This window comes from Dactylosporangium sp. NPDC049742 (assembly GCF_040674675.1).
GTDB lineage: Bacteria > Actinomycetota > Actinomycetes > Mycobacteriales > Micromonosporaceae > Dactylosporangium > Dactylosporangium maewongense.
In genome coordinates, this window is sequence record NZ_JBFANF010000041.1 from 57,672 (window position 1) to 109,902 (window position 52,231).

The 52,231-nt window shown below is 73.0% G+C and carries 48 protein-coding genes and 1 pseudogene; 27 read left to right on the forward strand and 22 right to left on the reverse strand.

Features of this window, described 5'->3' with window-relative positions; all coding sequences use genetic code 11:
* Window positions 1-11 precede the first annotated feature (11 nt).
* Window positions 12-3,404: a hypothetical protein gene (locus tag AB0J72_RS38035; RefSeq protein WP_363407863.1), complete on the reverse strand. Its 3,393-nt coding sequence runs from the start codon at window positions 3,402-3,404 to the stop codon at window positions 12-14.
* Between the two features lie 289 nt (window positions 3,405-3,693).
* Here AB0J72_RS38035 and hisI point away from each other — a divergent pair, with 289 nt between their 5' ends.
* The 4 genes from hisI (at window position 3,694) to ligD (ending at window position 7,481) form a co-directional block, all read left to right on the forward strand.
* Entirely contained in the window at window positions 3,694-4,041 is a 348-nt protein-coding gene (gene hisI / locus AB0J72_RS38040) for a phosphoribosyl-AMP cyclohydrolase (protein ID WP_363407866.1), read from the forward strand.
* Window positions 4,038-5,573 (forward strand): anthranilate synthase component I, encoded by a 1,536-nt coding sequence (locus tag AB0J72_RS38045; protein ID WP_363407869.1) that lies wholly within the window; start codon window positions 4,038-4,040, stop codon window positions 5,571-5,573. The genes hisI and AB0J72_RS38045 overlap by 4 nt, the downstream gene beginning before the upstream one ends.
* Window positions 5,574-5,665: 92 nt before the next feature.
* Window positions 5,666-6,202 carry a Trp biosynthesis-associated membrane protein gene (locus AB0J72_RS38050; RefSeq protein ID WP_363407872.1) on the forward strand — a complete coding sequence of 179 codons (537 nt, stop codon included), beginning with the start codon at window positions 5,666-5,668 and terminating at the stop codon, window positions 6,200-6,202.
* A 10-nt stretch (window positions 6,203-6,212) separates the two neighbouring features.
* On the forward strand, window positions 6,213-7,481 hold the full coding sequence (gene ligD / locus AB0J72_RS38055) for a non-homologous end-joining DNA ligase (protein WP_363407875.1): 1,269 nt from the start codon (window positions 6,213-6,215) through the stop codon (window positions 7,479-7,481).
* Here ligD and AB0J72_RS38060 read toward each other — a convergent pair.
* The 3 genes from AB0J72_RS38060 to AB0J72_RS38070 all read right to left on the reverse strand — a co-directional run bounded on the left by AB0J72_RS38060 (window position 7,478) and on the right by AB0J72_RS38070 (window position 10,184).
* Window positions 7,478-8,578, reverse strand: a complete 1,101-nt coding sequence (locus tag AB0J72_RS38060; RefSeq protein WP_363407878.1) for a hypothetical protein — start codon at window positions 8,576-8,578, stop codon at window positions 7,478-7,480. The genes ligD and AB0J72_RS38060 overlap by 4 nt on opposite strands.
* 389 nt (window positions 8,579-8,967) lie before the next feature.
* Entirely contained in the window at window positions 8,968-9,141 is a 174-nt protein-coding gene (locus tag AB0J72_RS38065) for a hypothetical protein (RefSeq protein WP_363407881.1), read from the reverse strand.
* Window positions 9,138-10,184, reverse strand: a complete 1,047-nt coding sequence (locus tag AB0J72_RS38070) for a serpin family protein (protein WP_363407884.1) — start codon at window positions 10,182-10,184, stop codon at window positions 9,138-9,140. Before AB0J72_RS38070 ends, AB0J72_RS38065 begins: the two co-directional genes overlap by 4 nt.
* Before the next feature lie 154 nt (window positions 10,185-10,338).
* On the opposite strand from AB0J72_RS38070, the gene trpC reads away from it, so the two are divergent.
* From trpC to AB0J72_RS38095, 5 genes are all read left to right on the forward strand, one after another.
* A complete protein-coding gene (gene trpC, locus AB0J72_RS38075; protein WP_360558675.1) occupies window positions 10,339-11,142 on the forward strand; it encodes an indole-3-glycerol phosphate synthase TrpC in 804 nt (267 codons plus the stop codon).
* Window positions 11,143-11,150: 8 nt separating this feature from the next.
* Window positions 11,151-12,356: a tryptophan synthase subunit beta gene (gene trpB, locus AB0J72_RS38080; RefSeq protein WP_363408005.1), complete on the forward strand. Its 1,206-nt coding sequence runs from the start codon at window positions 11,151-11,153 to the stop codon at window positions 12,354-12,356.
* 5 nt (window positions 12,357-12,361) lie between these two features.
* Window positions 12,362-13,159: a tryptophan synthase subunit alpha gene (gene trpA / locus AB0J72_RS38085; RefSeq protein ID WP_363407887.1), complete on the forward strand. Its 798-nt coding sequence runs from the start codon at window positions 12,362-12,364 to the stop codon at window positions 13,157-13,159.
* 301 nt (window positions 13,160-13,460) lie between these two features.
* Window positions 13,461-14,705, forward strand: a complete 1,245-nt coding sequence (locus AB0J72_RS38090) for a PQQ-binding-like beta-propeller repeat protein (RefSeq protein WP_363407890.1) — start codon at window positions 13,461-13,463, stop codon at window positions 14,703-14,705.
* Window positions 14,706-14,840: 135 nt separating this feature from the next.
* Window positions 14,841-16,268 (forward strand): methionine--tRNA ligase, encoded by a 1,428-nt coding sequence (locus AB0J72_RS38095; protein ID WP_363407893.1) that lies wholly within the window; start codon window positions 14,841-14,843, stop codon window positions 16,266-16,268.
* Window positions 16,269-16,340: 72 nt separating this feature from the next.
* Here the strand turns inward: AB0J72_RS38095 and AB0J72_RS38100 are convergent, their stop codons facing one another.
* Both AB0J72_RS38100 and AB0J72_RS38105 read right to left on the reverse strand, forming a co-directional pair.
* Window positions 16,341-16,982 (reverse strand): GDSL-type esterase/lipase family protein, encoded by a 642-nt coding sequence (locus tag AB0J72_RS38100; protein ID WP_363407896.1) that lies wholly within the window; start codon window positions 16,980-16,982, stop codon window positions 16,341-16,343.
* A gap of 479 nt (window positions 16,983-17,461) precedes the next feature.
* Window positions 17,462-17,944, reverse strand: a complete 483-nt coding sequence (locus AB0J72_RS38105; RefSeq protein WP_363407899.1) for an NUDIX hydrolase — start codon at window positions 17,942-17,944, stop codon at window positions 17,462-17,464.
* Between the two features lie 152 nt (window positions 17,945-18,096).
* Here AB0J72_RS38105 and lgt point away from each other — a divergent pair, with 152 nt between their 5' ends.
* On the forward strand, window positions 18,097-19,227 hold the full coding sequence (lgt, locus tag AB0J72_RS38110; protein WP_363407902.1) for a prolipoprotein diacylglyceryl transferase: 1,131 nt from the start codon (window positions 18,097-18,099) through the stop codon (window positions 19,225-19,227).
* A gap of 12 nt (window positions 19,228-19,239) precedes the next feature.
* Window positions 19,240-20,442, forward strand: coding sequence for an NAD(P)/FAD-dependent oxidoreductase (locus AB0J72_RS38115; protein ID WP_363407905.1), 1,203 nt, complete (start codon window positions 19,240-19,242; stop codon window positions 20,440-20,442).
* 78 nt (window positions 20,443-20,520) lie between these two features.
* On the opposite strand, the gene AB0J72_RS38120 is transcribed toward AB0J72_RS38115, so the two are convergent.
* Window positions 20,521-20,718 (reverse strand): hypothetical protein, encoded by a 198-nt coding sequence (locus AB0J72_RS38120; RefSeq protein WP_363407907.1) that lies wholly within the window; start codon window positions 20,716-20,718, stop codon window positions 20,521-20,523.
* Window positions 20,715-21,698, reverse strand: a complete 984-nt coding sequence (gene bioB / locus AB0J72_RS38125; protein WP_363407910.1) for a biotin synthase BioB — start codon at window positions 21,696-21,698, stop codon at window positions 20,715-20,717. Before bioB ends, AB0J72_RS38120 begins: the two co-directional genes overlap by 4 nt.
* A gap of 118 nt (window positions 21,699-21,816) precedes the next feature.
* Here bioB and AB0J72_RS38130 point away from each other — a divergent pair, with 118 nt between their 5' ends.
* From AB0J72_RS38130 to AB0J72_RS38145, 4 genes are all read left to right on the forward strand, one after another.
* Window positions 21,817-22,986 carry an 8-amino-7-oxononanoate synthase gene (locus AB0J72_RS38130; protein ID WP_363407913.1) on the forward strand — a complete coding sequence of 390 codons (1,170 nt, stop codon included), beginning with the start codon at window positions 21,817-21,819 and terminating at the stop codon, window positions 22,984-22,986.
* 416 nt (window positions 22,987-23,402) lie between these two features.
* Window positions 23,403-24,128, forward strand: a complete 726-nt coding sequence (bioD, locus tag AB0J72_RS38135; protein ID WP_363408008.1) for a dethiobiotin synthase — start codon at window positions 23,403-23,405, stop codon at window positions 24,126-24,128.
* A 119-nt stretch (window positions 24,129-24,247) separates the two neighbouring features.
* Complete coding sequence (locus AB0J72_RS38140; protein ID WP_363407916.1) at window positions 24,248-24,412, forward strand: hypothetical protein; 165 nt, start codon at window positions 24,248-24,250, stop codon at window positions 24,410-24,412.
* Complete coding sequence (locus tag AB0J72_RS38145) at window positions 24,409-24,798, forward strand: PIN domain-containing protein (RefSeq protein WP_363407919.1); 390 nt, start codon at window positions 24,409-24,411, stop codon at window positions 24,796-24,798. The genes AB0J72_RS38140 and AB0J72_RS38145 overlap by 4 nt, the downstream gene beginning before the upstream one ends.
* Before the next feature lie 564 nt (window positions 24,799-25,362).
* Here the strand turns inward: AB0J72_RS38145 and AB0J72_RS38150 are convergent.
* The 4 genes from AB0J72_RS38150 to AB0J72_RS38165 form a co-directional block, all read right to left on the reverse strand.
* Window positions 25,363-26,040, reverse strand: a complete 678-nt coding sequence (locus AB0J72_RS38150) for a histidine kinase dimerization/phospho-acceptor domain-containing protein (protein ID WP_363407922.1) — start codon at window positions 26,038-26,040, stop codon at window positions 25,363-25,365.
* A 396-nt stretch (window positions 26,041-26,436) separates the two neighbouring features.
* Window positions 26,437-27,072 carry a thymidylate kinase gene (locus AB0J72_RS38155; protein ID WP_363407925.1) on the reverse strand — a complete coding sequence of 212 codons (636 nt, stop codon included), beginning with the start codon at window positions 27,070-27,072 and terminating at the stop codon, window positions 26,437-26,439.
* A 113-nt stretch (window positions 27,073-27,185) separates the two neighbouring features.
* On the reverse strand, window positions 27,186-28,022 hold the full coding sequence (locus AB0J72_RS38160; RefSeq protein WP_363407928.1) for a L,D-transpeptidase: 837 nt from the start codon (window positions 28,020-28,022) through the stop codon (window positions 27,186-27,188).
* 24 nt (window positions 28,023-28,046) lie between these two features.
* Window positions 28,047-29,468 carry a PLP-dependent aminotransferase family protein gene (locus AB0J72_RS38165; protein ID WP_363407931.1) on the reverse strand — a complete coding sequence of 474 codons (1,422 nt, stop codon included), beginning with the start codon at window positions 29,466-29,468 and terminating at the stop codon, window positions 28,047-28,049.
* 69 nt (window positions 29,469-29,537) lie between these two features.
* On the opposite strand from AB0J72_RS38165, the pseudogene AB0J72_RS38170 reads away from it, so the two are divergent.
* Window positions 29,538-30,743: pseudogene (locus AB0J72_RS38170) on the forward strand (amino acid permease); the annotation flags it as partial.
* 20 nt (window positions 30,744-30,763) lie between these two features.
* Here the strand turns inward: AB0J72_RS38170 and AB0J72_RS38175 are convergent.
* From AB0J72_RS38175 to AB0J72_RS38195, 5 genes are all read right to left on the reverse strand, one after another.
* On the reverse strand, window positions 30,764-31,207 hold the full coding sequence (locus tag AB0J72_RS38175; RefSeq protein ID WP_363407934.1) for a DUF5709 domain-containing protein: 444 nt from the start codon (window positions 31,205-31,207) through the stop codon (window positions 30,764-30,766).
* A gap of 70 nt (window positions 31,208-31,277) precedes the next feature.
* Entirely contained in the window at window positions 31,278-32,648 is a 1,371-nt protein-coding gene (locus tag AB0J72_RS38180) for a GH1 family beta-glucosidase (RefSeq protein ID WP_363407937.1), read from the reverse strand.
* A gap of 97 nt (window positions 32,649-32,745) precedes the next feature.
* Window positions 32,746-33,585 carry a carbohydrate ABC transporter permease gene (locus AB0J72_RS38185; RefSeq protein ID WP_363407940.1) on the reverse strand — a complete coding sequence of 280 codons (840 nt, stop codon included), beginning with the start codon at window positions 33,583-33,585 and terminating at the stop codon, window positions 32,746-32,748.
* Window positions 33,578-34,657, reverse strand: coding sequence for a sugar ABC transporter permease (locus AB0J72_RS38190; protein ID WP_363407943.1), 1,080 nt, complete (start codon window positions 34,655-34,657; stop codon window positions 33,578-33,580). The genes AB0J72_RS38185 and AB0J72_RS38190 overlap by 8 nt, the downstream gene beginning before the upstream one ends.
* A complete protein-coding gene (locus AB0J72_RS38195) occupies window positions 34,654-35,943 on the reverse strand; it encodes a sugar ABC transporter substrate-binding protein (RefSeq protein ID WP_363407946.1) in 1,290 nt (429 codons plus the stop codon). Before AB0J72_RS38195 ends, AB0J72_RS38190 begins: the two co-directional genes overlap by 4 nt.
* A gap of 563 nt (window positions 35,944-36,506) precedes the next feature.
* Here AB0J72_RS38195 and AB0J72_RS38200 point away from each other — a divergent pair.
* From AB0J72_RS38200 to AB0J72_RS38220, 5 genes are all read left to right on the forward strand, one after another.
* The gene (locus tag AB0J72_RS38200; protein ID WP_363408011.1) at window positions 36,507-39,083 is read left to right on the forward strand and encodes a discoidin domain-containing protein; all 2,577 of its coding nucleotides are present in this window, start codon (window positions 36,507-36,509) and stop codon (window positions 39,081-39,083) included.
* Between the two features lie 137 nt (window positions 39,084-39,220).
* Complete coding sequence (locus AB0J72_RS38205) at window positions 39,221-40,048, forward strand: ABC transporter ATP-binding protein (RefSeq protein ID WP_363407949.1); 828 nt, start codon at window positions 39,221-39,223, stop codon at window positions 40,046-40,048.
* A gap of 2 nt (window positions 40,049-40,050) precedes the next feature.
* A complete protein-coding gene (locus tag AB0J72_RS38210; RefSeq protein WP_363408014.1) occupies window positions 40,051-40,842 on the forward strand; it encodes an ABC transporter permease in 792 nt (263 codons plus the stop codon).
* On the forward strand, window positions 40,839-41,981 hold the full coding sequence (locus AB0J72_RS38215) for a sensor histidine kinase (protein WP_363407952.1): 1,143 nt from the start codon (window positions 40,839-40,841) through the stop codon (window positions 41,979-41,981). The genes AB0J72_RS38210 and AB0J72_RS38215 overlap by 4 nt, the downstream gene beginning before the upstream one ends.
* A 106-nt stretch (window positions 41,982-42,087) precedes the next feature.
* The gene (locus AB0J72_RS38220) at window positions 42,088-42,723 is read left to right on the forward strand and encodes a response regulator transcription factor (RefSeq protein ID WP_363407955.1); all 636 of its coding nucleotides are present in this window, start codon (window positions 42,088-42,090) and stop codon (window positions 42,721-42,723) included.
* A 713-nt stretch (window positions 42,724-43,436) separates the two neighbouring features.
* Here the strand turns inward: AB0J72_RS38220 and AB0J72_RS38225 are convergent.
* The gene (locus tag AB0J72_RS38225) at window positions 43,437-44,582 is read right to left on the reverse strand and encodes a low temperature requirement protein A (RefSeq protein ID WP_363407958.1); all 1,146 of its coding nucleotides are present in this window, start codon (window positions 44,580-44,582) and stop codon (window positions 43,437-43,439) included.
* 77 nt (window positions 44,583-44,659) lie between these two features.
* Here AB0J72_RS38225 and AB0J72_RS38230 point away from each other — a divergent pair, with 77 nt between their 5' ends.
* From AB0J72_RS38230 to AB0J72_RS38245, 4 genes are all read left to right on the forward strand, one after another.
* On the forward strand, window positions 44,660-45,331 hold the full coding sequence (locus AB0J72_RS38230) for a helix-turn-helix domain-containing protein (protein WP_363407961.1): 672 nt from the start codon (window positions 44,660-44,662) through the stop codon (window positions 45,329-45,331).
* Between the two features lies 1 nt (window position 45,332).
* Window positions 45,333-46,070: an SRPBCC domain-containing protein gene (locus AB0J72_RS38235; protein ID WP_363407964.1), complete on the forward strand. Its 738-nt coding sequence runs from the start codon at window positions 45,333-45,335 to the stop codon at window positions 46,068-46,070.
* Between the two features lie 55 nt (window positions 46,071-46,125).
* Entirely contained in the window at window positions 46,126-46,575 is a 450-nt protein-coding gene (locus AB0J72_RS38240) for an SRPBCC domain-containing protein (RefSeq protein ID WP_363407966.1), read from the forward strand.
* A 647-nt stretch (window positions 46,576-47,222) separates the two neighbouring features.
* Window positions 47,223-47,666 carry a hypothetical protein gene (locus AB0J72_RS38245; RefSeq protein ID WP_363407969.1) on the forward strand — a complete coding sequence of 148 codons (444 nt, stop codon included), beginning with the start codon at window positions 47,223-47,225 and terminating at the stop codon, window positions 47,664-47,666.
* Between the two features lie 32 nt (window positions 47,667-47,698).
* On the opposite strand, the gene AB0J72_RS38250 is transcribed toward AB0J72_RS38245, so the two are convergent.
* From AB0J72_RS38250 to AB0J72_RS38260, 3 genes are all read right to left on the reverse strand, one after another.
* The gene (locus AB0J72_RS38250) at window positions 47,699-48,298 is read right to left on the reverse strand and encodes a hypothetical protein (protein ID WP_363407972.1); all 600 of its coding nucleotides are present in this window, start codon (window positions 48,296-48,298) and stop codon (window positions 47,699-47,701) included.
* A 119-nt stretch (window positions 48,299-48,417) separates the two neighbouring features.
* Window positions 48,418-49,167 (reverse strand): SDR family oxidoreductase, encoded by a 750-nt coding sequence (locus AB0J72_RS38255; RefSeq protein ID WP_363407975.1) that lies wholly within the window; start codon window positions 49,165-49,167, stop codon window positions 48,418-48,420.
* Between the two features lie 20 nt (window positions 49,168-49,187).
* On the reverse strand, window positions 49,188-49,676 hold the full coding sequence (locus tag AB0J72_RS38260) for a carbonic anhydrase (protein ID WP_344504002.1): 489 nt from the start codon (window positions 49,674-49,676) through the stop codon (window positions 49,188-49,190).
* Between the two features lie 94 nt (window positions 49,677-49,770).
* On the opposite strand from AB0J72_RS38260, the gene AB0J72_RS38265 reads away from it, so the two are divergent.
* Window positions 49,771-50,904 (forward strand): geranylgeranyl reductase family protein, encoded by a 1,134-nt coding sequence (locus tag AB0J72_RS38265; RefSeq protein WP_363407978.1) that lies wholly within the window; start codon window positions 49,771-49,773, stop codon window positions 50,902-50,904.
* Between the two features lie 4 nt (window positions 50,905-50,908).
* Entirely contained in the window at window positions 50,909-51,358 is a 450-nt protein-coding gene (locus AB0J72_RS38270) for a YdeI/OmpD-associated family protein (protein ID WP_363407981.1), read from the forward strand.
* On the opposite strand, the gene AB0J72_RS38275 is transcribed toward AB0J72_RS38270, so the two are convergent.
* The gene (locus AB0J72_RS38275; RefSeq protein ID WP_363407984.1) at window positions 51,339-52,130 is read right to left on the reverse strand and encodes an isocitrate lyase/phosphoenolpyruvate mutase family protein; all 792 of its coding nucleotides are present in this window, start codon (window positions 52,128-52,130) and stop codon (window positions 51,339-51,341) included. The genes AB0J72_RS38270 and AB0J72_RS38275 overlap by 20 nt on opposite strands.
* Between the last annotated feature and the right edge of the window lie 101 nt (window positions 52,131-52,231).

The window sequence follows — 52,231 nt, forward strand, 5'->3', positions numbered from 1 at the left end:
GCGCTTCTCGTCTACAACGCGAGCACGCGCTCCAGGAACTCCTTGTACTGCCGCAACGCCACCCGCAGCGCCTCGGTGTCGGGGTTCTTGGCCGACCGGTGCGGGTCGATCGCCAGCTGCTGCTCCTGCAACTTCTCGGCAAGCGTCTCGATGGCGTCACTCACCACCGCCGACGCCCGCGTCAGCGCCTTCACCGGGTCGTCGACGAACTTGGACTCCGCCTTGACCAGCCGCGACCGGAACTTGTCCGCCCGCTTCGGCTTCCACAACACGATCCGCTGCTCGGCGAGGTCCCCGGGCCGCAGCGGGAGGGGCCCGGCGGCCGCGTACTCGCGCTCCTCGTCGTCGTCCGCTTCCACCCCGGCCACCGGCTCGCCGTCGACCGCGTCGTCCTCAGCGTCGGCGTCGTCCTCCGCGTCGGCCTCAGCGACCGGCTCGTCGTCCGCGTCTTCGTCCTCGTCCTCCGCGTCAGCCTCCGCGACGGGCTCGTCGTCCTCGTCCTCGTCGTCCTCCGCGTCGGCGTCGGCGTCTGCGTCTGCTTCTGCGGTGGGCTCGTCGTCGCTGTCGGCTTCGTCGTCCGCGTCCGTTTCCGCGGCCGGCTCGTCGTCGCTGTCGGCTTCAGCGGCGTCATCGCCGTCCGCAGCCTCGGCCGCGATCTCCTCGACCTCGTCCGCGGCGTCTTCCGCTTCGGCGTCCTCCGCTGCTGCGGCAGGCTCAGCGTCGGCGTCGTCCTCAGCGTCAGCCTCGGCGACCGGCTCGTCGTCCGCGTCTTCGTCCTCGTCGTCCGCGTCAGCCTCCGCGACGGGCTCGTCGTCCTCGTCCTCGTCGTCCTCCGCGTCTGCTTCTGCTTCTGCGGCAGGCTCGTCGTCGCTGTCGGCTTCAGCGTCCGCCTCGGCTTCGGCGGCGGGCTCCTCGTCGGAGTTCACTTCGTCTACGGCCTCGTCCTCGGCGTCCACGGCCTCGGCGTCGGGCTCGGCAGCCTCGTCGTCGCCGTCAGCTGCCTCGTCCTCGACCGTGGCCTCGGCCTGAGGCTCGCCGGCTTCGTCTTCGTCGCTGGTGGCCTCCGCGTCAGCCTCGGCGACCTCGTCCTCGACGGTGGCCTCGGCCTCCGGCTCATCGCCAGCAGCGTCGGTCTCGTCGGCTTCGGCGGCCGGCTCGTCCTCGGTGACCGCCTCAGGCTCGGCGGCCTCCTCATCGGCAACCACCTCGTCGGCAACCGCGTCAGCGTCGTCGTCGGCTGCTGCCTCGGGGTCGTCGTCGGTCGCCTCGTCGGCTACGGCTTCCGGCTCGTCGTCGGAGTCCGACTCGGCTACGGGCTCGTCCGCTACGGCGTCGGTGGTGGTGTCGTCCTCGGCGGTCGCGTCCTCGGATGCCTCCGCCTCGCCGGCTTCGTCGTCAGCGGCCTCGGCGGCCACCTCTTCGACGGTCTCGGCCTCTTCAGAGTCGTCGTCGGCGGTGGCTTCCGCGGCGGGTTCGTCGTCGGTGGAGGTGTCCTTGGCGGAGACCTCTTCGACGGCTTCCGGCTCGTCGTCGGAGTCCGACTCGGCTGCGGGCTCGTCCGCCACGGCGTCGGTGGTGGTGTCGTCCTCAGTGGTCACGTCCTCGGACGCGTCTGCCTCGCCGGCTTCGTCGTCGGTGGCCTCTGCGGCGACTTCTTCGACCGTCTCGGCCGCGTCGTCGTCCGCGGCGGCTTCGGCTGCGACTTCCTCGACGGCTTCGGCGTCAGCGTCGGTGGTGTCGTCTTCGGCGCTGGCCTCGGCGGCGGGCTCTTCGTCGTCGGCAGCTTCGGCTGCGACTTCTTCGAGGGTCTCGGTCTCCTCGGCGTCGCCTTCGTCGGAGGAAGCCTCGGCGGCGGGCTCGTCGTCCGTGGAGGCGTCTTCGGAGGCGGCGTCGTCCACGGCCTCGGCCTCGTCGTCCACGGCCTCGGGCTCGGCGTCGGCTGCGTCGTCCTCGGCGGAGGTGGTCTCGGCGGCGGCTTCCTCGACGGTGTCGGCTTCGGCGGCGGCGTCTTCGACCGTTTCGGCCTCTTCGGTGGAGGCTTCTGCAGCCGGCTCGTCGTCGGCTTCGGCGGTGGCTTCCTCGACCGTTTCGGCCACGTCGGCTTCGGCGGCGGGTTCTTCGTCGGTGGAGGTCCCCTCGGCGGCGACCTCCTCGATGGCGTCGGCAGCGTCATCTTCGGTGCTGGCCTCGGCGTCCGCGGCCTCGGGCTCGGTGTCGGCAGTGTCTTCGTCGGAGACGGCCTCGGCGTCGACTTCCTCGACGGTCTCGGCCGCGTCGGTGTCTTCGTCGGAGGAAGCCTCGGCGGCGGGCTCGTCGTCCGTGGAGGTGTCCTCGGCGGTGACGGCGTCCACGGCCTCGGGCTCGGCGTCGGCTGCGTCGTCTTCGGCTGAGACGGCCTCGGCGGCGACTTCTTCGGTGGTGTCGGCTTCGGCTGCGACGTCTTCGACCGTTTCGGCCTCTTCGGTGGAGGCTTCGGCGGCCAGCTCGTCGTCTGCGTCCTCGTCGGCGGATGCTTCGGCGGCGAATTCTTCGACCGTCTCGGCCGCGTCATCGTCTGCGGCGGCGTCGGCGGCGACCTCCTCGATGGCTTCGGCGTCAGCGTCGGCGGCAGCCTCGGCGGCGGGCTCGTAGTCTGCGGCGGCTTCGGTGGTGACGGCGTCCACGGCCTCGGGCTCGTCGTCTTCGGCGGAGGTGGTCTCGGCGGAGACTTCCTCGACGGTGTCGGCTTCGGCGGAGACGTCTTCGACCGTTTCGGTCTCGTCGGCTTCGGCGGTGGCGTCTTCGACGGTCTCGGTCGCGTCGGCGTCGTCGGCGGCGTCCTCGGTTGTGACGGCGTCTACGGCCTCGGGGTCGGCGTCGTCCTCGGTGGAGGTGGTCTCGGCGGAGACTTCCTCGGCGGTGGCGGCTTCGGCGGTTGGCTCTTCGGCGGGGGTGGTGGAGAGGTCTTCTGGGGTGTCGGTCGCTTGGAGGTCGGCGGTCGGGGTGGACTCGGCGGCGTGTGCGTCGACCCCAGCGGCCGGCTCCTCGTCGGTGGAGGCGGGGGACTCCTCGTCGGCGGGGCCGACGATGTCGGAGATGTCGTCGGGGACGGCGACGGTGATGGCGGCGTCGTCCGCGAGCGGCGAGTCGATGGCCGGTGACTCGGCGGCGTCTGCCGGATCCGAAGCCAGGTCCGAACCCGCGTCCGAACCCGAGTCCGTAGCGGGGGCCGGGTCCGTGGCCGGGTCGGAGGTCAGGTCCGCGGGCGGGGCGGGGGCCGGGTCGGCAGCAGGGTCGGCGCCCGCGGCGGCGGCGGCCGAGACCAGGGGGACGGTGTCCTCGACGGGCTGGCGCTGCTCGGGGATGCCCGGTGGGGTTGTCACTTCAGGGGAAGGGCCGGTCTGGTTGTTGAAGTTGGGGTGCATGGGAGGTCCTCCGTCCGCTCGGTCGGAACGGGGGGAGAGGGCCACCCGTTCAGACTGCTGTGGGCTCAGCGCTGGGGTCGCGGACGCCGGGAGGCCAAACGGCGCCCGGCCCGGAGCCACCGAGCCGACGGCAGGCGGAGCCCCCGGCGAGGAGGGTCGGCCGACGGCAGGCGGGGAGGGATGAGCGACCGCCCAGACTTCCGTGCGGCGCACCGTCAAGGTACTCCGCAAACACGGCCAGCCATAGACCCCAAACTGGCGGGAGAGGGCCGTGCGGGAGAATTAGGGGGTGTCGTCGAACCTTGATCCAGAAGTTGCGGACCGTCTGCGTCGGAACGAGGCCGGGTTGGTGCCTGCGGTCGTGCAGGAGCACGGGACCGGGCAGGTGTTGATGTTGGCGTGGATGGACGACGAGGCGTTGCATCGGACGCTGACGACGGGGCGGGCGACGTACTGGTCGCGCAGCCGCAACGCGTACTGGGTGAAGGGCGAGACGTCCGGTCACGTGCAGCACGTCAGGTCGGTGGCGATCGACTGCGACGGCGACACGCTGCTGGTGACGGTCGAGCAGACCGGCGCCGCGTGCCACACGGGCAACCACACCTGCTTCTACACGGACCTGAAGGTGACGCGATGACGACCGGGATGGTGGCGCCGGACGAGGCGGCGTTCCGCGAGCTGGCGAGGACCCGGCGGGTGGTGCCGGTGACCCGGCGGCTGCTCGCCGACGGTGAGACGCCGGTCGGGGTGTACCGGAAGCTCGCCGGCGGCCCGGGGACCTTCCTGCTGGAGTCCGCGGAGCAGGGCGCCGGCTCGGCGGGGGCGGTGTGGTCGCGGTACAGCTTCATCGGCGTCCGCAGCGTCGCGACGCTGGTCGAGCGGGACGGTGACGCGCAGTGGCTGGGCGAGCCGCCGGCCAACCTGCCCACCACGGGCGACCCCACGCACGTGCTCAAGCAGACCATCGAGGCGCTCACCGGCGACGACGCCGACCTCAAGGGGCTGGACCTGCCGCCGTTGTCGGGCGGTCTCGTCGGGTTCCTGTCGTACGACGCGGTCCGGCGCTTCGAGCGGCTGCCGCAGCTCGCCGAGGACGACCTGCACCACCCCGAGCTCGGCATGATGGTGGCGACCGACCTGGTGGCGCTGGACCACTTCGAGGGCACGGCGCTGCTGATCGCCAACGCCGTCCTGCCCGGGAAGGACGCCGACGAGGCGACCGTCAGGGCCGCGTACCACCAGGCCATCGGCCGCCTGGACGCGATGACGACGGCGCTGTCCAGGCCGACGCCGCCGCTGGTGTCCACAGTGGACAAGCAGGGGCCGGGCGAGGTGGTCAGCCGGACCCCGGCGGGGGAGTACCCGAAGGCCGTCGAGGTCGCGAAGGAGGCGATCCGGGCCGGGGAGTGCTTCCAGATCGTGGTCGCGCAGCGGTTCGAGCGGGCCACCGACGCCGACCCCCTCGACGTGTACCGGGTGCTGCGCTCCACGAACCCGAGCCCCTACATGTACCTGCTGCGCTTCGAGGGCTTCGACGTCGTCGGCTCGTCGCCGGAGGTACACGTCAAGGTCGACGGGCGGCGGGCGCTGCTGCACCCGATCGCGGGCACCCGCTGGCGGGGCGCGACGCCCGAGGAGGACAACGCGCTCGCCGCGGACCTGCTCGCCGACCCGAAGGAGCGCGCCGAGCACGTCATGCTCGTCGACCTCGCCCGCAACGACCTGGGGCGGGTCTGCAAGCCGGGGACGGTCGAGGTGCCGGAGTTCATGACCGTCGAGCGGTACAGCCACGTCATGCACATCGTGTCGACCGTCGTCGGCGAGCTCAAGGACGACCGGTCAGCGTTCGACACCCTCGCCGCGACGTTCCCGGCCGGGACGCTCTCCGGGGCGCCGAAGGTCAGGGCCATGGAGATCATCGAGGAGCTCGAGCCGACCCGGCGCGGCCTGTACGGCGGCGTCGTCGGCTACTTCGGCTTCGGCGGCGACATGGACACGGCCATCGCGATCCGGACCGCGCTCATGCGGGACCGGATGGCGTACGTGCAGGCCGGCGCCGGCATCGTCGCCGACTCCGACCCGCTGTCGGAGGAGACGGAGACCCGCAACAAGGCCGCCGCCGTCCTCGCCGCGATCGCGACCGCCGAGACCCTGCGGCCGGCGCGATGACCGGTCCACAACAAAGCCCCACGACCGGTCCAGAACAAGGCCCCACGACCGGTTCAGAACAAGGCGCCACGACCGATCCAGGACAAAGCCCCATGGCCGATCCGAAACAAGGCCCGACGCACGGCCGGCGGGGGCTGGCGGTCACCACGATCGCGACCGCGGCCGCCTCGGCGGTGGTGCTGTTCGCCGCCACCCGCCACTGGGACGCGGTCATGACGCATCAGGTGTCGCCGCTGCCGCCGATGACCGAGTACCGCACGGGCAGCGAGCTGTCGCCGTGGCTGCCCGCCCTCGGCGCGGTCGGCCTCGCCGGCGCGGGCGCCCTGCTCGCGACCCGCGGCCGGCTCAGGACGATCGTCGGCGGCCTCCTCGCCCTCGCCGGCATCGGCATCGTCGGCGCGGTGACCGAGGCCCTGCAGCACCACATCGACGTGGGCTGGCCGATCGTCACGATCGTCGCGGCCCTCGTGGTCGTGGCCGCCGGTGGCGTCGCCATCCGCAGCAGCGACACGTGGCCGGAGATGGGTGCCCGGTACGACCGGCCCACCGCCCGTACCGCCGCGAAGACACCGCAGACGGAGCTCTGGGACGCCCTCGATCGGGGCGAGGATCCGACCGCGGACAAGTAGGGTTTCGCCTATGGCGAGCAACTCGGCGAGCAACAGCAAGGAAGTCCTCGAGGTCGCCGGGCGCGAGGTGACCGTCACCAACCCCGGCAAGGTGTACTTCCCGAAGTCGGGCCGCACGAAGCTCGACGTCGTCCGCTACTACGTCGCCGTCGCCGAAGGCGCCCTGCGCGGCGCGGGCGGCCGGCCGATGGCGTTGAAACGCTACGTCAACGGCATCGAGGGCGAGGCGTTCTTCCAGAAACGCGCGCCCGAGAAACGCCCCGACTGGATCGAGACGGCGCAGCTGCGGTACCCGTCGGGCCGCACCGCCGAGGAGGTCGTGCTGCGCGACGCGGCCCAGCTCGCCTGGGTCGTCAACCTCGGCTGCCTGGAGCTGCACACCCACTCGGTCCTCGCCGAGGACGTCGATCACCCCGACGAGCTGCGCATCGACCTGGACCCCGTGCCGGGGGTGCCGTGGTCGCAGGTGGTCGAGGTGGCGCTGGTGGCCCGCGACGTGCTGGCCGACCACGGCCTCGTCGGATGGCCGAAGACCTCCGGTTCGCGCGGGTTTCACGTGTACGCGCGGATCCACCCCAACTGGACGTTCGCCGAGGTCCGCCGGGCCGCGGAGGGCTTCGCCCGGGAGGTGGCCCGCCGGGCGCCGGAGATCGCGACCGGGGCGTGGTGGAAGGAGGAGCGGCACGGCGTGTTCGTCGACTACAACCAGAACGCGAAGGACCACACCACCGCCTCCGGCTACTCCGTCCGGCCGTCCGAGGAGGCCCGGGTCTCCACCCCGCTCACCTGGGACGAGGTGCCCGGCTGCGACCCCGCCGACTACACGATGGAGTCGGTCCAGGGCCGGCCGGACGCGTGGGCCGGGATCGAGGACGCCCGGGGCGACCTGACGCCGCTGCTGGAGCTGGCCGCCACCTTCAAGAAGGCCCCGGCGAAGAAGGGCACGGGCCGCCGCGTGCCGACCATGCCGCTGATCGAGATCGCCCGCGCCGCGACCAAGGAGGAGGCCCTCGAAGGCCTCGAACGCTGGAAGGCCCGCCACCCGGCCGTCTGGCCGCTCCTGGAGCCCGCCGACGTCCTCGTCGACTCGATGCGCGGCGTCAACAGCCTGTGGACCCGCATCCGGCTCAACCTGGTGCACGTCCCGGAGGCCGAGCGCCCGGCGCAGGAGCCCCTGGAGGTCGACTACGACCCGTTCGCGAAGTGGAAGGAGATGCAGGCCCGCGGCGAGACCCCGGCCCGCTGGCGCCGCCCCGCGGACGAGGAGCCGGCGTCCTAGATCCGCAGCAGGTGGCCGTCGCCGAGGTTGTGTCCGGCGTCGTGCTCCACCGCGCCGCCCCACAGGAGCACCATGTCGGGGCCGCCCACGACCGTCGCGGCGAAGCGCTTGCCGCCGGGCGGGTCGGGCAGGCGCAGCCACTCGCCGGCCGCCGGGTCGAGCAGGTGCCCGCCGACCGTGACCCGGCTGCCGGTGCTGAGCGCCGGGTCGATCGGCAGCGGACCGGCCGGCCGCGGCGCCGCCGGCAGTGGCCGCCACGCGCCGGTGGCGGAGGCGAGGATGCCGCCCTCGGCGTAGGCGCGGCCCCAGTTGCCGACCTGCCCGCCGTCCGCGCTGCCGGTGCCGGTCCACACGACGGCGCCGCCCGCGGTCGTCACGCTGCCGCCGAGGATCTCCGTGGTCGTGGGCGCCGCCCACGTCGTCAGCGCGGCGTCGAGCGCGGCCAGCCGCAGCAGCGACGGCTTCGTGGCGCCGGGGTCCGGCACGAGGTCCTTCGCGCCGAGCAGCAGCCGGTCGCCGGTCCACACCGCCTTGCGGTCGAAGGACGGGCCGAGCGGGTCGTCGGGCAGGACCCGCCACGCGCCGGTCGCGACGTCGAACGCCGCGTCGACGGTCGGGCCGTGCTCGTCGGTCCCGGCGATGACGACCGGCGTGCCGCCCGCGTCGAGCAGCATCCCCACGCCCGGCGGCGGGGGCAGCTTCGTCCAGCGGTCGCCGTCGCCGTCGTACGCCAGGAACGACTCCCGGGTCAGCGCGTACACCCGGCCGCCGGCGGCCACGAGCTGGTCACCCACGCCCAGCGGCACCGGCGCCGCGGCGATCGGCCGCCAGGTGCCGTCCGCCGGGTCGTACGCGGCGCCGTCGGTCAGTGCGGTCACCGCCCTGCAGGACGCGGTCGGCGGGCACGGCGTCTCCGCCGATCCGCCCACGACGACGAACCGCCGCCCGTCCCACACCCCGAGCGCGTCGTGCCGCGCCCGCAATGGTGCCGGGGCCACCGCGGTCCACGACCGGTCGGCCGCCGGTGGCTGCCCGCCCGCCGGCGCGCACCCGGCCAGTGTGACCGCGACCGCCAGCGTCGCCACGCCCCTCCGCATGCCCGCAGTATGTCGCGGGACGCCCCATGATCGTGGCCCCTACGACAGGACGATGACCTCAGGCTCCCAGGGGGTCGGCTCGTCGACCCAGCCCGCGAAGAGGACGAGCCCCGTCGGCCGGTGCTCGGCGAGGAACCCGGACGGCCGGTCGAACGTGACCTGGACCTGCTCGTGGTCCCCGGCCGGCGCGCCGCCCCCCCAGCAGCTCCAGGACGCTGACCGCGGCGGCCTGGAAGCCGAGGGCGGTGAACGTGGCGGTCGCCGTCTGCGTCCCCTGCGACACGGCGAGGGGCCACGGGCTGAGCCCGGGGAAGTGCCCGCGCGGAGCCCGAAGAGGTCGGCGTGCGCGAGGAGGTCGTGGCCGCCGCTGACGGTGAACCTCGGCACCGTCAGGTACAGGCCGGGCGGCTCCCACCCGCGCCCGACCCGGACGCGGCGGTGGCGAGGAGGTGCAGCAGCGGGTGCACGCCGGCGCCGGACAGCACCGTGCCGGCGGTGACCGTGCGGGCCCAGGCGGCGGTGAGGGCGTTCGCCCCGGGGGTCTCGGGGGTCTCGGGGGTCATGGCGTCGTGACCCAGCCGGCGACGAGGACGAGGCCGGTCGGGCGGTGCACGGCGAGGAACCCGAACGGCCGGTCGAACGTGACCGTCACCCGCAGCTTCCGGGTGGTCGGCGGGTGATAGGCGAGGGGGTACATGGCGAGGGCGGTCACCGTCGCGGCCTGGAAGCCCAGGGCGGTGAACGACGCCATGGCCTGCTGGCGGGCCGACGACACGGCCAGGTCGACGGGGCTGATCCCGGGGAACGTGCCGTCCCGCGCCGCGGTCCGCAGCCCGAACAGCCGGTCGAGGGCCAGGAGGTCGTGGTGGGCGGTGACGTCGAACGACGGCAGGGTCACCACCAGCTCGGGCTCCGGCGAGGCGGCGTCGACCTCCTGGACGGTCACCCCGGGGCCGCCGGTCGACGGGGCGGCCCGGTGCCGGCCGTCGATGGCGGTGGACAGGACCGAGCCGGGGGCGGCGGCGTCGGTACCGAGGGCGAGCACGACGTCGACGTCCCCGGTGCCCGCGACGGTGAGCAGCGTGACGCCGTCGACGCGGCGCAGCGGCTCGAGGGCGCCGGCGGCGGTGTGCTTGCGGAACAGGGCGGGCAGCGGGCGGCCGGACCAGGGGCCCGCGGCCGGGGTCATGGTCGAGTCGTCGAACGGCTGGACCCACTCGGTGACCACGGACAGCGCGGACGCGAGCACGAGCCCGGTGTCGCCGTCGACGGCGACCGGCAGCGCCGTGATCCGCCCGCCGGTCCGCTCGGCGGCCCACGCGTCGAGGCGCCGCTGGTCGGCGGCGGGGTCGCCGGACAGGCGGCTCCCCGGATCCCAGCCGGGGGTGAGCGGGAGGTCGTGCCGCGTCCAGACGCCGGCCGCGAAGCCGGGCGGCAGCGGCAGGGGCGACGGCGCGACCGCGAGCAGCTCGTCGCGAGCCGGGCCGGCGGCGACGCTCGCGAGGGTGCTGAGCAGGGGGTAGACCCCCGCGCCGGAGAAGACCGCCGGGCCGTCGGAGGCGGCCGCCCAACGCGAGGTCAGGGCGTTTGCCGCAGTGACGCTCATGCACTCAACCATACGAACGGCAACGCATTATGCCCTAGTCCATCAGGTGACGTCGGCCATACCCCCACGGGCATCCACTGACCGGGGGGCTCCTAGCATCGGACGCATGACCACCGGAGAGGGGAGCTCCTTGATCAACGCGGAATCTGGCCGTGTGCTCGACGAGATCCTCGCCGGCGTGCGCGAAGACTTGGCCATCCGCGAGGCGCAGAAGCCCCTGGACGAGATCAAGGCAGCCGCGGCGCAGGCGGCACCGCCCATCGACGCCTACGCCAAGCTGCGGGCCCCCGGTGTCGGGGTGATCGCCGAGGTCAAGCGCGCTTCGCCGTCGAAGGGGCAGCTCGCCGAGATCCCGGATCCGGCGGAGCTGGCCAAGGAGTACGCGGCGGGCGGTGCCCGCGCCGTCAGCGTGCTGACCGAGGGCCGCTGGTTCGGCGGCAGCCTCGACGACTTCGCCGCCGTGCGCGCCGCCGTCGACGTGCCGCTGCTGCGCAAGGACTTCGTCGTGTCGTCCTACCAGGTGCACGAGGCCCGGGCGTTCGGCGCCGACCTCGTCCTGCTGATCGTGGCCGCGCTGGACCAGAACACCCTGTCGGGCCTCCTCGACCGCATCGAGAGCCTGGGCATGACGGCCCTGGTCGAGGTGCACGACGAGGAGGAGACCGACCGCGCCCTGGAGGCCGGCGCGCGGGTCATCGGGATCAACGCGCGCAACCTGCGGACGCTCGAGGTCGACCGGACCGTGTTCGAGCGGATCGCGCCCGGCCTGCCCAACGACATCGTGAAGATCGCCGAGTCCGGGGTCCGCGGGCCGCACGACCTGATCCGCTACGCGTCGGCCGGCGCCGACGCGGTGCTGGTCGGCGAGGGGCTCGTCACGCAGAAGAGCCCGCGCGACGCGGTCGCCGAGCTCGTCACGGCCGGCAGCCACCCGGCGACGCCGCGGCCCGCCCGGTGAACGCGTTCCTGTCCGCCGCGGGCCTGCTGCCGGACCAGTCGGGGCACTTCGGCGAGTTCGGCGGGCGGTTCGTCCCCGAGGCGCTCATCGCCGCGCTCGACGGCCTCGACGCCGCGTACCGGCACGCCCAGGCGGACGAGGCGTTCCAGGCCGAGTTCGGCCGGCTGCTGCGCGACTACGCCAACACCCCGTCGCCGCTGTACCGCGCGGACCGGCTGTCCGCGCACGCCGGCGCCCGCGTGTTCCTCAAGCGTGAGGACCTCAACCACACCGGCGCCCACAAGGTCCGCAACGTGCTCGGCCAGGCGCTGCTGACGAAGCGGATGGGCAAGCACCGGGTCATCGCCGAGACCGGCGCCGGCCAGCACGGTGTCGCCAGCGCCACCGCCTGCGCCCTGCTCGACCTCGAGTGCATCGTGTACATGGGCGAAGAGGACACCCGCCGCCAGGCGCTCAACGTCGCCCGCATGCGGATGCTCGGCGCGACCGTCGTGCCCGTCACGACCGGCTCGAAGACGCTCAAGGACGCGATCAACGAGGCGCTGCGCGACTGGGTCACCAACGTCGACACGACCCACTACCTGCTCGGCACCGCCGCCGGCCCGCACCCGTTCCCGGCGATGGTCCGCGACTTCGTCAGCGGCATCAGCGTCGAGGCCCGCAAGCAGATCCTGGAGCAGGCGGGCCGGCTGCCCGACGCGGTCGCCGCGTGCGTCGGCGGCGGGTCCAACGCGATCGGCGCGTTCCACGCGTTCGTCCCCGACGAGGGCGTCAAGCTGTACGGCTTCGAGGCCGGCGGCGACGGCGTCGACACGGGCCGGCACGCGGCCAGCATCACCGGCGGCTCCATGGGCGTGCTGCACGGCGCCCGCACGTACCTGCTGCAGGACGAGGACGGGCAGACCGTCGAGTCGCACTCCATCTCCGCCGGCCTGGACTACCCGGCCGTCGGCCCGGAGCACGCGTACCTGCACGACACCGGCCGCGCGATCTACGAGCCGGTCACCGACGCCGAGGCGATGGCCGCGTTCAAGCTGCTGTGCCGGACCGAGGGGATCATCCCCGCGATCGAGAGCGCCCACGCGGTCGCCGGTGCGCTGCGGGTCGTCCCGAAGCTCGCCGCCGACCTCGGCCGGGAGCCGGTCGTGCTGATCTGCCTGTCCGGCCGCGGCGACAAGGACATGGACACCGCGCGCGACTTCTTCGGGGTGTGACGACAGTGAGTGTTTCCGTCGCGTTCGAGAAGGCCCGCGCGGAGGGCCGCAGCGCGCTCATCGGCTACCTGCCGGCCGGGTTCCCGACCGTGCCCGGCGCGATCGACGCCATCAAGGCGATGATCGACAACGGGGTGGACATCGTCGAGGTCGGCCTGCCGTACTCCGACCCGGTCATGGACGGCCCCGTCATCCAGCGGGCCACCGAGGCGGCCCTCGCGGGCGGCTTCCGGGTCGCCGACGGGCTGCGCACCGTCGAGGCGGTCGCCGCGGCCGGCGCGCCGATCCTCGTCATGACGTACTGGAACCTGGTCGAGCGGCACGGCGTCGACCGGTTCGCCGCGGACCTGGCCGCCGCCGGCGGCGCCGGGCTGATCACGCCCGACCTGATCCCCGACGAGTCGGCGCCGTGGCTCGCCGCGTCCGACGCGCACGGCCTGGACCGGGTCTTCCTGGTGTCGCCGTCGTCGACCGACGCCCGGATCGCGATGACCGCCGGCAAGTGCCGCGGGTTCGTCTACGCGACCAGCGTCATGGGCGTCACGGGCGCCCGCAGCAGCACCAGCAGCGCCGCTCCGGCCCTCGTCGAGCGGGTCCGCAAGGCCGACCCGTCCGTGCCGGTCGCGGTCGGTCTGGGCGTCTCCAACGGCGACCAGGCCGCGGAGGTCGGCGCGTTCGCCGACGGGGTCATCGTCGGCAGCGCCCTCGTGCGGTGCCTGCTGGACGCCGCGACCCCGGCCGACGGCGTCGCCGCCGTCGCCGCGCTGAGCGCCGACCTGGCGGAGGGCGTGCGGCGCCGCTGAGCCCGTCACGCCGGGTCGAAAGCGGTGCGCCGCTGCTGAGCCCGTCACGCCGGGCCGAAGGCGGTGCGCCGCTGTCTGAGCAGGTCACGTCGGGTCGAAAGCGGTGCGCCGCTGCTGAGCCGGTCATGTCGGGTCGAAAGCGGTGCGGCGCCGTCGCGGCGTCACGTCCGGCTGCAGGCGGGCGGCGTCGCTGAGCCGGCCCGCCCGGCCGGAGTCGCGCTGAGCGCCGGCGGCGCGCGGCGCCGGTGAGTCACTCCGCCCGACCGGAGTCGTTGAGCCGGGCGTGCGGCGATTTTTCCGTTTGGTACCTGTAGCGCTCCTGCTCTCCGCGGCGCCCGGCCTCGCCCTGGCCGTCCCGGTCACGGAACGTCCGGCGGCGACCGTCGCCGACGCCGGCTGGCGGCAGGACGGCAACGGCCCGGGCCGCAGCGGGTACCAGCCGGTGACCCCCTACCTCGGCACGCGGTCCGCCGCGCGGCTCGACACCGTGTGGACCGCGCCCGTGTCCCGCCCCGACGAGCAGGTCGGCGGCGCGGTCGTCACCGACGGCGTCCTGCTGCGCTCCTCCGGCGGCCCGACCGGCCAGATCCGCCGGCACGACGCGGTCACCGGCGTCGACCTCGGCCCGGTCGTGGACGCCCCGGACCGCAGGTTCGGCCAGCTCGCGTCGATCCCGGGCGGCACCGGCGGCGCGCTGCTGGTCGAGTCGCAGGCGATCGACGTGCCGTCCGGCGACCTCGGCGCGCGCTTCCTCACGTCGTACACCGGCCGCGGCGACAAACAGTGGGAGACGCCGCTGCCCGGTGAGGTGTCCGGCGGGTTCACCGTCGTCGGGGACCTGGTGCTGCGCGCGGCGGGCGCGACCCTGACCGCGCTGCGCCTGGACGGCGGCGCCGTCGCGTGGACCGCGCCCCTGGACGGCGAGGCGGGCCTGCACCCGCCCGTCGCGGACGCCGGCGTCGCCCTGCAGCCGTTCGAGGCGGGCACCGGCACGGGGCTGGCCGCGTTCGACCTGAGGACCGGCGCGCGGGTGTGGCGGCAGGACGTCAGCGGCCCGTGGGTGATCGCGGCCGGCGGCGTCGCCTACACCACCGGCCTCGGCGGCGTCTGCGCGGTGTCGGTCGCCGACGGCGCCCGCCGCTGGTGCGACACCACGACGTTGATCGATCCGCGGTCGGCCACGACCGACGGGCAGACCCTCATGGTCCTCGACGCGCACGGCCGCGCCGCCGGGTTCGCGGTGCGCGACGGCGTGGTCCGCTGGACCCGCGACTGGGGCATGGCCGGCGCCGAGGTCGCGACGTCCTACTGGGCGCCGGTGACCGGCGGCGGCGTGCTCTACGCGGTCGTGTACCAGTTCGCGATCCGCGACGGCGCGCCCGTGCACCGCAGCGAGCTGCTCGCCTTCGACGCCGCCGCCGGGACGGTCCTGCTGCGCCGCGAGCTGGCCTTCGACGCGCTGCACGGCGCCGAGCCGCTGCTGCTGTCCGGCGACCACGTGTACTTCGCGGCGCTCGAAAAGCTGTTCGCGCTCGGGGTACGCTGACCCCATGTACGCCGGTCGAATGATGCGCCCCGTCACGGGGTCCGTCGGCGTGCGCTGAATCCGCTCACCACTCGCCCCTTGGTCCTGGGGCGAGCCGGATCAGGTCGCCCCGTCCAGGCAGACCGGAGATCCGACATGAGCTTCTACGTCACCACCGCCATCCCGTACGTCAACGCCGCCCCGCACCTCGGGCACGCCCTGGAGCTCGTCCAGGCCGACGTCCTCGCCCGGCACCGGCGGCTGCGCGGGCAACGGGTCAGGTTCCTCACCGGCACCGACGAGAACGCATTGAAGAACGTCACGGCGGCCGCCGCCGCGGGCGTCGACGTGGCCTCGTTCGTCACCGCGAACGCCGACCGGTTCGCCGCGCTCCGGCCGGTGCTGGACCTGTCGTTCGACGACTTCATCCGTACCGCCGCCGACGCCCGCCACCGCAGAGGGGTCGAGACCCTGTGGCGGCGCACCGCCGCGAACGGCGACTTCTACCAGCGCGACTACCAGGGCCTGTACTGCCAGGGCTGCGAACAGTTCTACGAGCCGGCCGAGGGGTGCGCCGAGCACGACGCGCCCCTGGAGGTCGTCACCGAGTCCAACTGGTTCTTCCGGCTGTCGGCGTACACCGGCCGCGTCCTGGCGGCGCTGGAGTCCGGCGAGGTCCGGGTCGAGCCGGCGGCGAAACGCAACGAGGTCCTCGCGTTCGTCCGGGCCGGCCTGCAGGACATCAGCGTGTCCCGGCCCGCCGCCCGTGCCGGCGGCTGGGGCATCCCCGTGCCGGGCGACCCGTCGCAGGTCGTCTACGTCTGGTGGGACGCCCTCGCCAACTACGTCACCGCGCTCGACGACCCAGACCTCTACCGCGACTGGTGGCAGGACGCCGCCGAGCGGGTGCACGTGATCGGCAAGGGGATCGTGCGCTTCCACGCCGTGTACTGGATCGCGCTGCTGCTGTCCGCCGGGCTGCCGCTGCCGACGACGATCTTCGTCCACGAGTACCTGACGGTCGGCGGCGCCAAGCTCTCCAAGAGCGCCGGCAACGCGGTCGACCCGGGAGACCTCGCCGCCCGGTTCGGCGGGGACGCGCTGCGCTGGTGGCTGCTGCGCGAGGTGGCGCCGCTGGGGGACACCGACTTCACCGAGGAGCGGCTGCGGCAGCGGTACCACCAGGACCTCGCCAACGGGGTCGGCAACCTCGTCAACCGGACGGTGAGCCTGGTGCGGCGGTACCGGTCCGGGGTCGTCACGGGGTCCGCCGCGGACACCGGGCTGGCCTCGGCGGTGGACCGGGCCCTCGCGGGGTTCGACTTCCGGGCGGCGACCGAGGCGCTGTGCGGCGCCGTCACCGGGGGCAACCGGCTGGTCGAGACGGCCCGGCCGTGGGAGCTCGCGAAGCAGGGGCGGGACGCGGAGCTCGACGCGGTGCTCGGCGAGCTCGTGGCCGTCTGCCGGGAGGTGACCCGCGAGCTGGCGCCGTTCCTGCCGTCCGGCGCGGCCCGGCTCGCCGTGCGGCTCGGCTCCGGCGACCGGGTCGGCACCCCGGACCCGGTGTTTCCGCGGCTGGCTTAGCGCGGGGCCGTCTCGGCAGGTGTCGTGGCTGTTTTAGCGCAGGGCCGCCTCGCCAGGGTGTCGCGGATGGGGCTAGCGCAGGGCTGCTCGCCAGGTGTCGCGGATCGCCTCGGCGCCCCAGGCGTTGGGCTCGATGTGGCCGCACAGCCACAGGTCGCGGTTGGCGGGTCGGGGGTCGGGGGCGGTCACGTCGCCGGCCTTGGCGCCGTGGCCGAGGAACGCGGCGTGCAGGTCCGCGACCACCGCGCCGTGCCGGGCCGCCGCGTCGCGGATCGCGCCGTTCAGCGCCGCCAGGATCGCCAGGCCACCCGGCCACGACGGCAGCCCGGCCCAGGTCAGGTCGCCGGTGCCGTCGGTCGGGTCGTACACCGTGCTGACGATCACACGCGCCCCGGTCGCGGCGAGGGTGGGCAGCACGACCTCGAAGTTGCCGGCGATCTTGGCGAGGGCGCGCTCCGCCTCCTCGCGGTCGGCTCCCGTCCTGAACAGGGTTTCGAGGAGGTCGTTGCCGCCCATCGTCAGCGTGATCAAGGCGGGCCGGCCCTCGACCTTGTCCAGCTGGAAGCGCACGACGTCCTCGCTGGTCGCGCCGTCGCGGGCGAGCAGCGTCAGCTCGATGCCGAAGTCGTCGGCGAGCAGCGAGGCGGCACCGAGCCCGGGGCCGCCGGCGTACTCGTCGATGGACATGGAGTCGCCGAGCGCGTAGTAGGCCACGGGACCAGTACATCATCCAGGTCCCGTGAATATTTCAGCCGCCACGACCCGGCCATCACGCGGCCGCCCCGGTCGTGTCGACGGCCGCTTCTGGTGGTGCGGCAGCTGCTCTGGTGGTGCGTGCGGCTGCTCTGGTCGTGTCGACGGCCGCCCCGGTTATGTCGACTCGCTGCGCTCCCCGACATAACCGAAATGTCGGACATGTTCGCGAAGCGGACATGTCCGGGGGCCGCTCCTGTGTCTGCTCCCGTGCCCGCTCCCGTGCCCGCTCCAGGGCTTGCTCCAGGGCTTGCTCCAGGGCTTGCTCCAGTGCCTGGCTCCAGTGCCTGGCTCCGGGGGCGCCCCGTGCCTGCTTCTGTGCCTGCTCCCGTACCGGCTCCAGTGCCCTGTTCCGCGGCTTGCTCTGGGGCATGCTCCAGTGCCTGCTCCGCGGCTGCTCAGGGCTGCTCAGGGCTGCTCAGGGGTCGCTCGGGGGTCGCTCAGGCTTCGACGGCCTCGACGGCCTCGACCTCGCGTTGGATGTCGCGTTTGATCTGGCGGATCACCCCGGTGCGGCCCGCGCTCGCGTCGGCGATGGCGGTCCGCGTGGTGGCGGTCAGCGGCTCCGGCAGTGCGGCCGGGTCGTGCCAGGCCAGGCGGCTGATCCGGCCCGGTGCGTTCAGGGCCGGCCCGCCGCCGCCGTCCAGGCGGCCGCGGAACACGTGGACGAACAGATCCGGCATCGCCTCGCCGCAGCCGTCGCCCGTCACCTCGTACAGGCCGACGAGCTCGACGATCTGGGCCTCCAGGCCGGTCTCCTCGAAGATGTCGCGGACGGCGGCGTGCACCGGGCTCTCCGCCACACGGACCCGCCCTCCGGGCAGGCCCCACAGCTGGTGACCACCCGCCTGCTGGCACAGCAGCACACGGCCGGCGGCATCCTCGATGATCGCGGCGACGGCAGACGTGACTTCGTAGCTCATATTCGCACTCTAGGCGCCATAGCGGACCGTTGCGACACCTTCGCTGGTGGTGATCTTCGCCGGTCGGAGTGGCTTTCCGTCGAGCGTGGGGTGGCGAATTGGGCGAACCCAGGGCATCGCGTTTCGGCGGATCGGCGGTAGCGTGTGCACCCGTGGATGCTGCCCTTACCCCGCTGGCCGTGATCCCCAGCCCCACGCAGGGCGTCTGGGAGATCGGAACGGTGCCGCTGCGCGCCTACGCGCTGTGCATCGTGCTCGGCATCGTCGCCGCGTGCTTCATCGCCGACCGGCGGCTTCGCCACCGTGGCGCCCCGCCGTGGGTGATCCTCGACATCGCGGTGTGGGCGGTCCCCGCCGGCATCATCGGCGCCCGTCTCTACCACGTCATCACCTCGCCCGAGGCGTACTTCGGCGAGAACGGTGACCTGATCAAGGCGTTCAAGATCTGGGAGGGCGGCCTCGGCATCTGGGGCGGCATCGCGGGCGGCGCCGTCGGCGCCTACATCGCCTGCCGCCGGATGAACCTGCCCTTCGCGATGGCCGCCGACACGCTCGCCGTCGGCCTGCCCGTCGCGCAGGCGCTCGGCCGCTGGGGCAACTGGTTCAACAACGAGCTGTACGGCAAGGCGACCGACCTGCCGTGGGCGCTCAAGGTCTACACCTGGGACGCGAAGGCCGGCCACGCCCAGATGGTCAACGGCGAGCCGATGGAGCTCGGCACCTTCCACCCCACGTTCCTCTACGAGTTCCTGTGGTGCCTCGGCGTCGCCGCGGTCGTCTGGTACGTCGACAAGCGCTGGTCCCTGGGCAGAGGGCGGGCGTTCGCGCTGTACGTGGCGCTGTACTGCGCCGGCCGGTTCTGGATCGAGGCGCTGCGCATCGACGACGCCCACCACTTCCTGGGCATGCGTCTCAACAACTGGACGTCGCTCATCGTCCTCGCCGCCGCCCTCGTGTACTTCGTGCGGGTGCGCGGGCCGCAGGAGCGCGTCACGTACGACGAGAACGGCCGTATCACCCCCGTCACCGGCGAGCCTTCCGCCGAGCTCGCGCCGGCTTCGTCCGACGTCTCGGACCCGGCTGAGGGTTCGGACCCGTCGGATGCGGCTGAGTCGTCCGACGGGCCCTCGCTGGTGAAGTCGGACACGTCTGATTCGTCGGATACCGTGGGTGACGAGGAGCCGGAGGCCGACGACGCCGACGATCCGTCGGACAGCGCCTCGGACAGCGCCTCGGACAGCGCCTCAGACAGTTCGTCCGCCAGCACGTCCGGTAAGGGCTGAGGTAGCGAGCGGATGCGCACCGCTGTCGTGGTGGGCGCCGGCATCGGCGGGATCGCCGCGGCCGGCGCGCTCGCCCGGACCGGCTGGCAGGTAACCCTCCTCGAACGCGACGACCGGCTCCGCCCGGGCCGGGGCGCGCTCGTCCTGTGGCCCAACGGGGTCCGGGCGCTGCGGGGCCTCGGCCTGGCCGGGGGACTGGACGGCATCGCCACCCCCGTCCCGCCCGTCGGCATCCGCCGCCCGGACGGCCAGTGGCTCGTCCGTCCCGGCGCGGTCGCCGATGACGTCGAGTCGCCGCCGGTGGTCGTACACCGGGAAGACCTCCACGACGCGTTCATCGCGGGACTCGGCGAGCAGGTCGACATCCGCAGCGGCATCGAGGTGCAGCCCGCGAGGGTCCACCGCGAGCGGCCCGCCGTCGGCGACGGCCGGGTCACGTTCGAGGCCGACCTGATCGTCGCCGCGGACGGGGTGCAGAGCGCCGTCCGCCGCAGGCTGGCACCCACCACGTCGTTCGCGAGCGCGGGCGTCGCCGCCTGGCGGGCCGTCATTCCCTGGTACCGCGTCCCCGACCTGCCGCCGGGCCTCCCCGACCACGGCGAGACCCTCGACGCCGGCCACCGGTTCAGCCACGCCTCACTCGGCGACCGCGGCTCGTCCGGCGGCTCCACCCGCGGCGGCATCTCCTGGGTCGCCACCGTCCCCGGCGCCCTGCGCCCCGAGCCGCCCGCCGGCCAGCTCGCGCTGCTGCGCCGGTGGTTCGCCGGCTGGCACGCCCCGATCCCGCAGCTGCTCGCCGCCACCGAGCCCGACGACCTCGTCCAGGAGCCCATCGGCGAGCTGACCCCGCTGCCGGAGACGTTCGGCGTCAGGGCCGGCAGCGGCGGCTACGCCCTCATCGGCGACGCCGCCCACGCCATGCCGCACCACCTCGCCCAGGGCGCCTGTCTGGCCCTGGAGGACGTCGCCACGCTGCAGGCCGTCCTCACCGCCTCGCGGGGGGCTCTCCCGCCGGCCCTGGACGAGTACAGCCGCCTGCGCCGCCCCAGGGCGACCAGGGTCCTGCTGCAGACCCGCAAGGCGTCCGCCGTCCTGTACCCGCGGGGCGGCCTCACCAGCCGCGCTGTTGGCGCCGCCCTGGGCCGCGCCAACCCCCGCACCCTGGACAAGGCCGCCGCCGCGGCCGCCGAATGGTCAGGCCCGACCTCCGCCTGACCTCGGCCAGACGTCCTCCTGGCTTCCGTCGGCCCGCCTTCTGGCGCGTCACGGACCAGCCCTTGGGTAGGCCCTGGGTCAGTTGTGGGTTTCGCCGTGTTCGACGCAGGTGGCGGACCAGCCCTGGGGGAGGACCTGGACCTTCATCCGGCGGCGGCACTGCGGGCAGAAGCGGGGTGGCTCCAGCCGCCGTGCCGCCGCGCACGCCGGGTGCGGCGCGTCGGCGGTGAGAGGCTCCCCACAGCGGTCGCACCAGGTGGTGGTCACGGCGGTCACAGCGTTGCCGACAGGGCCTTGACCGGCATGCTCAGCTCGTCGAGCAGGGCCAGGTCCTGGTCGGCGGAGCGGCCCAGGGTCGTGAGGTAGTTGCCGACGATCACCGCGTTGACGCCGCCGAGCAGGCCGTCGCGGGTGCCGAGGTCGCCGAGGGTGATCTCGCGGCCGCCGGCGTACCGCAGCAGGGTGCGCGGCAGGGCGAGCCTGAACGCGGCGATGGCCCGCAGCGCGTCCTTCGGGTCCAGGACGGGCTGGTCGCCGAGGGGAGTGCCCGGGCGGGGGTTGAGGAAGTTGAGCGGGACCTCGTGCGGGTCGAGCTCCTGCAACTGGATCGCGAACTCGGCCCGCTGCTCCACCGTCTCGCCCAGGCCCAGGATGCCGCCGCAGCAGACCTCCATGCCGGCGTCGCGGACCATGCGCAGGGTGTCCCACCGCTCGTCCCAGGTGTGGGTGGTGACGACCTGTGGGAAATGCGACTTCGCGGTCTCGAGGTTGTGGTTGTACCGGTGGATGTCCAGAGCCGCCAGCTGGTCCACCTGCTCCTGGGTCAGCATGCCCAGCGACGCGGCGATGTTGATGTCGACGGCGGCGCGGATCGCCGCGACACCGTCGGCGAGCTGCGTCATGAGCCGCTGGTCGGGGCCGCGGACGGCGGCGACGATGCAGAACTCGGTGGCTCCGGTCGCGGCGGTCTGCTTCGCGGCCTCGACCAGCGACGGGATGTCGAGCCAGACGGCGCGGACCGGGGACGTGAACAGGCCGGACTGCGAGCAGAAGTGGCAGTCCTCGGGGCAGCCGCCGGTCTTGAGCGAGACGATGCCCTCGACCTCGACCTCCGGGCCGCACCACGTCATCCGTACCTCGTGCGCGATCGCGAGATAGTCGGGCAGCTCCTCGTCGGAGCAGCGCAGCACGGCGAGCACGCCCTCGAGGTCGAGCCCGACTCCGGTGTCCACGACAGCCTTGGCAGCATCAAGCATGCTCGTACCTTACAAAACGTTAGGGTCGGGCGGTCCGCCCGAAGGTGGTCGGCTATGTTGTGCACATCGCACAAACGGCATCGTAGAGGTTCTACAACGAGAACGGGAGGGTGCGGGAGTGCGCGACGGATCCTGGCTGTCCACGCTGGACGCTGAGGCCGCCGGTCGGCAGGCTGCCGGGCTGCGCCGGGAGCTGCGCCCGCGCGGCGCCGACGACGACGTGATCGACCTCGCCGGCAACGACTACCTCGGCCTGTCCCGGCACCCCGACGTGCTCGCCGCCGCGGCCCGGGCCCTCGCCGACTACGGGCTCGGGGCGACCGGCTCGCGGCTCGTCCGCGGCTCCACCGGCGCGCACCAGGCCCTCGAAGCGGGCCTCGCCGGGCTGCTCGGCACGCAGACCGCGCTCGTGTACTCGTCCGGGTACCTCGCCAACCTCGGCGCCATCCGCGCGCTGGTGCGGCCCGGCACGCTCGTGGTGTCGGACGCGCACAACCACGCCTCGATCGTCGACGGCTGCCGGCTCGCCTGCGCCGGAAGCGCCTCGAAGGGTGCCGCGACCGTCGTCGCGCCGCACGCCGACCCCGACGCCGTCCGGGCGCTGCTCGCGGCCTCGCCCGACCGGCCCGCCGTGGTGGTGACCGAGAGCGTGTTCTCCGTCGACGGCGACCTCGCGCCGCTCGCTGCGCTGTACACCACCTGCCAGACGCACCCCGGCGGCGCGCTGCTGCTCGTCGACGACGCGCACGCCCTCGGCGTCATCGGTCCCCGCGGTGCGGGTGGGGTCGCCGCCGCCGGCCTCTCCGGGCTGCCCGGCGTGATCGTCACCGCGACCCTGTCGAAGTCCCTCGGCGCCGCCGGCGGGGTCGTCGCCGGCCCGCGCCAGCTCGGCCGGCAGCTCGTCGACACCGGCCGCACGTTCATCTACGACACCGCCCTCCCGCCCGCCGTCGCCGCCGGCGCCCTCGCGGCCCTCGACCTCCTCGTCGGCGGCGACGACCTGCGGGCCGAGCTCGCCACCCGGGCCGCGACCGCGGTCAGCCGCCTGCGCGGCGAGGGCCTGGAGGTCTCCGACCCGTCCGGCGGGGTGATCTCCGTCGGTGCGCCGAGCGCCGACGAGGCGTTCGCGTGGGCGTCCGCCTGTCGTGAGCGGGGGGTCGCGGTAGGCTGCTTCCGCCCTCCGTCCACACCGGACGGTCGGTCGCGCCTTCGGCTCACCGTCAACGTCGGCGTGCCACCGGCGGCGTTCGAGCACGCGCTCGACATCGTCGTCAAGGAGCGCCCCTGACGGGCGGCGCGCGGCCGACCCCGCACGCTCCCGGAAGGCGCCGCGGCCACTGCTGAAGGGCGGCGGCCCGTGACCTGAGCCGCCGGCGACCGAGAGATGGTGCCGTCAACGGCGCTGTCGAACGGCGTGCCGACCGCTCTGCTGTGCTGACCGACCCGAGCGTCCCCTTCGGGACCGTGCTGACCGGCCCGTGCTGACCGATCCGAGTGTCCCTGCGGGGCGACCGACTTGAAGCGCCCTCGCGGGCGTGCTGACCAGCCGAGCCGCCCTTGGCGGGTGCGCCGGCCGAACCGCGCCACCCCGGCGCCCGTGAAGGACGTGCCTTGAGCGATCCGCGCACCGCCGACCATGACGTCTCGCCCGCTGAGGCCCTCCTGTCGGAGGCGCTGCGCTCCGAGGCGGTGCTGTCGGAGGACGTGACCCCGGCGGAGACCGAGCCCATCACCGGGGCGGTCGTCATCACCGGCACCGACACCGGCGTCGGCAAGACCATCGTCACCGCCGCCATCGCCGCCGCCGCGACCGCGGCGGGGCGGCGGGTCGCGGTCGTCAAACCCGCGCAGACCGGCACCGCCGACGGCGACGAGCCCGACGCCGCGACCGTCTCGCGGCTCGCGGAGCCCGTCACGGTGCGCACGCTCGCCAGCTTCCCCGACCCGCTCGCCCCGCTGGCCGCGGCCCGGGTCGCCGGCGACGACCCGCTGACGGCGGTGATGGCGCAGCTCGCCCTTCGTACCATCGTGGAAGAGCACGACGTCACCCTCATCGAAGGGGCCGGCGGCCTCCTCGTGCCGATGGGGGAGGGCGGCTGGACGATGCTCGACCTCGCCGCCGCGCTCGGCGCCACCGCCGTGGTCGTCGCCCGTCCCGGCCTCGGCACCCTCAACCACACGGCGCTCACACTGCAGGCCCTCGCCCACCGCGACGTCCCGGCGGTCGTGGTCCTCGGCACGTGGCCGGCGGAGCCGGAGCTCGTCCACCGGACCAACCTGCACGACCTCGACGGCGACCTGGTCGGCGCAGTCCCGGACGGGGCGGGCTCGCTCGCCCCCGCGCTGTTCCGCCGGGAGGCCGCGCACTGGCTCGCGCCGCTGCTGTACGGCCGGTTCGACCCGGTCGCGTTCCGCTCCCACAGCCGCTGACCCGACCCGGCGCCGTCCCACACGCCCCGCGGCAGCCTTCCGATGGCCTCGGCGGGCGTTGCGGGGCATCGGCGTTTCGGGGGACCGCGGCGATCGATGTTAAGGGGTACGGTCACGCCATGACCGAGATCGACCCCGGTGCCGGTGCCGCCGCCGAGCCCGGACCTGACCAGGAGCGCCGCGCCCGCGCCAGGAAGCGGCTCGACGACGCGGGCGCCAAGGTCACCGCCGAGGCCCGTACCGAGTCCCGTGAGCAGGTCCGCGACCTCATGGGCTGGTCATGAGCGACCCCGTCGGGCTGGTGCTCGACCCGTCGGCGGTGCTCGCGTACACACAGGGCGACCCGGGCGTCGCCGACCTGGTCAGCCTCGTCCTCTCCGCCGGCGGCACGGTCGTGGTGCCGGCGGTGTCGCTGGCCGAGACGCGCAGTGAGCTCGCGTACGCCGAGGAGCTCGCCCGCCTCGACACCCTCCTCAGCACGGCCACGGTCGCCCCGCTCGACGGCGGCGACGCGGTCGGCCTCGGCCGGCTCGCGTCCCGGCTCAACGGCAGCCTCGGCCTCGCCCACGCCGTCGCCGAGGCCCACCGCCACGAGGCCCGCCTGCTCACCTCCCACGGCCCCGCGGTCCGCCGCACGATCGGCGAGCTCGACGGCATCGTCGACCTCTGACCTGCGGTTCCGAACGTTTCGTGACGGGAAGCGACAGCGTGGATTCGCTCCGCAGCCATGATTTGGTGGGCAGTGTTACGGTCGACGAAGAAGGCCCGCCGGTCACCGAACCCGAGCCTGTGCCTGACAGCAGGCGCCGCCAGCGAGCAGTCCAGCCACGGACATAGGTGACCCCCCGATCGATGTGACGCCCGCCCGCCCGCGCGACGCGCGCGTTGTGTGCGAGCGCGTTGTGTGCGAGCGCGTTGTGTGCGAGCGCGTTGTGTGCGAGCGCGTTGTGTGCGATGGTCGCCTGCGTGACGCCCGCGCGTTGTGCGCTGCAGGGAGTTGCGCTACTCGGGGAGTCACCTATGTCCGTGGGGGAGTCGCGCACTGCGGCGAGGTCGGCGAGGAAGGTCTTGGACCGGACGGTCGCTCGGCCGGGCACGGACGAATGTGGCAGCTACCGTCCATCGCCCCGGTGAACTGCTGCCACAGCGCGACGTGAGTCGCGCGCTGCGAGGAGCCGCTGCGAGGAGCCGCTGCGGGGAGCCGCTGCGGGGAGCCGCGCTGCGGAGAGCCGCGCTACGGGGACAGGTGGCTTGCAGTTGCGAGGACGCTGGCGGGCAGGGTGAGGCGGAACGAGGTCTCGTCCAGGCGGACCTCGCCGCCGCAGAGGCTGGCGACGGCGCTCGCCACGCGCAGGTCGGTGGGCTTCTGCGGGTCGCTGGGGCGGGGCTGCGGCGCGGTCAGCTCGCCGTGGGCGACGATCTTCGCGTCGATCGCCGGTACGGGGTTCGCGCGCAGGGCGATCTCGATGTGGGCGCGGCTCGGAGCGGTTGTCGCGAGCCACAGGACGAGCTGGCCGACGAGGTGCCGGCAGACGAGGTCGTCGACCGCGACCTGGACCGTGGCGGGGGCGTCCGCGTGGATGCTCACCGCGCCCGCGACCGCCACCCGGCGGGCCAGGTCGACGGCGTCGCGCAGCACCGCGACCAGGTCGGTGGCGCCGGCGCGGTGGGTGGCCGTGGGGTCTTCGTCGACGGCGGCCAAGGGGAGGATGACGCCGTCGACGTAGCGCTGGAGGCGGACCGCGTTGCGGTCGATGGCGTCGAGGCAGGCGACGCCCTCGCGCAGGGCTTCCGCGGCGGGGGCGCCGGCGAGGTCGTCTCGCAGCAGCCGGGTGTACGCGAGGATCGACGTCAACGGGGTGTGCAGCTCGTGTCGCAGTCGCGCCGCGGGATCGTCGCCGGTGGAGAACACGCGCGTTCCTTTCGTCGTGCTCGGATGCCCGCGCGGCCCGAGACATCGACGCTAACCGGCGTCCGACCTGCCGGCTCTCCGACAGGCGAGCGGGTCACCCGATCGGGACGGCCGTGCGATCGGCGGCCCGCGAGGCGGGCGTCCACCGAAGCGCCGCGCTGGCGGACCGGCCACGAAGTGCCGCGACGGTGGACCGGCCGCAAAGTGCCGCGCTGGCGGACCGGCCACGAAGCGCCGCGACGGTGGACCGGCCACGAAGCGCCGCGCTGGCGGACAGGCCGCGAGGCGCCGCGAAGGCGGACCAGCCGCGAGACACCGCGACGGCGGACCGGCCGCGCAGCGCCGCATGATCCGTGCCGGGCAGGCCGGCCCCGTGCGGAGCAGGGATGCGGGTGGTCAGCCGATCGGGAGCAGGTGGGAGGTCCTGCGGGCCGAGGGCTGCTGGGTCGCGCCCGGCAGCAGGTCGGGGCGCAGCGCGGCGCGCAGGGACGCCTGGACCGTCGACGGGTCGGTGCCGGCGTCGACGATCGTGAACCGGGGAGCCTCCGGCAGCGCCCGGTACGCCTCGTCGCAGGCCGTCAGGTAGTCCAGCTCCTCGTGGTCCTTGCCCCGCGCCTCGACCCGGGCCTGGGCCACGGGTGGCGGCACCGCCAGGTAGAAGACGAGGTCGGGCTGCGGCAGGAGGCGGAAGAGCAGCCGCGCGGGCCAGAGCCTGCCCTTGCGGACGGTGATGCTGGTGTACTGGCAGTAGGTGTACCGGTCCATGACGGCCACCGTGCCGGTCAGCCGGGACAGCAGGAGCGCCCTCGTGATGACCAGGCCGCGCAGCAGCGTCTCCACCAGCAGGAAGAGCCGCACGCCGAGCAGGTCTTCGGCGTCGCGGCGGCCGAGGCGCTGGGCGAGCCGGCTGAAGAAGACCCGTCCGGCGGCGTTGCGGTGGTAGCGGGCGGGGGTGCCGCTCGCGTCGAGCCAGTCGGCGAGCCACCGGGCCTGGGTGGATTTGCCGGCGCCGTCGATACCAATCAGTGCCACTGTACGGATCACCTTCCCTACGGTAAGCCGTCGCGAGTGAAGCGCCAGTGAACCGCGCGAAGACGACCGATCAGAGAAGACGACCAACCAGAGAAGACGAAGGCGGAGGCAGATCAGGGCAGGACGACGACGCTGGTGCCGGCGGGGACCTCGTCGAGCAGCGCCTTCTGCGCGGCCGGCGGCATCCGGACGCAGCCGTTGGAGCGGCGGAAGCCGAACTCGTTGCGGTACCAGGCGTGGATGCCGGTGTGCGCGTCCGCCAGGCCCTCCGCGACGGCGCCCTTGTCGTCCGGGACGGCGCCGAGGGCGAGGACGTCGAGCCCCGCGTACACCTTGCTCGGCAGCGACGAGCGCCCCAGGACGAACGTGCGCCCCAGCGGCGTCGGGGTCTCGGGCGCGCCGATCGTGACGGTCCACGTCTGCTGGACGGCGCCGTCGCGGACCCAGGTGAGCGTGAACGCGCCGCGCCGCACGATGAGCTGGTCGTGCAGCGGCACCCTGTTCCAGCCGCCCTCGGGGAGCCAGCCGACGCTGCGGTTGAGCGACGGCAGCAGCACCGCGACCCAGCCGGACCGCCGGGCGACGATCGGCATGACCAGCGGCACGCCGCTGATGTCGGGGGTCAGGTAGGCGCGGGCGGTGCCGCCGGGCGCGTCGTAGGCGGCGAGCTTCGCCGTCGGGTGCGCCGCCTCGGTCAGCGGGACCGTCGAGGACTGGTCGGGGTCGGCGGGGAACCCGGTCGCGGCCTTCGTGTAGGTGATCGTGGGGATGCCGGCGGGGGCCGGTGCGGCGGAGGCGGGCGCGGCCGCCTGTACGGACGGCGATGCGGAGGCTGGTGCCTGCGACGACGCCGAAGGGGCGGCGGACTGAGCCGGTTTCGACGGCGAGGAGCCGCAGCCGGTGAGGCAGATCGTGAGCGCGGTCAGGGCGGCGGCGCGGCGCACGAGCATCCGTCCAACATAGCGGAGCCGCCGCTACAGGTCTGTCGGCCGGTCAGAGGAGCATCGGTCGAGCAGGTCGAGGGCGACGGGCAGGTCGTCGGCGCCGATCATGCCGAACCCCACGACGAGCCCGTCCACCGGTGCGGGCTCGAGGAAGAAGCCGGCGAGCCGCTCGACCGCCACGTCCGCGGACCGCAGCCGCGCGACGACCCCCGGCACGTCGACGTGCGGGGCGGCGAGGAGCGTCACGTGCAGGCCCGCCGACGACGGCACGAGCGTGAACCGGTCGGCGAGCACCCCGCGCGCCGCGGCGGTCACGAGGTTGTGGCGGGCGGCGTACACCCGCGTCACCGACCGCACGTGCCGCCGCAGCTGCCCGTCGTCGATGAACGAGGCGAGCGCGGCCTGCGCGGCGGGCTCGGCGTGCCAGTCGGTGAGGCGCTTCGCCGCGACGAGCGCGGGCCGCAGCGACGCGGGTGCGACCAGGAACCCGAGGCGCAGCGCGGGCAGGAGCGTCTTGGCGAACGAGCCGACGTAGACGACCCGGCCCGTCCGGTCGAGGCTCTGCAGCGGCTCCAGCACCGCGAAAGGGGGCCGGTCGGAGTAGCGGAACTCGCTGTCGTAGTCGTCCTCGACGATCGCCGCGCCGTGCCGTTCGGCCCAGCCGAGCAGCGCGGACCGCCGCGGCATCGTCATCGGGACGCCGAGCGGGTACTGGTGGGAGGGTGTGACGTACACCAGCCGCGCCGACCTCGGGAGCGCGTCGACGACCAGGCCCGACCCGTCGACGGGGACGGGCACGACGCGGGCGCCGAGCGACTCGAAGGCCTGGCGGGCGGGTGGGTAGCCGGGCTCCTCGACGGCGACGACCGTGCCCGGCTCGATCAGGACCCGCCCGACGAGGTCGAGGCCCTGCTGGGCGCCGTTGGTGACGAGCACGTCCTCCGGTGCCGCGCGCACCGACCGGGACAGCCCCACCGACCGCGCGATCGCGGCCCGCAGCGCGGGCAGGCCGGCCGGTTCGCCGTAGTCGGGTGACGCGCTGAGCGACCGGGTCAGCAGGCGCCGCCACGTGGCGAGGGGGAACAGGGCGCCGTCCGGGTGGCCGGCCCGCAGGTCGTACCGCGCCGGAGCGACGGAAGGCCGCTCGGGGAAGGCGAAGCGCGGCGACGGGCGCAGCGCGCCGACCGGGGCGCGGCGCGACCCGGACGCCGGTGGCGGCATCGCCACGAACGTGCCCGCGCCCGCCCGGCCCGCCAGGAACCCGTCGCCGACGAGGCGGTCGTAGGCGGCGGCGACCGTGTTGCGCGACACCGCCAGGTCCCGCGCCAGCTCCCGGCTCGGCGGGACCCGCTCGCCGGCGCGCAGCCGCCCGTCGAGGATCGCGTCGCGGACCTGCCGGTAGATGCGGGTCGCCTGGTCACCCCGGCCGCCGAGGGTGATGTGCAGATCCAACTTGGCCCACTCCAGGTAGTCGAAGATTGGTACTTCTACCGGGCCAAACCCGGGCCTAGCGTCGATCGTATGCTCACCGTCAAGCAAGGCGCGGCCCTGTCCGTCGGCGCCGTCCTCGGCACCGGCGTGATCGCCCTGCCCGCCCTCGGCGCCCAGGTCGCCGGCCCCGCCTCGCTCGTCGCGTGGCTCGCCCTCGTCGTGCTGTCCGCGCCCCTGGCGGCCACGTTCGCCGCGCTCGGCGCCAGATACCCGGACGCGGGCGGGGTCTCCACGTACGTCGGCGCGGCGTTCGGCCCGCGCGCCGCCGCCGTCGTCGGGTGGATCTTCTACGCCGCCGTCCCCGTCGGGTTCCTGCCCGCCGCGGGCTTCGGCGCCGCCTACGTCACCGCGGTCGTCGGCGGCGGCCACCGTACGACGCTGCTCACGGCCGGAGCCCTCATCGTCGTCGTCGCCGGGCTGAACTTCGGCGGCGTGAAGGTGTCCGGCAAGGCGCAGCTGTGGCTGGCCGGCGTCCTCGCCGCGCTGCTGCTGCTCGCCGTCGGCACCGCGCTGCCGCACGCCGACCTGGCCAACCTGCGGCCCTTCGCCCCGCACGGCTGGCTCGCGATCGGGCCCGCGATGGCCGTGCTCGTCTGGGGGTTCGCCGGCTGGGAGGCGCTCACGTCGCTCGCCGCCGACTACCGCCACCCGCGCCGCGACGTGCCCCGCGCCACCTGGATCGCCGTCGCCGTCGTCGGCGTGCTCTACCTGCTCGTCGCCGCCACCAGCCAGCTGGTCCTCGGCCCGCGCGCAGGCACCGTGGCCGCACCGCTCGCCGAGCTGCTCACCATCGGCCTCGGCCGCGATGTGAAGATCCTCACTGCGGTCGTCGCGCTGCTGCTCACCGCCGGCGCCGTCAACGCCTACTTCGCGGGCGCCGCCAAGCTCGGCGCCGCCCTCGGCCGCGACAGGGCGATGCCCGCGTGGCTCGCCAAGGGCGCGGGCGCGGGGGAGGTGCCCCGCCGGTCACTGGCCGTGGTCGCCGGGCTCGCGGGCGCGTGCCTCGCGGTCGCGGGGCCGCTGGGCGTCGGCTCGAAGCCGCTGCTGCTGGCCACGACCGCGTCGTTCGTCGTCGTGTACGTCCTGGGGACGGCGGCCGCCGTGAAGCTGCTGCCGGCCGGGAGCTGGTCCCGGCGCGTCGCGGTCGTGGCGCTGCTGTGCGTGATCGGGCTGCTCGCCCTCACCACGTGGTATGTGCTGTGGCCGGGCGCGGTGGCGATGGTCGCTCTTGGTTATTTCGCCGCCACGGTACGGCGTCAGCGCAGGTCGGTCTCGATGATGTGCATGGCGGCCTCCTCGGCCGACGCCGCGCCGCCGTCGATGCCCACGTCGGAGCCGATCTCGTCCTTCTCCTCGTCCTCGCCCCAGCCCTCGTCGGGGGCGACGAGCCGCCCGGCCCGCCGGTCGCCGACCTCGCCCGCGTCGAAGAACTCGCCGGACTCGGTCGTCGTGCCGTAGTCGTCGAGGTCGGGCCGGGCCACCGGGTCCGGCTCCTCCTGCCGGAGGCGGCGGTCCCAGGACTCGCCCCGCTGCGCCTCGGCCTGGGTGACCCCGAACGCGTTCAACCCGAGCGGCTTCTCCGGCGGTGAATACCCCTCGTCGAGGGCGTCGTCCAGGCCGCGGTCCGACAGGGTGTCCTGGGCCGACAGCTGGCCTTCCTCGTCCGGTGCCGGGTCCCAGCTCGCGGTTTCAGAGCTCATGATCACGTCTCCTCGGTCGCAGGTGGCGTGGCGCTGCCGTGTTCCATACCCGGCAGCGCCACATTCGACCCTAAATCACCGGATCGTGCGCCGCCTGATGAGTGGCCCGGTGGCTCCGGATCAGCTCCGCGTACCGGTGGCCGCTCGCCTTGATCGTGCGCTCCTGCGTGTCGTAGTCGACCCGGACGAGCCCGAAGCGCTTGTCGTAGCCGTACGCCCACTCGAAGTTGTCCAGCAGCGACCAGGCGAAGTAGCCGTCGACCGGCGCGCCCCGGACGACCGCGTTGCGGACCGCGTCCAGGTGCTGCTCCAGGTAGTCGACGCGCTCCTTGTCCTGGATGTCGCCGTTCGGCTCGACCGTGTCCGCCCACGCGGAGCCGTTCTCCGTCACGAGGATGCTGCGCGGGCGGTACGTCTCGGCGACCCGCACCAGGATGTCCTCCAGCCCCTTCGCGTAGACCTCCCACGGCATCGCCGTCTCGATCGAGCCCGGCACCGGGATCTGCCGGACGAACGGCGCGCGGGAGTCCGGGTCGTCGACGATGACCTGGCGGAAGTAGTAGTTGATGCCGAGGAACTCCGTCGGCGCCGCGATCAGCTCCAGGTCGCCGTCGCGGACCGGCACCTCCACCCGGTACGTGTCGAGCATGTCCGCCGGGTAGCCGAGGCCGTGCAGCGGGTCCAGCCACCAGCGGTTGATGTGCCCGTCGGCGCGCCGCGCCGCCGCCACGTCCTCCGGCCGGTCGCTGCCGGGCTCCGTCGGGCTCAGGTTCAGCACGATCCCGACCGCCGGCGGCAGCTGCGCCGACGCGCGGATCGCCTGGTTGACCAGGCCGTGGCCGAGCAGCACGTGGTGCGACGCGCGGACCGCCCGGGTCAGGTCCCGCTCGCCCGGCGCCATCCGGCCCTCGAGGTGCCCGATCCAGCAGACGCACAGCGGCTCGTTGACCGTGTTCCAGTCCGCGACCCGGTCGCCGAGCCGGCCCGCGACGACCGCCGCGTAGTCCGCGAACGCCTCCGCCGTCGCCCGCTCCGGCCAGCCGCCCAGGTCCTGCAGCGCCTGCGGCAGGTCCCAGTGGTACAGCGTCGCGAACGGCCGGATGCCCGCCTCGAGCAGCCCGTCGACGAGCCGGTCGTAGAAGTCCAGGCCGGCCTCGTTCACCGGGCCCGTCCCGGCCGGGAGGACCCGCGGCCACGCCACCGAGAAGCGGTACGCCGCCAGGCCCAGCCGGCGCATCAGCGCGATGTCCTCCGGCCAGCGGTGGTAGTGGTCGCAGGCCACGTCGCCGGTGTCGCCGTTGTCGACGTTGCCCGGCGCATGGCTGAAGGTGTCCCAGATGGACGGTCCACGGCCGTCTTCGGAGACGGCGCCCTCGATCTGGTACGCCGCGGTCGCGGACCCCCAGATGAAGTTCGGTGGGAGGTTGGACAGATCCAGCACGGGACGGTTCTCCTCTTGGTGGTTGAGGACGGGGGTTGCTTGCGCCTTGCTCGACACGCGCCGGCGGCTCGCGTGACCGTGCCGCCGGCGCGGTGCCCTACTTGACCGCGCCGGCGGTGAGGCCGGCCACGAAGTACCGTTGCAGCGCCAGGAACCCGGCGACGACCGGGACGCTGACGACCAGCGACGCGGCCATCACCTGGTTCCAGTAGACCTGGAACTGCGTGGAGTAGGCCTGCAGGCCGACCGCGAGGGTGCGGCTGTCCTGGTCCGTCATGATCGACGCGAACAGGACCTCGCCCCACGCCGTCATGAACGCGTAGACGGTCACCGCGACGATCCCCGGCACCGCGGTCGGCAGGATGACGGTGAACAGGGTGCGCATCGACCCGGCGCCGTCGACCTGCGCGGCCTCGTCGAGGCCGCGGGGGATCGAGTCGAAGTAGCCGGCCAGCATCCAGATCGAGAACGGCAGCGAGAACGTCAGGTACGTGATGACCAGGCCCAGGCGGGTCTGGTACAGGTCGACGCCGCCGGCCGTGCCGAGGTTCACGTAGATGAGGAACAGCGGCAGCAGGAACAGGATGCCGGGGAACATCTGCGTCGACAGGACCGCGACGGAGAACAGGCCCCGGCCGCGGAAGCGGTACCGGCTGATCGCGAACGCCGCGAAGACCGCGATCACCACCGAGAACACCGCCGCGACCGACGCCACGATCACGCTGTTGAGCAGGTAGTTGCCGAGCGGGACGGTGCTCCACATGTCGACGAACGCCTGGAACGTCAGCGTCGAGGGGAACCAGGTGAAGTAGTCCTGCACGTCCTGCAGCGGCTTCAACGCCGAGCTCACCATCACGTACAGCGGCGTCAGCACGAACGCGGCCAGGAAGGTCAGCACGATCCAGCGGGCGATCCGCTCGCCCCGGCCCTCACGCATGGATCCTCCTGCGGTTCGTGATCAACAGGTAGACGGCCGTGACCAGCAGCAGGAACAGCAGCAGCGCCACCGACATCGCCGAGCCCGTGCCGAAGTCCCAGGTGCTGAACGAGCTGTTGTAGATGTGGATCGAGATGAGATCCGCCTCCGGCGGCGCGGAGCCGCCGAACAGCACGTACGGGGTGTTGAAGTCGTTGAACGTCCACAGGAACAGCACCAGCAGCAGCACCTGGTTGATCGGCCGCAGCGACGGCAGCGTCACCGAGGTGATCCGCCGCCAGAACCCGGCGCCGTCGATCGCGGCCGCCTCGTACATCTCCGTCGGCACGTTCTGCAGGCCGGCGGTGATGCACAGCAGCGCGAACGGCCACGTCCGCCACACCGACACGACCAGCAGCGCCCAGAAGCTGTTCTCGCCGATGAGCCAGAACGGCCGCTCCCCGTCGACGAGCCCGAGCTGGTCGACGAGCACGTGGTTGACCAGGCCCGTGTCCCGTTGGAACAGGAACCCCCAGGTGATGACCGCCGCGTAGACGGGCAGCGCGTACGGGGTGAGGAACAGCGTGCGCAGCAGCGCCCGGCCGCGGAACGGCCGCTGCAGGAACACCGCCGCCGACAGGCCGAACAGCCACGAGATCGCCACCGACAGCGTCGTGTACAGCACGGTGATGCCGAACGAGTGCAGCAGCGCCTTGCCGGTCTCGCTGTTGACGTCGAGGGTCGCGCTGTAGTTGCCGAACCCGACGAACGGCGCCGTCGACCAGTCCTGGATGTGGAACTGGGTCAGCTCCAGGAGGCTCATCCACACGCCGACGAGCATCGGCACGACGTGGATCGCGATCTCCAGGAACGCGGCCGGCAGGACCAGCATGTACGGCAGGTACTTGGACCGCAGCCGGCGCCGGCGGCGCTGCTGCGGGGTGCTCGCCCTTCGCGGCGCGGCGTTGGGGGCGGAGCCACGGTGCTGCCGCACGTCCGGTGCGGCGTGCATGGGCCGGCGGACGGGGACGGTCGCCGACCCCCGGGCCGACTGCATCGGTGTGACCCGCCGCTGCGGGTGGCCGGCGGTCATGCCTTCATCCGTTGCTCGACGGCCTTCAGCTTCGCCCGGATGGCGGCCTCGGTGATCGGTTTGTTGTTCGCCGCGTTGGCGAACTGCTCCTTCATCACCGCGCCGACGAGGGTCTCGAACTGGCTCTCCGTCGTCACCTGCGGCAGCGGCGACGCGGTCGAGGCGAGCACCTCGGCGAGGATCTTCTGCTCCGGCGCCTGGAACGCCGGGTTCGTGAGCGCGCCCTTGACCGACGGCAGCGACCCGTACACCTTGTTGAGGGCGACCTGCTCGTCGTCGCTGGTCATGAACTTCACGAACTCCATCGCGCCCTCCAGGTTCCTGCTGTGCCGGAACACCGCGATGTTGATCCCGGCGACCATGCTGTTGACCTTCCGGCCGCCGGCGGGCGGGTTCGCCGGGAACGGCACGTGTGCGATGCCGTACTCCTCGGGGCGCATGCCCTGCGCCTGGAACGCGGAACCGGCCGCCTGCCACAGCAGCATCGCCGCCTTGCGGTTGGCGAAGTCGGACAGCGACTCGTTCTTCGTGTACTCGGCGTTGCTCGGGTTGACGATCTTGTCGACGGCCATGAGGTCGATGTACCGCTTGATCGCCTTGACGTTCTGGTCCGTGTCGAACGTCGGCTTGCCGCTCAGGTCGAACCACTCGCCGCCGTACTGCTGGCTGAACGTGAACGCGTGGTGCGCGTTCTCCGACAGGTTCGCGCCCTCGACCGCCAGGCCCCACTGCTTGCCGTTGGTGAGGCGCTTGCCGACCTCGACGAGCTCCTCCCACGTCGCCGGGGGCTTGCTGATGCCCGCGTCGGCGAACATCTGCTTGTTGTAGTAGAGCGCGTACGACAGCGAGTACAGCGGGACCGCCGCCGGTGCCTTGCCCGGTGCGCCCGCCGAGGCGAGGGCCGCCGGCACGAACCGGTCCCGGCCGCCGATCCGGTCGAACGCCGCCGCGTCGAACGAGATCAGCGCGTTCGTCGCCTGCAGCGACGCCGACCACGTGTTGCCGATGTTGACCACGTCCGGGCCGCGACCCGACGTCGCCGCCGCCAGGAGCCGGTTGAGCAGGTCCGACCACGGCACGACCTCGACCTTGACGTGGATGCCGGTCTGCTGCTCGAAGCGCTCCAGGACGGGGGCGAGGGTCTGCTTGTCGAACTCGAGGCTGCTGCCCTGGTTGCTCGCCCAGTAGGTCAGGGTCTTGGCGTCCGCCACGGGGTCGCCGCACGCGGCGAGCGAACCGGTCAGGAGGGCGGCCGCCATCAGTAACGCGAGCCTTCGTCTCGGCACGTGTCTGCCCTTTCGATGGGTGCCGACCGGCGTGCCGAAGCGACCGCAGGGGTTGGGACTGCGGCGTGACGGTCGCACGCTCGACAGGGGGGTGAAGGTGGTGCTGGTCCCAGCCGAACGGGGTGTTGCCGCGACCAGTTGGTTTCTGTCGGGACTTAAATAATGTCGTCATTAAAGTGGTGCGTCACCTGGACGTCAAGGTCGGGAGGCGGTTCCGGCGGTCCGTGGAATCGGACAAAACGGGATTGTTTACGTCGCGATCGAAGTATGTCTTGACGCCGGTGCAACCTCGGCGTAACACTCGTGGTTCTGAGAGAGCGCTCTCTCATATGCGGCTTTCGGCATGAAGATGTCGATCACTGTCGACGCACCGCCTTGCCTCGACAGGTCGCCGCTCACGGTTCCGTCCGCCCAGCTCACGGCCCCGCCACGTCCCCCGACTGACAGGCAGGATCATGAAATTTCCGCGTTTGTCGCGTTATCCCGCGGCGCATGCGCCCGCTGATGCGCCGCCGCGGCGCAACGGTCTGCGCCGCTGGCTCCTCGGTGGCGCCGCCACCCTGATGCTCTCCACCGCCGTCGCCGCCATCGCGCTGCCCAACGCGAGCGCCGCGCCGACCCTGCTGTCGCAGGGCAAGCCCACCACCGCCTCGTCCAGCGAGAACGCCGGCACGCCGGCGACCGCCGCCACCGACGGCAACACCGGCACCCGCTGGGCCAGCGCCTTCGCCGACCCCCAGTGGATCCAGGTCGACCTCGGCGCGCCCGCCGCGCTGTCGCAGGTCGTGCTCAACTGGGAGGCCGCGTCCGGCAAGGCGTTCCAGATCCAGATCTCCAACGACGCCGCGACCTGGACGCAGGTCTACAGCACCACCACCGGCGCCGGCGGCACCCAGACGCTGAACGTCACCGGCACCGGACGCTACGTGCGGATGTACGGCACCCAGCGCAACACCGCCTACGGCTACTCGCTGTGGGAGTTCCAGGTGTACGGCGAGACCTCGCCGACCGGCCAGACCTGCGGCCCGACGAACCGCGCGATCACGCGCCCGGTCACCGCCTCCTCGACCGAGAACGCCGGCACGCCCGCCAGCGCCGCCGTCGACGGCAACACCGGCACCCGCTGGGCCAGCGCCGCCTCCGTCCCGCAGTGGATCACCGTCGACCTCGGCGCGTCGTACCAGCTCTGCCGGGTGGTCCTGCGCTGGGAGGCCGCGTACGCCAACGCCTTCCAGATCCAGGTCTCCAGCGACAACGCCGTCTGGACCACGATCCACTCGACCACCACCGGCACCGGCGGGGTCCAGACGATCGACGTGACCGGCACCGGCCGCTATGTTCGGGTCAACGCCACCGCCAAGGCCACGCAGTGGGGCGTCTCGCTGTGGGAGTTCGAGGTGTACGTACTGGGCGGCGCCAACCCGTCGAGCAGCGGTCCCACGAGCAGCGGGCCGATCGAGACGCCCGACCCGAAGAACCCCAACTTCGGCCCCAACGTCTCCGTCTTCGACCCGTCGCAGCAGGCCGCCGCGCAGGCCCGGCTCAACCAGATCTTCGCCGGCCAGGAGACCAACCAGTTCGGCACCGAGCGCTACGCGGTGCTGTTCAAGCCCGGCAACCACACCATCGACGCCAACGTCGGCTTCTACACCCAGGTCGCCGGCCTCGGGTTCTCGCCCGACGACGTCAACATCAACGGCCACGTCCGGGCCGAGGCCACCTGGTTCGGCGGCAACGCCACCCAGAACTTCTGGCGCGGCGCGGAGAACCTGTCCGTGACCCTGCCGAACACCGGCAACGGCGTGCAGGTCGAGCGCTGGGCCGTCTCGCAGGCCGTGCAGTACCGCCGCATGCACCTGCGCGGCGGCAACAACGAGATCCAGCTCTGGAACGGCGGCGACGGCTGGTCCTCCGGCGGCCTCATGGCCGACACGAAGGTCGACGGGCGCGTCGTGTCCGGCTCGCAGCAGCAGTGGTACACCCGCAACAGCGAGCTCGGCAGCTGGGCCGGTTCCGTGTGGAACATGGTCTTCCAGGGCGTGCAGGGCGCCCCGCCGCCGAACTTCCCGAACCCGTCGCACACGGTGATCAACCAGACGCCGCTGCAGCGGGAGAAGCCGTTCCTGTACATCGACGGCACCGGCACCTATCGGGTGTTCGTCCCGGCGCTGCAGAGCAACACGACCGGCACCAGCTGGTTCGGCAAGACCCCGGCGGGCTCGTCGATCTCCCTCGACCAGTTCTTCATCGTCCGCCCCGGGCACACCGCCGCGCAGATCAACGCGGCGCTCGCCGCCGGCCGGCACCTGCTCGTCACGCCCGGCGTCTACCACCTCAACGCGCCGCTGCAGGTGAACAACCCGAACACGGTCGTCCTCGGCCTCGGCCTCGCCACGTTCGTGCCGGACAACGGCGTCACCGCGATCAAGGTCGCCGACGTCGACGGCGTCAAGCTCGCCGGCCTGCTCATCGACGCCGGCACGGTCAACTCGCCGACCCTCGTCGAGCTCGGCCCGGCCGGCTCCTCGGCCTCGCACGCCGCGAACCCGACGTCGCTGCACGACGTGTACTTCCGCGTCGGCGGCGCCCACGTCGGCAAGGCCACCGTCAGCCTGCAGGTCAACAGCAGCAACGTGATCGGCGACCACATGTGGATCTGGCGCGCCGACCACGGCAACGCCGGCACCTACGGCTGGAACGTCAACACCGGCCAGAACGGCATGGTCGTCAACGGCAACAACGTCACGATGTACGGGCTGTTCGTCGAGCACTACCAGCAGTACCAGGTCATCTGGAACGGCAACGGCGGCCGCACGTACTTCTTCCAGAACGAGATGCCCTACGACCCGCCGAACCAGGCCGCCTGGATGAACGGCTCCACCCGGGGCTGGGCCGCCTACAAGGTCGCCGACGCCGTCACCACGCACGAGGCGTACGGGCTGGGCAGCTACTGCTACTTCAACGTCAACCCCGCCGTCGTCGGCGAACGGTCCTTCGAGGTCCCGGTCAAGGCGGGCGTCGCGCTGCGCAACATGGTCAGCGTCTCGCTCGGCGGCGTCGGCACGATCAACCACGTCATCAACAACACGGGTGGTCCGGCCAACACGGCCAACCAGATCATCTACGTGACGAACCTGTAGCGCTTTATCCCCCTGCCGAGCCGGAGGACCTACCCGCCCAGGTCCTCCGGCTCGGCGCCTGTCCACCGACCGGTTGACAGCCGGCTTCAGTCCTCCGGTCGTCCCGCGGCGGGGTGTGTACGCGTTTCGATGTCCTCATGACACCGATCGAAGTGCACGGGCTGCGCAAGGCGTACGGGGGCAACCCGGCCGTCGACGGGATCTCCCTCTCCGTCGGGCCCGGGGAGATCTTCGCCCTGCTCGGGCCCAACGGAGCGGGCAAGAGCACCACCGTCGAGATCCTCGAAGGCCACCGTCGCCGCGATTCCGGTGACGTACGGGTGCTGGGCGAGGACCCGTGCTCCGCCGGCCGCCGGTGGCGGTCCCGGATCGGGATCGTGCTCCAGACCGCCACCGACGCCGCCGACCTCACGGTTCGCGAGACCGTCCGGCACTACTCGCGCTTCTACCCGTCTCCCCGGGACCCCGCCGAGGTGCTCGCCCTCGTGGGCCTCTCGGGCAAGGCCGGCGCCCGGGTGCGGACGCTGTCCGGCGGGCAGCGGCGCCGCGTCGACGTCGCGCTCGGCATCATCGGCAACCCGGACCTGGTCTTCCTCGACGAGCCGACGACCGGCTTCGACCCCGAGGCGCGGCGGCAGTTCTGGGCGCTGATCCGCTCCCTCGCCGCCGACGGGACCACGGTCCTGCTCACCACCCACTACCTCGAAGAGGCCGCGGCGCTCGCCGACCGGCTGGCCATCATCGCCGGCGGCCGGATCGTGGCCGCCGGTACACCGTCCACTGTGGGCGGACTGGCTTCGGCGCAGGCCACCGTCACCTGGCGCGACGGCACCGGCCTGCACGAGGTGCGCACCGACTCGCCCAGCAGCGTCGTCGCCGCGCTGCCGCCCGACGCCCTCGACCTCCAGGTCCGCCGCCCCAGCCTGGAAGACGTCTACCTCGACCTCATCGGAGCCCGGTCATGACCATGCCGTCCACGCTCGCCATGGGCCGATCCCGAGGCTTCGTCGAGGTCCTCCAGCTGATCCGGCAGAAGGACGCGGTCATCTTCACGTTCGCGTTCCCGGCGCTGCTCACGATCCTGCTCGGGCTCATCTTCGACACGCCCGTCTCGCCGGGGTCCCCGACCACGCACAGCCAGGTGTTCGCCGCCGGCATGATCGCGTACGGCATCCTGTCCACCGCGTTCATCTCCATGGGCGTCGGCATCGCCGTCGACCGCGAGGACGGCACCCTCAAACGCCTGCGCGGCACGCCCGTCACCGCCGGCGCCTACTTCATCGGCAAGATCGTGCTGGTCTTCTTCGCCGCGCTGTTCGAGGTGCTGCTGCTCCTGCTGGTCGGCGTGCTGCTCTTCGACCTGCCGCTTCCTGCCTCGGGTGCGCGCTGGCTGACGTTCGGCTGGCTCCTGGTTCTGTCGGTGGTCGCCTGTACCCTGCTGGGCATCGCCGCGTCGTCGCTGGCCCGCTCGGCCCGCAGCGCCCCGGCGGTGCTCAACCTGCCCGTCCTGGTCCTGCAGTTCACGTCCGGCATCTTCGTCCACATCGCCGCGCTGCCCTCGGCGATGGTCAACGTCTCGGCGCTGTTCCCCGTCAAATGGATGGGTCAGGGATTCCGCTCGGTGTTCCTGCCCGACGCCCTCGCCGCGCAGGAGGTGGCAGGTTCATGGGAGCCCGGCCGGACCGCCCTGGTCCTGGGGGCGTGGTGCGTGCTCGGGCTGGCGCTGAGCCTGCTGACGTTCCGCTGGTCGCGCCCGTGACCTTCGGCCTGTGGGACGTGCTGTACGTCGTGGTCGTGGGCTCGGTCGTCGGCTTCATGCTGGCCGACCGGGCCCCCGGCTCGGTGTCCGCGTCGCTCCTGCTGGTGGGGTGCCTCGCGTGGTCCGTGGCGCACCGGCTGTGCTCCCTGCCCGCGGCCCTGTTCGTGGCCGTCCTGTCGGCGCTGCACCTCACCGCGGTCTGGCTCGACCACACGGCGTCGTTCGCGCTCTTCGCGTGGGGCGCGATGGTCTTCGCCGCCCTCCCGCTGCGCCCCGCCCTCCTGGTCGTCGCCGTCCTCGACCTGGTGCCCGTGCCGCTCGCGCTGCTGCGCGACGGGACGCTGACGAAGGTGCACGGCCTCATCCCGCTCACCGTGCTGGGCCTCGCGTTCGCGATCGTCGCCGGCACGTACATCGCCCGCCTCACCGACCAGAACGAGGAACGCGCCGCGATGATCGCCGAACTGTCCGCGAGCCGCGCCGAGGTCGCCCGCCTCTCCCACGAGGCCGGCGTCCTCACCGAACGGGCCCGCCTCGCCGCCGAGATCCACGACACCCTCGCGCAGGGCTTCACGAGCATCATCGCCCTCGCCCAGGCCGCCGCCGACCCCGCGCAGACCGCGCGGCGCCTCGAGCAGGTGGTCGGCACCGCCCGCGACAACCTCGCGGAGGCGCGCGCCCTCGTCGCCGCGCTCAGCCCCGCCGACCTGCACACCGCGGGGCTCGTCGCCGCGGTCCGCCGCCAGCTCTCCCGCCTGGCGGCCGAGACCGGCATCCGCACCGCCTGCCACCTGCCGTCCCCCGACGGAGCGCTCATCGACCTGCCGACCGCGCAGCAGGTGGTGCTGCTGCGCTCCCTGCAGGAGGCCCTGACCAACGTCCGCAAGCATGCCGGCGCCACCACCGTCGACGTCTGGCTCACCACCACCGGCACCTCGGTCGTCCTCACCGTCACCGACGACGGGGCCGGCTTCACTGTTCCTGCTTCTGGTTCCGCCATTGCATTCAGCGTCCCGGGTTCACCGGCCGCCGGTTACGGCCTGGCCGGCATGCGCGCCCGGGTCGAGGACGCCGGCGGCACCTGCACCATCGAAAGCCGCCCGGGCGCCGGCACCACCATCACGGTCGAGCTGTCATGACCCTCTTTGCTCTCCCGGCACGGCCATCGCCACGGGCTCCAGCTGAAATGATCGATGCCATGCCTCCCGCCGTCTCTTCGGTTTCTACGGTCTTTACGGGCCCGTCATGATCCGCGTCCTGCTGGTCGACGACCACCCCGTCGTCCGCGACGGCCTGCGCGGCATGCTCGAGTCCGAGCCCGACCTGACCGTCGTCGGCGAGGCCGGCTCCGGCGACGAGGCCGTCACCGCCGCCCACACCCACCGCCCCGACGTCATCCTCATGGACCTGCGCATGCCGGGCCTCGACGGCGCCGGCGCCACCGACCGCATCCTCGCCGCCCTGCCACAGACCCGCGTCGTCGTCCTCACCACGTACGACACCGACGCCGACATCCTCCGCGCCGTCGAAGCCGGAGCCAGCGGCTACCTGCTCAAGGACGCCTCCCGCACCGACCTCACCACCGCCATCCGCGCCGCCGCCCGCGGCGAGACCGTCCTGGCCCCGTCCGTCGCCGGCCGCCTCGTCCAACAGGTCCGCAACCCACCCCAGCCCCCGATCCTCTCCACCCGCGAGCTACAGGTCCTCTCCCTCGTCGCCACCGGCGCCACCAACGCCGACATCGGCCGCACCCTCCACATCACCGAGGCCACCGTCAAGACCCACCTGCTCCGCACCTTCAACAAGCTCGACGTCAACGACCGCACCGCCGCCGTCACCACCGCCATGTCCCTCGGCCTGCTTCCCCAATCCCGCCCCTGACCCCCAGACACCCCGCCCCCACCGGACCTCTGGACAACCCCACCCACGCCGTCAACTACCTCAACCGCCGTTGCACCCCATCGCCCCCATTCCCTCGCGCCTCGTTCCTGCCCCCCGGCCGATCGCCCGCGTCTCCTGCACCCCGTCGATCGCCTGTGCTTCTTCTCCACGACCATCGATCCCGTGGTGCTCGCTCCTGTCCCTGCTGACCGTGTCGGCGCTTCACAAGACCTCGTCGGTTGCCCGCAGGTCCCACCGATCGCACATTGCTTTCCGGCTCGTCGACTGCACACGGGAAGACACGGACCCACCCGTGCCCGAACCCAACTGGTTGGCCCCGGCTCGTGCGCCAATGCGAACGCTCAACGTCGGCGTCACACCCGATCCGGCGTCACACCCGATCCGGCGTCAGCGACCCGCCGCACCCGCCAACCGACCCGACCGCCACACATGTCGGACGGATCGGCCGCGGCCCGCCAGGTCCTGCCCGCTGACCCGCCCACCGAGTCCAGCCCGCCAGCCCCGCCGCCCACCGGGTTCCTGCCTGCTGCACCGCCGTTCGGTCGGGTCCTGTCTGCTGGCCCGGCGCCCGTCAGGTCCTGCCCGGTGGTCTGCCTCCCGTCGGGTCATGTCTCTCGGCCCGTCGCTGGGTCGATGTCGTCGGGCTGGCCGCCGGCCCGTCGCCAGCGCGGGCGGGCCGGCGGACGGGGCGGTCAGCGGCCGAAGTCGTGGATGGCGGTGGTGTGCTGGGCGCGGACGGTCTTGATGTCCTTCGCGATCACCGCGGCGGCCATCACGAGCAGGACCGCGGTGACCTGAGCGACGGCCCGCCAGTGTCCTAACGGGACCGTCGCCATGACCCCGGCTGCCGCCGCCACCCGGTACCAGGCTCCAGGCACCTCCAGAATGGACAAGAACCAGGCGTGGCCGAGCAGGAACATGGCGACACCCACGCTCAGGACGATGGCGCTCGGCCAGTGCAGCGGCTCGAAGGCGTGCCCGACCGACAGCTTCACCCCCACCGCGGTGAACACGATGCCGGCGATCAGGAAGTAGTGCGCGTAGCCCCACGCCACAACGGCGACCCGGGCCTTGCGGGCGGGATTGGCGATGGCGTGCAGCGCGTGCTCGGCGCGGGTCTCGTCGCCGGAGAAGTAGTTCCAGTACAGGTAGTACGCGATGCAGAGGCCGAGCAGCGCCACGAGCAGCGCCGCCGGGTCGATGTGCATGCCGGCGAAGGCCAGGCCGATGGAGATGACCGACTCGCCGATGGCGACGATGACGACCAGGCCGTGCCGTTCCGCGAAGTGGGCCGCGTCGATCGTCCAGATTCCCATGCTGCGCTGCAGGTACGGCGCGGCGACGACCAGCACGAGCGCCGCGGCCCACAGCCCGTACTGCCAAGCGCCGCCGAGGAATCCGCCCGCGAGGACCAGGAGGGCGGCGGTGCCGTTGATCGGGGCCAGCCCGGCGATCGCGGTGCCGATCGAGGCGTTGTCGTCGGCCTGCAGGAACAGTGCGGAGTGGACGACGGTGACGAGGGCATACCCCACGCCGAAGGCCCAGCCGTCGCCGTCGAACGCGTACGGGATGGACAGGGCGATGACCATGAAGCCGGCCATCCCGGTGAGCAGGAGTGTGCGGCGCAGCGTGCTGCTCGGCGCGACCGCGTTGGTCAGCCAGGCGTAGCCGCCGTACATCCACCAGATGATGCCGAGCATCAGCAGCACCCGGAGCGCGTAGGTCGCGTCCACGTGCTTGACGAACACGTTGGCCAGCTGCATCACGGTGAAGACGAAGACAAGGTCGAAGAACAACTCGATGGTGGAGACCCGCGGTCCCCGCACCTGCGATGTCACAGCGGTCACTGTAGCGATGGGGTCCGACAATTTTTCTTGCCTTGACAGTTTGAATTGTCGGCGGGTACGGTTCTCGCATGTTCGAAGTGGGAGTCATCGAGGAGGCCGGCGCGGCAGAGGTGGCGCTGGACCCGATCCGGGCGCGGCTGCTGTCGCTGCTGGTCGAGCCGCATTCGGCGACCAGCCTCGCGGCGATCGTCGGCCTACCCCGGCAGAAAGTGAACTACCACCTCAAGACGCTCGAAGCGCACGGGCTCGTCGAGTTGGTCGAGGAGCGCCGCAAGGGCAACGTCACGGAGCGCGTGCTGCGAGCCGCGGCCGCGTCGTTCGTGATCTCGCCGACGGCGCTCTCGGCCGTGGCACCCGACCCGGCGAAGTCGCCCGACAGGCTGTCGGCGCGATGGCTGCTCGCCGTCGCGGCCCGGCTCGTCAAGGAGGTCGGCACGCTCATCACCGGGGCGGCCCGGGCGGGCAAGCCGGTCGCCACCTTCGCGCTCGACGGCAACGTGCGGTTCGCCTCCGCGGCCGACCGGGCCGCGTTCGCCCAGGAGCTGACCGCGGCCGTCGCCGCGCTGGTGAGCCGGTATCACGACGAGCACGCCGAAGGCGGCCGTGACCACCGGGTCATCGTCGCGATCCATCCGAGCCTGCGTCCGGAAGGCGGCCGTCCGATGGACGTGGCAGCCGTCGACGCCGACATCGACGTCCAGATCGAAAGCCAGCACCGCTCACAGACCGAGGAGTCCTGACATGTCGCACGAATTCGAGCTCACCCACGACATCGACATCGCGGCCACGCCCGAGCAGGTCTGGGACGCGATCGCCACCGGCCCCGGCATCGACTCCTGGTTCATGGGCAGGACCGAGGTCGAGCCCCGCGTCGGCGGCCGCGGGACGTTGACGATGCCCGGGTTCACCGCCGAGTCGACGGTGACCGCGTGGGAGCCGCCGCACCGCTTCGCGTACAAGGGCGCACCCGCCGAGGACGGCGCGTTCATGGCGTTCGAGTATCTCGTCGAGGGCCGCGACGGCGGGAGCACCACACTGCGGCTGGTGCACAGCGGCATCATGACCGGCGACTGGGAAGAGCAGTATGACGCGCTGCGCAAGGGCAACCCGCTCTACCTGCGCACGCTCGAGCAGTACCTGGTGCACTTCCCGGGTCGCACCGCCGTGCCGGTCACCGCGTTCGGGCCGCAGCAGTCCGACCAGGAGCAGGCGTGGGCCGGCATCGTCGGCGCCGTCGGTCTGACCGGGCCGGTCAGCGAGGGCGACAAGGCGCAGTTCACCGTCGGCGGGCGGGACATCGTCGGCGTGGTCGACGTGGCCCTGGAGCCCGGGTTCCTGGGCGTGCGCACCGACGACGCGCTGCTGCGGTTCGTGGGCGGTGGCGGCATGATCCTCACCGGCCATCACATCTTCGCCGACATCGACCAGGCGACCGCCGAGGGCACCTGGTCCGAGTGGCTCGCCGCCGTCTACGCCTGATCGCACCGGGAGAGCCGGCGACATGCCGGCTCTCCACTCTCGCAAGGAGCACGCCGTGAACACCGTTGAGTATTCGATCACCCGCAGGCTCCCCGCAGAGCCGAAACGTGTGTACACGGCGTGGACGACGCCGGCCGGTTTCAGCCGGTGGTTCGGGCCGCGGGAGTTCACCACGCCCGAGGACCGCATCGTCATGCAGACCCGGCCGGGCGGCGCGTGGCAGGTCGTCATGCTCGACGACGCCGGCAACGAGTATCCGCTCGGCGGGTTCTACCGTGAGCTCGACGCACCCGCCCGGCTCGTCATGACGACCGGCGACCCCGACAACACGACCGGCGATGTCGCCTCGACCGTCAGCGTGATGTTCAGGCCGACCGGCGACGGCTGCACCGAGATGACGATGCGCCAGCAGGGCGTGAACACCGACACGGAGCACGCCGCAGGCGCCGCGGCGGGCTGGCGTCACTTCTTCGACCGGCTGGCGGAGCACCTTGCCGAGCATTGAAACCGCGGCGGGGTGGGGATCGGCGGGCACGGTCTAGGTCTAGGCCGGGGCCGGAGTCAGGGCCGGAGTCGGGGCCGGAGTCGAAGTCGGGAGCCGGCGTCGGAGCTGGAGTCCGGAGTCCGGGGTCGGGCGCCGGGGTCGGGCGCCGGGGTCGGGAGTCGTAGTCGGGGCCGGAGTCGGAGTCGGAGTCGGCGAGCTTGCCCCGGCGCGGCCCCGGCGGCAGTGGTGCGCTACGGCTGTTTGGAGGGGTGAGGTCGGCCGCCCAGCCCCCCGCAGGTCACCGGCCCGGCCGTGCCGGCGCAGTCGCGTCATGCGAGGCGGTTCCCGTGGCGTCGTATGTGCGGCCCAGGACCAGGCCCAGGCCCGCGGTCCTCAGGGGTGTTGCGTGCGCTGTGGGGCGATCGTGTGCTGAAGGCGGGGGAGTTGACCGCTGGATTGTCGTACTCGCTGCGGGGCGAATCGTGCGCTGGATGGGGGAGTGGCCGGGGTCCCGGGACAGGGGCGCGAGCAGCCGCACCCGGGCTCGGGCGCCGATGACCTCACCGGGCTCGCCGTCAGGCGCGGCGGCTGGGGGCGACTGTTCAGCCGACGGGATGGAACCAGCTAGGGGGTCCCCGGAGCGGTGGGGGAGGCGGCACAATGCTGTCGTGACGTTGCCCATCCCTTACAGCGGCGGTGGCGGGAAAGTGCCCGCGTACAACGGGCCGGAAGTGCAGATCGGGGATGTGCGGGTCGACGGCAAAGCGATCTACACGCCGGTCGGGGTGTGGCCGATCCAGGGCAGCCGGTGGATGGTGATCTCGCAGCCGATGCCGGTTGTCACGACGGCGGGGTGGGGGATCGCGCTGGGGGTGACGTTCACGGTGCTGGGGGTGGTGTTCGCGCCGTTCACGTGTGGGTTGAGCCTGTTCCTGCTGTTCGGGCTGTTCTTCCTGACGGCGAAGACGTACACGATGTCGGGGCCGATGATCGTGTCGGTGCAGGCGGGGCAGTTCCACTACATGGCGCGGGAGGTCGTGTACTCGCCGCAGCACGCGGCGGAGGCGCTGCAACGGGTGAACTTCGCGCAGGCGCTCGCCTCGCGGTACTGATCCCCCCAAAGCGAGCCCGCGGGGCCGGGGGGTTAAGTGGGCGCTGGGTCCTCGGCGTGGTCGTCGTAGCCGGCGAGCAGCTGGGTCCTCGTGCCGACCAGGTGGGGTTCCAGGTCGCCGACGCGGGCGAGCCTGATCTCCGCCGGGGCGAGGTTGGAGACGCGCAGCAGCAGGCCAGGCACCTCGTCGAGGACCGCGAGCCAGCCCCGCTGCGCGGAGGTGACCTGCTGGTCGGGCCAGCGCTGGAAGGGTTTCGGCACGCCGTCGACGGTGATGCCCACGCGGTGCGGGGCGGGGGTCGACGCGGCACGGAGGTTGCGCTCGTACGTCTTGCGGTCCTCGGGGGGCTGGGGCATGACGGCGGCGACGCGCATGTCGATGAGCAGCGGCAGGGGCGGGCCGGCGGTGGTCACGACCTCGACCCAGCCGCCGCCCGCGGCCGGGTCGCCGAAGGTGAGGCCGGCGTGCACGAGCCGGTCGTCGTCCCAGGTCCACGCGCCGATGCGGCACGGGCCGCTCCAGCCCGCCATCCCGTACAGCGGCAGCGCGGCGGCGCTCGCACGGATTCGGTTCGCCCGCTGGTCGATCAGCGCTGTGAACTCGATGCGGTTCAGCCGCCCCCCGTATCGCATGGGATCGATCGTGCAACATGACCCGGCGTCTGTGCGGCCCCTTGCCCCCTCGCGGGAACCCCTGCTGTTTGCATCCCACTCGCGAAGAACGCACCCCAAGGGCGCGAAAGCGACCGGTATCAGCGGGACTCGGGGTCGTCGCCCCTGGCCGCGCGGCCGCCGTCGACCGGGACGACCGCCCCGGAGATGAACGACGCGGCAGGTGAGAGCAGGAACGCGATTGCCTCGGCGGCCTCGGCCGCGTCGCCGGCGCGGCCGATCGGGTGCAGGTGGGCGAGCTGGTCCACGATGCGGGCGGCCTCGTCCGGTGGGCGGGCGGACAGGAAGGCGGCCGATCGTTCGGTCCCGATCGACCCGAGGGCGACGGCGTTGACCCGGATGCCGTGCGGGCCGTGGTCGACGGCGAGGGCGCGGGTCAGGCCCTCGATCGCGGCCTTGGCGGTGGCGTACGGCAGGGCGCCGCGCACGGCCCGCTGCGCCTGGTGCGAGGAGACGTTGACGATCGCGCCCCCGTGGCCCGCCGCGCGGAAGCGCCGCACGGCGGTGGCGCTGCCCGTCACGGCGGGGGCGAGGTTCGCCATGATCAGGGCGAGCAGCTCGCCGGCCGGTACGGCATCCACCCAGGCGTCGCGGAAGACCGCGGCGTTGTTGACCCAGCCCGCGAGCGGGCCCCGCGCCTCGGCGAGGTCGGCGGCGCGCTCGGTGACGTTCTCGTCCCCGGCGTCCCCGGTGACCCCCGCGACCCGCCCGTCCGGCGCGATCCAGGTCAGGGCGTCCGGGTCGCGTTCGAGCACGACGACGGTCGTGCCGGGGTCGCGGAGCAGCCGTTCGGCGACGGCGCGGCCGACACCGCGGCCGCCGCCCGTCACGACGTAGGACCGCGCAGGAGTCAGCGGACTTCCTCGATCTTGGCGCTGGCGACGTCGAAGATGAAGCCGCGCACGTCCTCGCGGTGCGGCAGCCAGGCGCACTGGCGGACCGTCTCGATCGAGGAGCGCATCGTCTCGTGCAGGTCGGTGAAGCCGGGCACGTCCCAGCCCGGCGCCCGGCCCGTCTCGGCGGTGAGGGTCGCGCGGAACTCGTCGTCGTCGAAGTCCTGCATGCCGCACTCGGTGTGGTGGATCAGCACGACCTCGCGGGTGCCGAGCCGGCGCTGGCTGATCGCGAGCGAGCGCAGCACCTCCTCCGTCGGCAGGCCGCCGGCGTTGCGGATCAGGTGCGCGTCCCCGATCTCCAGGCCCAGCGCACCGAAGAGGTCCAGGCGCGAGTCCATGCAGGTGATGACGGTCAGCCGCAGCTTCGGACGCACCGGCCGGGGGCCGGGGAACGTGATCGCGTACTGCTCGTTGGCGTGGATGAGGTGGTCGATCGCCGACATTCCGCCAGTCAAACAGATCGGTCACTCATTCGGATGACGTCTGCGTCACACGAGGCCAATCTCACCTGTGAGCCCCGACCTCTAGGCTGCTCGGGTGAGTGAACCCAACAGCGCAGAAAGCTGGGACGTGGTTGTCGTCGGCGGCGGGCCCGCCGGGCTGTCGGCGGCGCACGCGGCGGCGACCGCCGGCGCCCGGACGCTCGTCCTGGAGAAGGCGGTGCACCCCCGGTACAAGACCTGCGGTGGCGGGCTGATCGGCTTCACCATTCAGTCGGTCGAGGACCGCATCGACATCCCCGCCGACGACCACATCACGCGGGTCGAGTTCACCCACGACGGGCGGCGCGCGTTCGCCCGGACCGCGCGGCGCGGCCCGCTGCTGCAGATGGTCCGCCGGCCCAGGTTCGACGACGCGCTGCGGCTCGCCGCGGAGAAGGCCGGCGCGGTCGTGCGGCAGTCGGCGGCGGCCCGGTCCCTCGAACAGACCGGCGACGCGGTCGTGGTCCGGCTCGCCGACGGCACCGCCGTCACCGGCCGCACCGCCATCGGCGCCGACGGGTCGTCAGGGATCACGGCGCGGCACGCCGGCGTCGAGTACGGCCAGGTCGACCTCGGCCTGGAGGTGGAGCTGCCCGTGAGCGCCGACGTCGCCGCGAAGTGGAAGGGGCGGCTGCTGATCGACTGGGGCCCGCTGCCCGGCTCCTACGCGTGGGTGTTCCCGAAGGACGACCTGCTCACCGTGGGCGTGATCGCGTCCCGCGGGCAGGGCGAGCGGACCAAGCGGTACCTGCGCGACTTCGTGACCCGGCTCGGCCTCGACGGCATCGAGCCCGTGCACGACTCCGGCCACCTGACCCGCTGCCGCACCGCCACGTCCCCGCTGCGCACCGGCCGCGTCCTCGTCGCCGGCGACGCGGCCGGGCTGCTCGAGCCGTGGACCCGCGAAGGGATCAGCTTCGCCGTGCGCTCCGGCGCCCTGGCCGGCGCGGCGGCCGCCGCCGGTGACCTCGACGCCTACGTCACCGCCGTCGAGCAGCGGCTCGCCCCGGCGATGACGGCCGGGCGGCGGTTGCTGGACACGTTCAGCCGCCGGCCCGGGCTCTTCCACGCGATGCTGCGCACCCCGCCGGGGTGGCGGATGTTCGAGCGGTTCTGCCTCGGGGAGATGTCGTTCGAACGTACCGTCGAGCGCCTGCCGGTCAGAACGGCGCTGAAGCTGCTCCAATGAGGGCATGAGGTTTCGCACGACGCTGGTCCTCGGCGGGAGGACCGCCACGGGCATGACGGTCCCCGCCGAGGTTGTCGAGTCGTTCGGGCAGGGCAGGAAGCCCCAGGTGCTCGTCACGATCAACGGCTACACGTACCGCAGCACCGTCGCCGTCCGCGACGGGCAGTTCATGGTGCCCGTCTCCGCCGAGGTCCGCGCCGGGGCGGGCGTCGAGGCCGGCGACGAGATCGACGTCGACCTGGAGCCGGACACCGCGCCCCGCACCGTCGTGGTGCCGGCCGATCTCGCCGCCGCCCTGGCCGGGGATCCGACCGCGAAGGCGAGGTTCGAGGCACTTTCGTACAGTGGCCAACGCCAGCACGTGCTCGCCCTCGACGGTGCGAAGACGGACGCGACCCGGCAGCGCCGGCTGGAGAAGATCCTCGCGGCGCTGGTCAGCCCATCAGGCGGTTGAGCTCCGAGTATTCGATGGCGCCGTCGAGGCTGGTGTACGTGCCGGCGGTGAACGCCTCCTCGGCGGCGCGACGGGCGACGGCGTACGCCGCCTCCGCCACCCACGAGCCGAGGCTGACCCGCGCCACGCCCAGCTCGCCGAGCTCCGCGACCGCCGGCGCGCCCGGCCCGACCAGGATGTTCAGCGGCGCCGGGATCGCGGCGGCGAGCTTGCCGATGGTCTCCGCGTCCACCACGCCCGGCACGAAGATCCCGCTCGCGCCGGCGTCGAGATAGGCGTTCGCCCGTTCGACCGTCTGCTCGAGGTCGTCGGTGCCGTGGAGGTACGTGTCGATGCGGGCGTTGATGTAGACGTCGGGGGCGGCGGCCCGGGCGGCGGCGATCCGCGCCACCTGGCCGGCCACGTCACGCAGGCCGCGCCGCTCCCCGCGGACGGTGTCCTCGAGGTTCACGCCGACCGCGCCGGCGTCCGCGACCCCGCGCAGCGTCTCCGCCACCTCGTCCGGGGTGGCGCCGAAGCCCGACTCGACGTCCGCGGTCACCGGCACGTCCACCGCGGCGACGACCCGGCGCAGGTGCGCGAGCATCGCGTCGCGGGTCAGCGCGTCACCGTCGGGCACGCCGAGCGTCCAGGCGACCCCGGCGGACGTGGTCGCCACCGCCCGGGCGCCGGCGGCGGCGACGACCCGCGCCGAGGCGGCGTCCCAGGCGTTGACGAGCACGAGCGGGTCGGCGGGGTCGTGCAGGGAGCGGAACAGGGCTGCGTTGGTCATGCCCGCCATCCTGCCCGCCCCCGCGCCCGGCCCGCACACCCGCCGGACGGCGCCGGCCCGCACACCCGCCGGGCGGCGCCGGCCCGCATGCCCGCCGGGCG

Excerpts from the sequence above, each read along its gene's own strand:
- AB0J72_RS38275 (WP_363407984.1), bottom strand. The coding sequence starts at position 52,130 with ATGACCAACGCAGCCCTGTTCCGCTCCCTGCACGACCCCGCCGACCCG.
- AB0J72_RS38045 (WP_363407869.1), top strand. The coding sequence starts at position 4,038 with ATGACGACCGGGATGGTGGCGCCGGACGAGGCGGCGTTCCGCGAGCTG.
- AB0J72_RS38260 (WP_344504002.1), bottom strand. The coding sequence starts at position 49,676 with ATGTCGGCGATCGACCACCTCATCCACGCCAACGAGCAGTACGCGATC.
- AB0J72_RS38115 (WP_363407905.1), top strand. The coding sequence starts at position 19,240 with ATGCGCACCGCTGTCGTGGTGGGCGCCGGCATCGGCGGGATCGCCGCG.
- AB0J72_RS38205 (WP_363407949.1), top strand. The coding sequence starts at position 39,221 with ATGACACCGATCGAAGTGCACGGGCTGCGCAAGGCGTACGGGGGCAAC.
- AB0J72_RS38145 (WP_363407919.1), top strand. The coding sequence starts at position 24,409 with ATGAGCGACCCCGTCGGGCTGGTGCTCGACCCGTCGGCGGTGCTCGCG.
- AB0J72_RS38190 (WP_363407943.1), bottom strand. The coding sequence starts at position 34,657 with ATGACCGCCGGCCACCCGCAGCGGCGGGTCACACCGATGCAGTCGGCC.
- AB0J72_RS38060 (WP_363407878.1), bottom strand. The coding sequence starts at position 8,578 with ATGCGGAGGGGCGTGGCGACGCTGGCGGTCGCGGTCACACTGGCCGGG.
- AB0J72_RS38210 (WP_363408014.1), top strand. The coding sequence starts at position 40,051 with ATGCCGTCCACGCTCGCCATGGGCCGATCCCGAGGCTTCGTCGAGGTC.
- AB0J72_RS38095 (WP_363407893.1), top strand. The coding sequence starts at position 14,841 with ATGAGCTTCTACGTCACCACCGCCATCCCGTACGTCAACGCCGCCCCG.
- AB0J72_RS38230 (WP_363407961.1), top strand. The coding sequence starts at position 44,660 with ATGTTCGAAGTGGGAGTCATCGAGGAGGCCGGCGCGGCAGAGGTGGCG.
- AB0J72_RS38065 (WP_363407881.1), bottom strand. The coding sequence starts at position 9,141 with ATGACCCCCGAGACCCCCGAGACCCCCGGGGCGAACGCCCTCACCGCC.
- AB0J72_RS38185 (WP_363407940.1), bottom strand. The coding sequence starts at position 33,585 with ATGCGTGAGGGCCGGGGCGAGCGGATCGCCCGCTGGATCGTGCTGACC.
- bioB (WP_363407910.1), bottom strand. The coding sequence starts at position 21,698 with ATGCTTGATGCTGCCAAGGCTGTCGTGGACACCGGAGTCGGGCTCGAC.
- AB0J72_RS38070 (WP_363407884.1), bottom strand. The coding sequence starts at position 10,184 with ATGAGCGTCACTGCGGCAAACGCCCTGACCTCGCGTTGGGCGGCCGCC.
- AB0J72_RS38140 (WP_363407916.1), top strand. The coding sequence starts at position 24,248 with ATGACCGAGATCGACCCCGGTGCCGGTGCCGCCGCCGAGCCCGGACCT.
- AB0J72_RS38160 (WP_363407928.1), bottom strand. The coding sequence starts at position 28,022 with ATGCTCGTGCGCCGCGCCGCCGCCCTGACCGCGCTCACGATCTGCCTC.
- AB0J72_RS38235 (WP_363407964.1), top strand. The coding sequence starts at position 45,333 with ATGTCGCACGAATTCGAGCTCACCCACGACATCGACATCGCGGCCACG.
- AB0J72_RS38250 (WP_363407972.1), bottom strand. The coding sequence starts at position 48,298 with ATGCGATACGGGGGGCGGCTGAACCGCATCGAGTTCACAGCGCTGATC.
- AB0J72_RS38175 (WP_363407934.1), bottom strand. The coding sequence starts at position 31,207 with ATGAGCTCTGAAACCGCGAGCTGGGACCCGGCACCGGACGAGGAAGGC.
- AB0J72_RS38270 (WP_363407981.1), top strand. The coding sequence starts at position 50,909 with ATGAGGTTTCGCACGACGCTGGTCCTCGGCGGGAGGACCGCCACGGGC.
- AB0J72_RS38035 (WP_363407863.1), bottom strand. The coding sequence starts at position 3,404 with ATGCACCCCAACTTCAACAACCAGACCGGCCCTTCCCCTGAAGTGACA.
- AB0J72_RS38050 (WP_363407872.1), top strand. The coding sequence starts at position 5,666 with ATGGCCGATCCGAAACAAGGCCCGACGCACGGCCGGCGGGGGCTGGCG.
- ligD (WP_363407875.1), top strand. The coding sequence starts at position 6,213 with ATGGCGAGCAACTCGGCGAGCAACAGCAAGGAAGTCCTCGAGGTCGCC.
- AB0J72_RS38105 (WP_363407899.1), bottom strand. The coding sequence starts at position 17,944 with ATGAGCTACGAAGTCACGTCTGCCGTCGCCGCGATCATCGAGGATGCC.
- AB0J72_RS38200 (WP_363408011.1), top strand. The coding sequence starts at position 36,507 with ATGCTCTCCACCGCCGTCGCCGCCATCGCGCTGCCCAACGCGAGCGCC.
- AB0J72_RS38220 (WP_363407955.1), top strand. The coding sequence starts at position 42,088 with ATGATCCGCGTCCTGCTGGTCGACGACCACCCCGTCGTCCGCGACGGC.